Raw genomic sequence first — 54995 nt, 5'->3', positions numbered from 1 at the left:
GGATTCGGTTACAAGCTCCGGGCGTGACGAGGGGGTGTCTCCCGGCTCCCCGCCTACTGCGCGGCACTCGGCACGGCATCTCGCTGCACGGGAGCCAAGCTCACGATGCTTCGCATCGCAGCGCTCGTCTCCCGCACAGCGAGCTACCGCGCCGAGCACCTGCTCGCTACGGCGGGGAACCGGGAGACACCCCCTCCACCACACCTGACCTCGAGGACGGAGGAATCCCGTGGGGTTGCGGAGCAAGCTCGGCCTGATCTTCCTGCTGGTCTCCTCGCTGGCGATCCTGGTGCTCTGCGTGGCGGTCTACACGCAGGCCGAGTCGTCGCGGCTGGACCGGACCCGCGGGCTGGCCGACGAGCGGATCAAGGCGGCCGCGGACACCTACAACCTCAACGAGGTCGAGGTGCTCGGGTCGCAGCTGGACGACCCGGCGGTCCCGGCGCAGCTGCTGGAGGCGGTCCGCGAGGGCAAGCGGGCCACCTTCAAGACCGGGTCGCCGAACCCGAAGATGTGGGCCGCGGTCGGCGTCAAGGGCGGCAAGGTGCTGTCGATCGTCCAGGACTACGACAACGAGGACGCCTCGATGCGCGCGCTCCGGCGCGCCCTCATCATCGGTGGGATGGGCACCGTCGCGATGGTCGCGCTGGTCAGCGTGGTCGCGGCCGGCAGCCTGTCGAAACGGATCGTCGCCGTGGCCGGTACGGCGCGGCGGATCGCCGGTGGTGAGCTGGACGCGTCGGCGGTCGAGACGATCAGCAAACGCGACGGCAAGGTCAGCAGCCGGAACAAGGACGAGGTGCGCGCGCTCGCGACGGCGATCGACTCGATGGCCAGCTCGCTGCGCGGACAGCTGGAGGCCGAGCGCCGCTTCACCGCCGACGTCGCGCACGACCTCCGTACTCCGGTGACCGGGCTGCTGACGGCGGCCGAGCTGCTCCCGCCGAGCCGGCCGAGCGAGCTGGTCCGGGACCGGGCCAAGGTGCTGCGCGGACTGGTCGAGGACCTGCTGGAGATCGCGCGGTTCGACTCCGGGGTCGAGCAGGCCGATCTGGAGCACATCGGCCTCGGCGCGTTCGTCGCGTCCGCGGTCGGTCGGCTGCGGATGCAGCAGGCGATCGCGCCGGACAGTGTCGTCGTACGGCTGGACGGGCCGGAGGCGACGGTCTCGACCGATTCCCGCCGGGTGGAGCGGATCCTGGCCAACCTGATCGTGAACGGCCTGCGGCACGGCCGGCCGCCGATCGAGGTGACCGTGCACGGCCGGACCGTCGAGGTGGTCGACCACGGCACCGGGTACCCCGAGGAACTGATTGCCGAGGGCCCCCGTCGGTTCCGGTCCGGGATGGCCGAGCGCGGTGCCGGGCACGGCCTCGGGCTGACCATCGCCGCCGGGCACGCCAAGGTGCTCGGTGCGGAGCTGACCTTCGGGGCGGCGCCGACCGGCGGTGCGCTGGCCCGGCTGGTGCTGCCGCCGACACCTGAGACGGATTCTTAACACAACTTCTGCCGCGGGGCCGGCGTCTCCTGTGGTGTCGGGTTCACCGGAACCCGTTCCATACGAGGGGAAACCAGAAGATCATGCGCGTTCGTTCTCAGCTCGTCCGTCGTTCCGTCGCCGTGCTGGCCGGCCTCACCGTCGCCGGTGGAGCTGTTGCCCTGAGCACCGTTCAGGCCCAGGCCGCGGAGACCGGCACCCACGCCTCGGCGGCCGTCGCGGCCGCGCCGACGATCAGCATCAAGTCCGACAAGACCACCGCGAAGGCGTGGGCCAAGGTCTCCTTCACCGGCAAGACCACCGGCATCGCCGCCAACACCGCGGTCCAGGTCCAGCGGCTGGAGAACGGCAAGTGGGTCAACTTCCCGGCCACCACCAAGGTGACCTCGAAGGCCACCTACTCGGTGTGGGTGCAGAGCGGCCGCGTCGGCGTCAACAAGTTCCGCGTGGTCACCGCCAAGGCCGCCAGCGCCGCGGTGAGCGTGAACGTCACCAAGTGATTCACCAACAGCGGCACCACCTCTCGGGGGAGAGGTGGTGCCGCTGTCGTCGTACTAGTGAGTGCCGTAGACGTTCAGCTCGGCGGCGGAGCCGAAGACCGCGCCGTTGAGCGAGCTGGTGCCGACGAACTTCACGTACCGGCCTTCCTTGGCCGGGAACTCCAGCTTCTGAAGCGCTGTGCTGTTCGGGAACTCACCGGTCTTCACCGGCGTACCCCAGTTCTGGCCGTCGGTGCTGACGTACAGCTCGTAGCCCTTGAACATCCCGTTGGTCCCGCTCTGCCGCGGCAGGTAGCTGAAGCCGTCCACCGCGTACGCCGACCCGAGGTCGAGCGTGATGTGGTGCGGGAACGTCGCCGGGGTCGGGACCTCGGACCAGGCCGAGTGCCACAGCGTGGACGGGTTGCCGTCGAGCGCGTCGACGGCCGGGCCGCCGGTGGCGACGTCCTCGCTGGAGACGTCGGCGACCTTGATCCGCGACTGCGGGACGATGCCCGGCGGGAGCAGGGTCGCCTCCGCCGCGGTGGTCGCGCGGCCGCCGCTCGCGGTCAGCGGATACTTGCCCTCCGGCGTACCGGAGGGCGGGGTGACCGCGAACGTCGTGCTCACCTCGGTGCCTGCGGCAACCGATGCATGGGTCGCCGGGGTGGTGGCCTCCACGGTCCAGCCCTCGGGGGCCTGCAGGGCCAGGGTGATGTTCTGCGCGGCGACCGTGTCGTTGTTGGTGAAGGTCGCGGTGACGTTGTTGGCCTCGCCGGAGACCAGGCCGTTGACACCGGTGATCGCCAGCGACGTGCAGTCGGCGGCCTCCGACGACTTGCCGAGATCTTGGACGGCGAAGTTGTCCATCACGAAGTCCGCCTGGTCGCCGCCGCTGGACAGCTTGCGCAGGCCGACCCAGTAGTCGCCGCCGCAGCCGGCCACGAACTCCTGGTTGAACGTCGCCTTCGTCCGCTGCGCGCCGATCGGAGTGGACTTCACCTCGACCGAGGCCGGACGGTCGACGCCCTGGACCCAGGTGTACTGCCCGGCCTGGCCGCTCGCGTAGTCGAAGCTCACCTTGTACTTGTGGCCGGGCGTGAACGGGACCGTCGCGGGCGTCGTCCGGTAGACCACGCCCTCGTTCTCCTCGTGCGACTTCAGCGACCACTCGCCGTCGAGCACGTCGTCGACGAGCTTGCCGTTCCAGCCGGCCTGCGTGTACGGCGCGTGCTTGCGGGCGAGCACGGTCCGCGGGTCGGTCGTGCCGCCCGCGTCACCCTTAACGAACGGTCCCCAGCCCTGGTCGACGTTCTCGAAGTCGTCGACCAGCCCGGCGGCCGGTCGCTTGGTCTCCACGACGCGGACGTCGTCGACCCGGACCCTGGCCGAGCCCGCGGCCGCGGCGATGGTCAGGTCCGTGCTGTTGCCGGTGGCATCGAAGACGACGCGGACGCGCTGGTAGTAGGCGCCGCTCTTGTCGTCCGAGGCGACCCGGTTCTGAGTGGTCGAGCGGGTGATCGAGTTGCTGACCCCGCCCGCGCTGATCGTCGTACGGCGTGACTTGCCCGGCTCGACCTCGATCCAGGCCGAGGCGCTGTAGGTCTTGCCGCGGGTCAGGCCGGTGATCCGCTGCTTGAGCGCGGTCGGCTCCGGACCCAGTACGGCGACGTGCTGACCGTTGCCGAGGGCGTCGATCTTGGCGTACCCGGTCGGGCTCCAGGCCTTCAGGTCGCCGGCGTTGAAGCCGGGGTCCTTGAGGTGGCTGCCCTCGCCCCAGTTCGCGGCGGGCTGCTGCGGCGCCTTGTCGGGGTACAGGACGTACGGCTGGCCGGGCTCGGCGTCGAGGGTGACGACGCCCTTGCGGACCGGAGCCGTGGTGACCTTCACGCGACCGGTGTCGGTCAGCTTGTAGACGGTGAACTTGGTGGTGCTCGCCAGCGCGGCCGGGACCCGCCACGCGGTCAGGCCGCCGCCGGGGTTGTAGTGGTAGAGCTTCTTGCTGCCGTCCCAGGGGAGCAGGTACTTGTCGCCGTCGAGGACCTTGGCGTCGCCGACGTACAGGGCCTTCTTGCCGTTCTCGACCGCGCCGCGGACGCCGCCGGTGAAGCGGATGTCGCCGGCGTTCCAGTCGGTGATCTTCTGCTGCTGGAGGAACTTGGCGGGGAGGTTGTGCTGCCAGATGTTGGCGTAGAACTTGTTCCAGTCGGTCTCACCGGTCCAGCCCTCGAACTCGACCAGCGAGCTCTGGCCGAGGATCGGGTCGGAGTTCCAGACGTCCTTCTCGTGGTTGCGGACGAACCGGATGATCTGGCTGTTCAGGCCCTTGTTCGTCGCGCCGCCGTAGTCGAGGTCGTTGGCCCAGTGCGACCACAGCGAGGTGCGCTCGTGCCGGTCGGCCCACTCGGTGGCGATCTGCCAGCCCTGGCCGGCGAGCTGCCGGGTCAGGCCGTCGGCCAGCCAGCCGGACTGGTAGTAGACGTCGATGTACAGCTCCTGCAGGTTCTGGTCGGTCTCGTCGCGGAGCTGCTGGAACCGCTTCACGATGTTGCCGGAGGCAAGATCCGGGCGCTGTTTGATGTAGTAGCTCTGGTTCAGCCAGTTCCAGCCCTTGCTGGACTTGTCGACCAGGTCCTCGCTGAACGCGTTCGCCTCGGGGTACGACTCGGTCGCGTTGACGTGGACGCCGAACGCGGCGTTCCAGCCCTTGCCCTTCTTCAGCAACGTGTTCAGGTCGGCGAGGCCGCCGGCGCGGGTGTTGTAGTTGCCGCCGTAGTCCGGGTGTGCCGAGTCGTGGCCCTCCGAGCCGTAGCCCTTGAGCAGCGCCATCTGGCCGAGCCCGTCGGTGGCCAGCGAGATCCGCTTCACGTCATCGAGGGTGCGCAGGAACGGGTGCGTGGCCTGGCTGGCGAAGTTGAACGGGATGTGCGTGACCACCCGGTCCTTGACCAGGTCACCGCCCTTCGGCTCGGTCATGATCTGCCGGAAAGCGACGGCGCCGTCCTGCCAGTCGACGGTCTTGTCCTTGTTCGCGTCCGGGGTGACGACGACCTTGGCCCAGGGCAGCGGCTCGGTGTACGGCGAGGTGTCGGCGCGGTAGGTCCACTGGCCGCTCCAGACGCCGACGCGGGTGCTGCCGTCGGCGCTCTTGCGCGCGCGGTGCCAGAACCGGGCGCCGTCGTCGGAGGTCGCGCCGGACGGCTTGTCGTACGTCGAGTTGGACTCGATCCCAGCGGCCAGACCGGCGGTGTTCACGAACGCGTACGACGCTCCGGTGGGCGCGGTCTCGGCGGGAGTGGCGGCGGTGACCGGGGTGATCTTGTCGGCGGTGCGGGTGGAGTCGGGGTCGAGGGTGGTGAACGCGGTGGTCGCGCCGGCTTCGGTGCTGGCGACCGAGACGAGGTCGTGGTCGGGGATGTCGATGGTGCCGACGCGGGTGGTCGCGGTGTCGCGGACCGCGTCGATGGCGAAGGTGGTGACGCGGCCGGTGAGCGCGAGGCTGGTGTCGAGCTCGACGCCGGGGAGGTCGTCGAAAGTCAGCTGGTAGGTCGCTTTGTTGCTGCTGACGGTGGGCGGGCTGCTCAGGTGAGCCTTCCGCGGTGTGCCGTTGATGGTGATCGTCGAGATCGCGTCGGGCTGACCGCCGAGCGTGCGCCCGGTGGCGTTGTCGGCGTACTGGACGACTCTCGGGAAGTCGTCGGCGACGGTGACGGTCAGCTCGGGCGACGAGATAAGCAACCGACCGGTCGGTTGCTCAGGGGATCGACTGGCGGCGCCGGCGGGCGGCGCGGCGAGGACCGCGGCGGTGAGCGCCGCGGTCAGCGCGAGAGCGGCGGTAGCGGCCGCTGGACGAATGGGAATCACGAGCGCACTCCTCGGACGACGGGCGGGTCGTCGAGGATTCTGTGCTCAAGATCGAGCAGTAGTCAAGAGAAACGAACAGCTATGAACAGCTTTTGTTCAGTTTCGCGCAGGAGCGATCCTTCCGGAGACCTCGCCGAGGCCGATCCGGCGCCCGTCCGCGGCCGTCGCCCAGCCCGTGATCGTCACCTCGTCACCGTCCTCGAGGAACGTCCGCTCCTCGCCGTTCACCGTGACCGGCTCCCGCCCGCCCCAGCTGAGCTCGATGAACGATCCGCGCTGGTCCTTTTCCGGCCCGCTGACCGTCCCCGACGCGAACAGATCGCCGGTCCGCACCGAGGCGCCGTTGACCGAAAGATGCGCGAGCATTTGCGCCGGCGACCAGTACATCCCCCGGTACGGCGGGCTGCTGACCAGCTGCCCGTTCCAGCGCACCTCGAACGTGATGTCGGGATTCGTCAGGCGCTCGCTCGCCAGGTACGGCAGCACCGGCGGGTCCTGCTGCGCGAGCGGAACCGCCGCGTCCTTCAGCGCCTCCAGCGACACCACCCACGGCGAGATCGACGTCGCGAACGACTTGCCGAGGAACGGCCCGAGCGGCACGTACTCCCAGGCCTGCAGGTCGCGCGCCGACCAGTCGTTGACCAGCACCAGGCCGTACACGTGCTCCTCGAACGCGTCCACGCCGACCGCCTCACCGAGCGCGGACGGCGTACCGACGACGAAGCCGAGCTCGACCTCGATGTCGAGCCGCTGCGACGGCCCGTACGACGGCACCGTCTCGGTCGGTGGTTTGCGCTGTCCCGAAGGGCGGACGATGTCGGTGCCGCTGGCAACGACCGTGCCGGCCCGGCCGTGGTAGCCGACCGGGAGGTGCTTCCAGTTCGGCAGCAGGGGTTCGGAATCGGGGCGGAACAGACGGCCGAGGTTGGTCGCGTGCACCTCGGAGGCGTAGAAGTCGACGTAGTCGGCGACCTCGAACGGCAGCAGCATCGTGACCGTGTCACGCGGCACCAGGTGCGGCTCGACGGCGTCGCGGTTGTTCTCGTTGCCGACCAGGTCGAGCAGCCACCCGCGGGTCGCCGTCCAGGCCGGGCGGCCGAGCGCGAGGAAGGCGTTCAGCGTCGGCTGGTTGAACAGCTGCGACCCGTCCAGCATCTGCGCCGACGCGACCGGCGCCAGGTCGATCAGGTGGTCGCCGATCGCGGCGCCGATCCGCGGCTCCTCGTCGTCGAGCCGGAACACCCCGAGCGGCAGGTTGTCCGCGCCGAACGGCGTACCAGCGGGCAGGTCGATCCAGGTCACAGTGCCTCCGGGGCGATGAGTCCGAGCGTCTTCAGGTCTTCGTACGGCTCGGTGATGCTGCAGGACCCGTACGACGTGAACCAGCGGCGGGCACTCTCGGCCTGCTGGTCGGTCAGGGCCTGGGCCTGAGTGGCGAGTTTGCTGCCGTCGCGCTCGTCGAGCAGCGCCTGCAGGTCGTCGAAGCTGGCACCGTCGAGCGAGGCGCGGGTGGCGAGCAGCACGTTGAGGAAGCCGTGGTGCTCGAAACCGGTGTCCGGCGCGGTGTGCCGGACGGCGTTGTGCACGCCGGCGGTGCACTTGAACGCGACCTCGCGGTCGAGGCAGGCGGTGATGAACGCGGCGACCTGACCCGAGGTCGGGAACAGTGCCGCGTCGAGGCCGCCGGTGCGGAGCTTGGCGGCGTACCCGGCGTCGGCGACGACGTCGAGCGCGCGCTCCCACGCGCCGTCCAGGCCGATCTCGACGAACGCGTTCTCGTCGTCGAGGCAGTCGTCGCAGGCGCGGACGACGCGCAGCGCGTTGCGGGACAGGTCGTCCTCGTCGCGGAGGCGGACCTCGACCGCCTGGACGGTGAGATCGGGGGAGCGGTCGCCGTACCGGACCGCGGGCTCGATGCCGCCGGCGCCGCCGGTGATCACCACTGAGACTTTGAGCGGTGTTTCACCTGCTCTGGCTGCTTCGGCGACCTTCATCAGGTCCTCGTCGGAGGTGACGAAGGCGCCGACCAGATCGGCGTACTCGGCGCTCTTGTGCGCCCGGTGCGCGGGCACGGCGTCGAGCAGCGGCAGGTTCCCCGGCGGGAACATCGAAGCGTCGTCGACCAGGTGCCGGAACAGCGCGGGGACGGTTGACATGGCCCCGAGCCTAACGGATGCTTTCGGTGAGCGGACACATGCGTCCGATAAACGTACTCTGGATGGGATGATCATGGCGCACTACCGGCAGGTCGGGCAGGTCCCGCCGAAGCGGCACACCCAGTTCCGCAAGCCGGACGGCGGCCTGTACTACGAGGAGCTGATGGGCGAGGAGGGCTTCTCGTCCGACTCGTCGCTGCTGTACCACGCCGGCGTCCCGTCCGCGATCGTCGACAGCCAGGTCTGGGACCTCCCCGACCTCGCGACCGTCGCCAACCACCCGCTCACGCCTCGGCACCTGAAACTGCACGACCTCTTCGCCTCGGCGGCCGGCTTGAATGTCGTCGAGCACCGCCGCCTCGTCCTCGGCAACGGCGACGTCCGCATCTCGTACGCCGTGGCCGCCGAGCCCTCGCCGTACTACCGCAACGCGATCGGCGACGAGTGCGTGTACGTCGAGAAGGGCTCCGCGACGGTCGAGACCGTCTTCGGGGTGCTCGAGGCGCGCGAGGGCGACTACGTGCTGATCCCGCGCGCGACGACGCACAGGTGGCTGCCCGGTCCGTCTGGTGTGCACGCCTACTGCATCGAGGCCAACAGCCACATCGCGCCGCTGAAGCGCTACCTGTCGAGGTACGGCCAGTTCCTCGAGCACGCGCCGTACTGCGAACGCGACCTCGTCACGCCGTCCGCTGTTCATGTTGTCGAGGGCACTGATGTCGAGGTCCTGGTCAAGCACCGAGGCAACGGTCCTTCCGGCATCGTCGGCTCCCGGATGACCTACGCCACCCACCCCTTCGACGTCGTCGGCTGGGACGGCTGCCTCTACCCGTACACCTTCAACGTCAGCGACTTCGAACCCATCACCGGCCGCATCCACCAGCCGCCCCCGGTCCACCAGGTCTTCGAAGGCCACAACTTCGTCATCTGCAACTTCGTCCCCCGCAAGGTCGACTACCACCCGCTGTCGGTCCCCGTCCCCTACTACCACTCCAACGTCGACTCCGACGAAGTCATGTTCTACTGCGGCGGCGACTACGAAGCCCGCAAGGGCTCAGGCATCGGCCTAGGCTCCATCTCACTCCACCCCGGCGGCTACGCCCACGGCCCCCAGCCGTCGGCCATCGAGGCCTCTTTGGGCGCCGAATCCTTCGAAGAACTCGCGGTCATGGTCGACACCTTCCGACCTCTCGAGCTAGGCGAAGCCGGCCGCGCGGTCGACGACGGCGTCTACGCCTGGACCTGGTCCGGCCGCCGCCTCGGGGGGTGATGCTTCCATCCCACGCGGGCTCCTCCGCTCGCTACGGTGCCTGCTCCCGCCGCCCTTTGGGTGCGCGGCTGGCGCCGCGTGCGGCGGGCTTGCGCCCGCGGTGCGCGCTGACGCGCTGGGCCCAATTACCGCGCGGTGCACGCTGACGCGCGGAGCATGCGCTGCGGCGCGAGGTTTGCGCTACTGCGCCGAGTACGAGCTTCGCGTGAGGTACGCGCTGACAAGGCTGCGCATGCCGCTGGCGCCCGCGCGCGGTTGGCGTGCTTCGCGGCTCGCAACTGGATCGCGGCCGCCAACCTGTAGGACGAGGTGGAGCCGGCGACATGGGCGGTGTGCTTGGCGCGGCTCCCGTCGTACGCAGCGGCCTTTCACCAGAGGCCGCAGCTCCACCAGAGCCGGCACCGGCTACTGTGCCGTCGGCAGACAGCCGGTCTGCGGAGTGCTTTCAGGGGTGGACGATGCGTCGATTCGCGGCTGGCGTGGCAGCTGCTGCGGTAGTGCTGGCATCAGCTGCATGTGATCCAGCGCAGGAGTCTGTGCCGCAGCCGGACGCGGTACAGGCGACCGGCAGTGTGTGCGACCGCGTGCGGCCAACGCTGCCCGGCGATTGGAGAGCTGAGGATCAGGCGCCCACCGCGACTCCGCTGTCGGACGTCTGTTGGCTCACGGATGCCGCTGACGAAAGCAACCGGTACCGGATCTTGGTCTCCGTGCTGCCTGTTTCCGCGCAGGATGCCGCGGAGCTGCGCGCGGACGAAGCGAGCCGGGTGAAGGAGCAGTTCACGGCCCAGCCCGTTGACGGTGGAGTCGGTCTGGACTCTTGGTCGGTCAACCCGGTCTCGGCCGGCCCGTGGCTGGTGTTCCGCAGTGGTGACAGGCTCGTGAAGGTCGGCCAGAACCGTCGCGGTGACGAGCAGTTGGAGGCGGTGAAGGCGGTCGCCAGGACGGTCGACAGTCTGCCGGGAGGGATCCGGCCGGCGCCGGCCGCTCGCCGCGAGGCGAAGTGCGAGCGCGGTACGGCGGCCGCCGAGGCGCTGCTGGGCGCGAAGGCGGCGGCTCGGCGTGACGAGATCGTCGATGGACTCGTCACCTGTCGGTGGGGCACGCTCCGCAAGGCCGTCGTCGTCGAAGGCGGTGGGCCGGACTCGGACGCGGCCGCGGCCTTCAGGAACCTGAAGAGCGCCGCGCAAGACAGCCGCCTCGGGAACAAGCGGGTCGCCGTCGGCGCGGAGGGCTGGCAGCAGGACAACGGCTTCCTGGCGTACAAGGTCGACGAGAAGACCTTCGTCACCGTGGACCCGTACCCGTTGTCACCCGCCGAGTCCGCGAGCATCCTCGCGTTGGCCAGAGCGATCAGACCGGCGTACGCGGGCTGAATCAGGTGAGGGCGATCAAGAGTCGCGACACCCACCACTGACCAACCCCCGCGGCAAGCGGATTCAGCAGGCTTGCTGAGCGTGGAGAGACGCCCTCGGCGCTGCTTGGTCAGTGGTGGGTGTCGGCCTCAGGCCAGTGCGTCGGCGATCTCGAACGGGCTGCCGCACGACGGGCAGGTGGTTCGGCCGAAGAGGTGGCGGAGTTTGGGGGTGAGGGTTGGGTGGCCGTGGGTGGTGGTGAGGGTGAGGAGGCGCTCCTCCGGGCTAGGTGGGGCCGGGTCGGCGGGGGTGATCGGGGTGGTGGTGTTGGTGGTGAAGTCCGGGCCTTCGAGGGACAGGGTGAGGTTCTCGCCGCAGGCGGGGCAGGGGAGGACCAGTTCGCCGTCCGGGATGGTTTCCAGGTGGCGTTGCCAGACGCTGCCGTTCTCGAAGGACATCAGGGCCTGGAGGGCGTGGACGAACTCCGTTTCGTCGCCGGCCTCGGAGAGGTTGTATTCGGCGAGCTCTTGCAGTGCGGCGAGCTCGGCGGCGTACTGGCGACGGATCGCCTCGGTGGTGTCGGTTGAGGCGATGATCGTGGCGGCGAGATCGAGCGCAGGGATGTAGCCGGCCGGTGGGTGGGTGGTGGCGAGGGCTGTGAGGGCGGGGACGTCCTCGGCGGTGCCGTAGGCGTGGTGGAGTCGGGCCCAGTCGGTCATGAGGGGTGGTCCAAGCAGACGGGGCCCTCACTCGCTGATCTTGAGCTTCTCCGACGTTGCCAGTTCCGCCAGCTGCTCGGGCGTGAAGATCGGTGCGGTCAGTGCCGGGTACTTCGGGTTGTCGGACTTTCGCGACTGGGAGACGTGGACGACCGTGCCGTCGGGGTGGCGGTAGGCGGCCCACTGGTCGCCGGTCTTCGTGGTGAGGACGCCGACCTTCCGGCCGTTGACGTCGACGACCGTACAGGTGCCGGTGTCGGCGCGTTGGACGAGCTTGCACGGCGCGGTGGCGGGTTTGCCGTCGGGGGTGGTCGACCGGGCCAGGAGCGTGCCTACGCGGTTGGCCTGTTGAACGGGGATGAGGGCCCGGTACTCCCAGGAGTCCTGTTCGCCGTCGTTCGACGCGTACTGAGTCTGGGGCCAGCGCATCGCGCGGCCGTCGGGGTACTTCAGGTCGGGGGTGGTGAAGCCTCCGGGGACCATCGAGCTCAGGTCGTTCATCAGGGTGACCGAGCGGTCGGCGCGGGGGCCGGTGGTGGCGGTGCGGTCGGACTGGCCTTCGGGCCAGGGGTCGTTGGACTTTCGGGTCGTCGGCGCGGAACGTTCGTACGGCGTGGCGTCGACCGACTCGAGGCGGAACCAGCCCCGGCGCCGCTCGGACAGGAACGTCCGGATCAGCGTCTGGCGGGTGTAGTTGTCCATCGCCTCGTGCCGCTGGATCCGGCGCCAGACCAGGTAGAGCTTGGTGAAGGTCTGCTGCACCAGGTCCTCGGCGCGGTGCCAGTCGCCGCAGAGCAGGTACGCCGTACCGCGCAGGGCGTCGGAACGGGCCGCGAAGTACGCCTCGAAGGCGGCGTCCCGGTCACTCATCTGGGCTCCGATCGTTGTTCTCCTGGACAGTCGCGCCGGCGGGGGTGCATTTGGTTGCATCGGCGGCCGGTGCCGGTCGTGGAGGTGTCGGCGCGCGAGTGGGCCGGTGGCCTGGGAGGGTAGGGGGATGAGCGAGCAGGTTCCGGTGCAGGCGTTTGTGGTCGGCATCGATCGGGGGGCCGTGGAGGCGCGGCGGGTGCGGGTGCGGGACGGGCTGCGGCGGGGGGCCTGGGTGACCGGGGGGATCGGGGCCGTGGGCATCGGTGTGGCGGTGTACGCGCTGGTGGCGTTCCAGGGGTCGGGGATGTGGCCGTTCATGCTGTTGCTGATCGCGAGCATGGCGCCGCTGGTCGCGAGTGCGGTGCTGGCGTTGCGGCTGGTGCAGGAGCGGGAGCGGTGGTTCGCGACCAACGAGTTGCAGCCGGTCGCGATGCGGATGTCGCCGAAGGCGCTGGAGCTGGCCTGCGAGGGTGGTTCGTACGCCGTACTGCTGCCGTGGGAGTCGGTGCGCGGGTTCCAGCAGGTGAAGATCTTCGGGCAGTACGTGCTGGAGCTGCGCCTGCAGCGGGGTGTCGGCGCGACCACCGCGGGGGTCCGCGGGCTGGATCAGCCCGCGGTCCGGGTCGTGGTGAAGCCGCACCCGTTGCTGCGGCCGACCGGGATGTTCCCGGTGAACGCGCTCGACCAGCCGGTGCACCTGATCGACCAGGCGCTGCAGCACTTCTCCGGCGGCAAGACCGCCATCCTCAAGTAGCTAGAGCTAGCAGGGCAGCGAGCGGAACGCGTAGCCCTGCTCGGCGAGTTTGGTGAGCGCCTGGTCGAGCGCCGCGACGGTCTGCGACCGGTTGCCGCCGCCGTCGTGCATCAGGAAGATCGCGCCGGGCCGCGCGCCGCGGATCAAGGCCCGTTCGATGCGAGCCACGCCGGGTTTCTCCCAGTCCCGCGTGTCGACGTCCCAGAGCACCTGGTGCTGCCCGTACGACGACGCGACCGCCGCGACGTGCGCGTTGGTGTCGCGGAACGGCGGCCGGAAGCACTTCGACCTCACGCCGGTCGAGATCTCCTGCCGCAGCCGCGCGGGGGAGAGCTTGGTGAGCATCGGGTGGTCCCAGGTGTGGTTGCCGATCCGGTGGCCGGCCCGGCGGGTCGTCTCGACCAGCGCGGGGTGGGCGGCGGCTTCGCGGCCGAGGACGAAGAAGGTGGCCTGGGCGTGGTGCTTGGCCAGGACCGCGAGGACCTTCGGCGTGTACACGGGCTGCGGGCCGTCGTCGAAGGTCAGGTACAGCACCTTGCCGCCGGGCAGGCTCCACGGCCGCGGCGGCGTCACGCCGGTGCGCTGGTCGGTCCGGGGCATCGGCGGCTTCTTGACGCCGGCCTTCTTCCCACCGGGTTCCGCGGTCGGCAGCTGTACGGCGAGCGGCCCGTGCGCGGCGACGGTCCGCAGCGGCGGCGCGGCGACGGTGGCCGGGTGGTCGGAGGGCTGGGCGGCCTGGGCGAGGGCGGCCCCGAGGAGAACGGCAGCGGCGAGCAGCAACTTGCCGGGCGGCGGCACGGGCATGAGCGGCATCCTCTCGCAGTCCCCGGGCCATCCGGGGGTCATCACGGCGCGTGTCGCCCGTATCGTGGCGGGCGTTGTGACCAACGACGCGTGAGGCGGAGAGATGACGGACAACGGTGACCGGACGATGGGCAGGCGCACGATGATCTCGGGCGCGGCGGCGACCGCACTGGTGGCTGCGGGGTACCAGGCGGCACCGGCGTACGCCGGTGAGAAGAACGGGCACGGCCACAAGACCGTGCGGCTGAGCGTGCTCGGCACGACCGACCTGCACGGCAACGTCTTCAACTGGGACTACTTCAAGAACGCCGAGTACGACGACTCCGCGCACAACGACATCGGCCTGGCCAAGATCTCGACCCTGGTCAAGGCGGCCCGCGCCGAGATCGCGAAGGACCGGCGCCGCCCGGCCCCGCTGCTGCTCGACGCCGGCGACACCATCCAGGGCACGCCGCTGGCGTACTACTACGCGAAGATCGAGCCGATCACGGGTGGGCACGTGCACCCGATGGCCGCCGCGATGAACGCGATCGGGTACGACGCCGCCGCGCTCGGGAACCACGAGTTCAACTACGGCCTCGACATCCTGCGCAAGTTCCAGCGCCAGCTGCGGTTCCCGCTGCTCGGCGCGAACGCGCAGGACTGGACCACCGGGCTGCCGGTGTTCCCGCCGTACGTGCTCAAGCGGGTGCACGTCCCGGGCGCCGGCCGGCCGATCACGGTCGGCATCCTCGGCCTGACCAACCCCGGGATCGCGATCTGGGACAAGGCGACGGTCGAGAACAAGATCAAGTTCGGCGGCATCGTCGAGCTGGCCAAGTACTGGGTGCCGCGGGTGCGCCGCGCGGGCGCCGACGTCGTCATCGTGTCCGCGCACAGCGGCATCGACCTCAGTTCGTCGTACGGCGACGCGCTGCCGGTGCCGGAGAACGCGGCCGGACCGATGGCCGAGCAGGTCCCGGGCATCGACGCCGTCCTGGTCGGGCACGCGCACCAGGAGATCGCCGAGCGGTTCGTCACCAACAAGCAGACCGGCGAGCAGGTCGTGCTCGTCGAGCCGCTGAAGTGGGGGATGCGGCTGGCGCAGATCGACCTCGACCTGCAGCAGCAGCGCGGGCGGTGGAAGGTCGTCGCGCGGCACAGCCAGGTGCTGAACGCCAACACGGTCGCCGCCGACCCGAAGGTGGTCCGGCTGCTGCAGAAGGACCACGACCAGGTCGTCGAGTACGTGAACTCCAAGATCGGTACCTGTACGACGGCGATGTCGGCCGCGACGGCGCCCTGGGAGGACACCGCCGCGCTCGACTTCGTGAACTTCGTCCAGGCCGACGCGGTGTCGAAGGCGATCGCCGGTACGCCGGAGGCTTCGCTGCCGGTGCTCGCGATCGCGGCGCCGTTCAACCGCGCCGCGGCGATCCCGGCCGGGGACGTGTCGGTCCGCGACGTCGCCGGGCTGTACATCTTCGACAACACGCTGCTCGCGGTGAAGATGACCGGCGCGCAGGTGCAGGAGTACCTGGAGTTCAGCGCGCAGTACTTCAAGCAGGTCAGCGGCACCGGGCCGTTCACCCCCGACCAGGTGACGAACGCCCCGACCCCGACCGCGCCGAGCGGCACGCCCGACTACAACTACGACATCCTTGGCGGGCTCACCAAGCCGCTGGTCTACCGGATCGACATCGCCAAGCCGGTCGGCTCGCGGATCACCGGCCTGTCGTACGACGGTGCGCCGGTGGCCGCGGACCAGGAGTTCGTCGTTGCCGTCAACAACTACCGCCAGTCGGGCGGCGGCAATTTCCCGCACGTCTCGAAGGCACCGGTGCTGTACAACCAGCAGGTCGAGATCCGGCAGCTGATGATCGACTACGTGACCGCGACGGGCTCGGTCGACCCGGCCGTGTTCGCGACGACGGACTGGGCGCTGGTCTCGAACGGCGCGCCGATCGTCGTCACGGCGTGAGCTGATCCGCCGCCGGTTCACGGCGTCAGCAGGAGCCGGCCGCCCACCCCGCCTTTCTCCAGGCGGCGGTGGGCCTCGGCGGCGTCGGCCAATGGGAGGGTGTGGGTCCGGAGCGGTAGCAGGCCTTCCTGTACGGCGCGCAGCGCCTCAGCCGCTGCCGCGGGGATCTCGTCCTGCCTGGTCGAGAGGTAGAGGCCGGCGTTGAAGCCGCGCAGCGCGAGGTTCTTCAGCCACAGCTCGTTGGTCGGCACGGTGTGCGCCCAGTCGTCGCTGCCGTTGCCGACCAGGATCATCCGGCCCATCGGGGCCATCACCTGGAGGCTGTCGGTGCGTAGCTGGCCGCCGACCGGGTCGATCATGACGTCGAACAGCTGCCCGTCGAGTGCGGGGACGAAGTCGCTGGGGACCACTTGGTCGTAGGGCAGGCCATGGGCCTCGCCCGCGGAGGCGGGAGTGGCGTCGCTCGCCGCCGGCGCGCCGCGCGAGGTGCCGACGACCGCGGCGGCCCCCAGCAACCGGGCCATCCCTGGGAACGCCGACGCCAACCCGCCGTACGCGCCATGCACCAACAGGCTCTCACTCGGCTTGAAGTCCCCAGCCTGAGTCAGCGCAAGGTGCGCGATCACAGCATTCGGTACGGCGGCAACCGCGAGTGCCGGGTCGATCCCGGTCCCGTCGAGGCTGATCGCGTGCACCGCCGCGACGACGGCGATCGACGCATAACCGCCGGTCGGCCCGGAGCCGGCGAGCGTCACCACCGGCTCGCCGACGCGGAACCCGCTCACGCCTGGACCAACCGCCCGAACCGTCCCCGCGACCTCCAGCCCCGGCACGTACGGCGGCTGCGGCAGCCCCGGGCGGTCCTTCATCAACCCCTGCCGCAGGAACACGTCGATCAGCCCGACCGCGGCGTGGCTGACGTCGATGGCGATCTCGCCGGCCGCGGGAGCCGGGTCGGGCAGTTCGGTGAGCTCGAAGACCTCCGGGTCGCCGAAGCGGGTGACCAGTGCGGCGCGCATGAGTGCATCCTTCCGAGGGAGAGTTAACGCAATTAGCATGCGTTAACACCGTAACGCATGTCAATTGCGTTACCATCAGGGCATGCGTGCCCGATCACCCGAGGCCAAGCAGCAGCGCACCGAGGACCTGCTCGACGCCGCCGCCCGGCTCGCCGCCGACCTCGGTGGCGTCCGCCATCTCACCCTCGCCGCCGTGACCGAGGCGGCCGGGCTGCACCCGTCCGCCGTCCGCCGCTACTTCGCGAGCAAGGAAGAGCTGCTCCTGGAGCTGGCCGAACGCGGCTGGGAGGAGTGGCGCGACGTGGTCGCCGCTCGGCTGGAGCGCCCGCTAGCAGGCGAGGCGCCGACGCGAGGCGAGCTCACTCCGGCTGAGACCGCGGAGACGATCGCCTCGACGCTGGCCTCGATGCCGCTCTTCTGCGACTTGCTCACGCACGTCCCGCTCAGCCTCGAAGGCGACGTCGACCTCGAGCGCGCGCGCCGCTTCAAGACCCGCGCCTTCGCGGCGTACGACGAGATCGTGGAGCTGCTCACCGGCACGATGGCCGTCGAGCAGCTCCACGAGTTGATCGCCGCCGCGCTGGCGATGACCGCGAACTTCTGGCAGCTGTCCCACCCGACCGCGAGTCTCGCCGAGCTGTACCGGCAGGAGCCGCGGTGGGGTCATGTGGCGCTCGAGTTCGAGCCGAAGCTGACCAGGTTGCTGCAGGCAACAGCGCGCGGACTTCAGGCGTAGGCGCTGCGCTTCCCGGCCAGGAACCACAGCAGGCTTCCGATGAACGGCGCGACCACGATGAACACCAGCCAGACCAGCTTCATCCCGCCGGACTGCGGCGCGGTCAGCGAGCTCCACAGTGCGCCGAGGACGAGCAGCGCGTACGCCGCGATGATCGCGATGATCCCTGCGCCGCCGAGGACGCCGAGGGTGTCGTTGGACAGGGCGAAGCTGATCATTTCGGGGACTTCCAATCGGGATGGCCGGGCATCGCCGGCGTGGTCGGGGAGTAGAGCCAGGCATCGAAGTACGCCGTGAGGTCGCGTCCGGACACCTGGTTGGCGACCGCGACGTAGTCCGCCGTCGTGGCGACGCCGTCGCGGTAGCGGTCGTAGAAGGTCTGCTCGATGTGCCGGAACGTCGCGTCACCGACGAGCGTGTTGAGGCCGACGAGCATCAGCTGACCCGGTACGTCGGTGTCGAACAGCACCGACCCCGAGTTCTTCAGCCGCCCGGCCGGCCCGACCGAGGTGCGGGACTTCTGATCGGCTTCGTACAGACTCCGAAGCTCGGCGCCGAAGTCGATGAAGCCGCGGTCGGCGGCGTACTTGCGTTCGTAGTACCGCGCGTGGCCCTCGCTCAGCCACATGTCGTCCCAGTTGCCGATGGCAACGGAGTCGCCGAAGTACTGGTGGGCCATCTCGTGCACGAGGGTCGGTGCCTCGTCCTTGGGTGGCAGCGACAGGCCGGCGCCCAAGGTCGACAGGGTCGCGGTCTCCAGGGCGACGCCGTTGTAGCCGCTCATCAGGCCGAGGACGCCGTACTTCTCGTACGGGAACGGCCGGCCGATCTGCTCCCCGAGCCACGCCAGCTGCGCGGGGGTCTCGCGGGCGGTCAGTTCCATCGCGGCGGAGTAGTCCTTGCCGTCGGGAGCCTTCGCCAGCGTCACGTAGCTGCGGACCGGCAGCCCGTGCGGCCCCGCCTGCTTGATCTCGCGGAAGCGACCGACGGCGAGCGGCAGCACGTCGGGCTTGATCGGGTGGTCGGTCCGGTAGACCCAGGTGGTCTCGCCGCCGTGCTTGTACGACGCCAGCAGCCGGCCGGCCGACAGCGCGGTCCGGTCGCTCGGCGCGGTCAGGCGGACGGTGTAGCGGGCCTTGTCGCTCGGGTGGTTGTTCGACGGGAAGAACTGGTGGGCGCGGTTCGGCTGGCCCATCGTCGCGAAGCCGTCGGGGGTGTTCACCCAGGCCTCGATCGGCCAGTCGACACCCGGCGGGAGGTCGGTGCCGGGCGGCGCGGGGTTCTTCGAGCGGTCGGCGACGTAGTCGATCTTCACCGCGAAGTACGCGCCGCGTGGGACGGCGGCGGTGATGATCAGCTTCTCGTTCACGGGGTCGAGGCGGAACGCGGCCGTGCGGCCGTCGACGCGGACGGCCTTGATCTGCTGGGCGACCGAGTCGAGGTTGAACGACGAGAGAGTCTGCGTCGCGCGAGCGCGGATGGTCACGGATGCGGCCATCGTGGTCCGGTCGGGCTGGTAGCGCAGGCTCAGGTCGTAGTCCTGGACGTCGTAGCCGCCGTTGCCGAGGGTGGGAAAGAGTCGGTCGCCGATGCTGTGGGCGCCCGGAGCGCCCTGCGCTTCGGGGGAGGCGGCGACCGCTGTCGTGGCCGTCAGACTCAGCCCGATGGTTGCCGCCAGCAACGCCGTGGTGCGGTGAGGGGTGAACATGAGTTCACTCTGTCAGCCGGAGCGTTGGCTCCGCATCATCCGCGCGGGTGGAGCGATCCCCTACGGAAGTCGTAGCCAGTCGAGGTCGTTGGTCGCAGTACCGGACTAAACCGAACCGGCGGCCGCGGGCGTCTATCCAGGTATGCCCCACAAGATGCGTGAGGACTTCGCCGAGTTCGTCGTGGCCCGGCAGAGTCAGTGGTTGCGCACCGCCCACCTGCTGAGCGGTGATCGGCAGTTCGCCGAGGACATCGTCCAGCAGAGCCTGGAGAAGCTGTACGTCGTGTGGCCGAAGGTGGTCGGCGTCGGGGCGCCGGACGCCTACGTCCGCAAGATGATTCTCAACGTCTACCTCAGCGAGACCCGGCGGGCCTGGCGGCGCCGGGAGCGGACCAGCGAGGACGTGGCGCCGGCGGTGGTGCAACCGGGCAGTGCGCCGCTCGACGACCGGATCGACCTGGTCCGGGCGCTGGGCGCGCTGCCGCGGCGTCAGCGGGCGGCGCTGATCCTGCGCTTCGCGGAGGACCTGAGCGTCGCCGAGACGGCGGCGGTGATGGGGTGCGCGGAAGGAACCGTCAAGGCGCACACCGCGGCCGGGATCAAGGCGCTGCGGCGATCGATGGATCTTCACTGTGTGGGAGTGACCGAATGACCGACGAGAAGGAGCTCGAGGAGCAGATGCGATCACTGTTTCGCCGTGAACAGGGCGACACGCCCAGACAACTGCCGCTGGACGCGGTGGTCGAAGGAGGGAGCCGCCGGCTCCGGCAGCGGACGGTACGCCGGGTCCTGGGCGGTGTGGTCTGCGCGGTGGCGGCGACCGGGGCGACCGTTTCGGTCGTCACCGCCGCCACCGGTGGGACGACCCCGCCCGTGTCGGACCAGGTGAAGGTGAAGCCGACGCCGACCAACACCCCGTCCTACCCACCCCCGGCGACCCCGACCAGGCTCCCGATGAACGAACCGCTCGCGACCCCGACCAGGCCACCGATGAGCGAGCCCCCTGCGACCCCGACCCGGCCGCCGATGAGCGACCCGGATGCGACCCCGACCAGGCCGCCGATGAACGAGCCTGATGCAACACCCACCAGGCCGCCGATGAACGATCCCAGTGCGACCCCGACCTGGCCGTCGATGAGCGAGCCCTACGGGACGCCCACCGATACCCCGCGCTGAAACAGCGCACGACCTCTTGACGGGCCGAAAGGCTAAGTGATTTAGTCACTTTGTGACTTACTCAGCCGCGGAGACCCCGAGCCTGTCCGATCGCCTGACCGAGGCGATCCTGGGCATCATCCGGGACCAGGACCTCGGGCCCGGGGACGCGATTCCGTCCGCCCGGGAGCTGGCGAAGCGGTTCGAGCTGACCACGCCGACCATCCGGGAGGCGTTGCGCAAGCTGGAGGCGACCGGTGCGGTCGAGTTCCGGCACGGTTCCGGGACGTACGTCGGCCCGACGATCAACAACGTCGTCCTGGCCAACCCGCACCGCCCGCCGATCACCAAGCAGTCGGTGCTGCAGCTGATCGGCGCCCGACTGGTGATCGAGCCGGCGGTCGCCCACCAGTCGGCGCTGTCCCGTGGTGAGGAGAACCTGGAGCGCCTGGAGGCGGCGGTGACCAACGCCCTGGTCCCGCCCGGTGGTCCGGCGTTCGCGCTGAACTTCCACGTCGAGCTGGCCGCCGCCTCCGGCAACCCGCTGCTGGAGGAGGTGGTCGGTTCGCTGCTCAAGGTCCGGGTCCGCGAGCAGCAGCAGATCCGTCAGCTGTACGACAACCGCAACCGCGACCACGAGGAGCACCGCGCGATCCTGGACGCCGTCCGCGCGCAGGACGCGCCGGAGGCCGAACGGCTGACCCGCGAACACCTCGACAACATTCGCCAAGCGGTCGCAGGCGCCGACTTCCCGGAGATGCAGTCATGACGTGGCCCACGGGGATCTTCCGCCTCGCCGAGATGACCACCGACGCCGCCAGGGACGCGGTCCGGACCGCGCCGCTGGTGATCATCCCGGTCGGTGCGCAGGAGCAGCACGGCGGCGGGATGGCGATGTCGACCGACACCGTTCGCGCGGTCGGCGTGGCCGACCTGGTCGCCGAGCGGCTGGCCGGGCGCGCTGTCGTCGCACCTGCGCTGACGTACGGCGTCTCGCCGCACCACATGGCCTTCGCCGGGACCATGACGTTGTCCCCGGCAACCTTCGCGGCCGTCGTCCGTGAGCTCGTGGACAGCCTGTACCAGCACGGCTGGCGGCGGTTCCTGGTGGTCACCGGGCACGGCGGCAACAACGCCGCGCTGTCGGTGCTGGCCCAGGAGTACGTGCGCAGCGACCTGACCTTCGCCTGGACGCCGCTGACCGAGATCGTGTCCGACCTGATCACCGACGTCAGCGAGGTGCACGGTCACGCCGGTGAGGCGGAGACCGCGCAGATGCTCTACCTGGCGCCCGACCTGGTCCACGCCGAGCAGTTGGAGCCCGGCGCGCTGACCTTCGACGAACTGAGCACCCCGGCCCGCCTGTCCCGCACCAAGCAGGGACCCCGGATGTCGGTCGGGTTCGACGTGTACCACAAGCGCGGCGTCCTGGGCGACCCCCGACGCGCCACCGCTGAGCAAGGCCGGCTCCTCGTCGAGACGGCCGCCGACCGGATCGCCGCCTTCGCCGACGAGCTCCTCTCGGCCTGACCCCCGCTCCGGTCCAGACCCTGCTGCGACCGGCCCAGCAAGTCCACACCTCACTGGTACGCCCGATGCGTTCCAGGCGTGAGCCTGCCCGCCCGCAGGCCACCTGCCCAAGGAGGGAACCCCTGATGAAACTCCATCGCCTTGCCCTCGCCGGCCTGGTCACGGCCGGCCTGGTGACCGCCGCGGCCAGTTCGCCGCTCCTGTCGGCCACTGCCGCCCCGGCGGCCGAAAGCAGCAGCCGCCAGCAGGACGCCACCGCCGACCGCAGTACTGGTTGCTTCAAGCAAACGACGCAGCAGCCTGGCACCGGCGCCGACTACACGCTGGTCAGCGGCGGCATCGAGCGCACCTACCGGCTGCACCTGCCCGCCAAGTACGACGCGAGGAAGGCCCAGCAGCTGATCGTGGTCTACCACGGCCGCGGCAAGACCGGTGAGTTCACCGAGGCCTTCTCCGACCTCTCGAAGCTCGACGCGATCGTTGCCTACCCCAACGGTGTGCTCGGCGACGAGGACAAGCAGGCCTGGCAGGGTGCGCCGTACTCGAAGGCCGGCGTCGACGACGTGAAGTTCACCGCCGACCTGCTGGACAGCCTGGAGGCGACGTACTGCGTGGACAAGAGCGCGGTCTACGCGACCGGCAAGTCCAACGGCGCCGGGTTCACCGGGATCCTGGCCTGCCAGATGGCCGACCGGTTCGCCGCGATCGCGCCGGTGGCCGGTGCCTTCTACATCGAGGGCAAGCGCTGCCACCCGAGCCGACCGATCCCGGTCCTGGACATCCACGGCACCGGCGACACCACGATCCCGTACGGCGGCGACGGCTCCCGCGACCTGCCGAGCGTGCAGACCTGGACCCGCGACTGGGCGGTCCGCAACGGCTGCGACCCGGAGCCGCAGCTGAGCACCAAGGGCGACGACGTCCTGACCGCGACGTACAAGCGCTGCGACGCCGACGTCGTGCACGTCGCCGTGACCGACGGCGGGCACAGCTGGCCGGGCTCGGACGCCGCGTCCGGGCCGGGCTACGTCAGCCAGACCTTCGAGGCGCACGAGCTGATCGGTCAGTTCTTCCGCGCGCACAAGCTGAGGAGCTGAGATGAGCACGGCGACCGACCAGACCAAGGAACTGCCCCGCCTGGTGCGGGCGATGGCGGTGATCGAGAAGGCAGGCAACGCGCTGCCGCACCCGTTCTGGCTGTTCTGGATCCTGTCCGCGATCCTCGCGGTGGTGAGCTGGATCCTGTCGATGCTGGACGTGTCGGTGGTCTCGCCGAAGGACGGCAAGACCGTCGCGGTGCAGAACCTGCTGTCCGGTGACGGCCTGCAGATGGCGGTCTCGACGGCGATCTCGAACTTCGCCGAGTTCCCGCCGATGGCGACCATCGTGGTGGTCATCATGGGCGTGGCGCTGGCCGAGCGGACCGGCTTCCTGCAGTCGCTGATGAAGGTCAGCGTGTCGCGGGTGCCGACCTCGATGGTGGTGTTCGCGGTGGCCTTCGCCGGCACCATGGCGCACGTCGCCTCGGCGGCGGCGTACATCATCCTGGTCCCGCTCGGCGGGCTGGCCTTCCGGGCCGTCGGCCGGTCGCCGATCCTCGGCATCGTGGTGGCCTACACCGCGATCGCCTCCGGGTACGACGCCAGTCCGATCCCGACCCCGAACGATGCGATCTTCGCCGGGATCACCGAGGCGGCGGCCAAGACGGTCGACCCGGACGCCTCGATCTCGCCGCTGTCGAACTGGTTCTTCAACATCGCCTCCTCGGTGCTGCTCTCGCTGGTGATCACGCTGGTGGTCCGGCTGGTGCTGAGCAAGCGCACCGACCTGGACGCCGACCCGGACGCACCGGGCGACGACCCCGACGCGCTGACCCTGTCCGACCGCGAGCGGACCGGCCTGCGCCGGGCCGGGATCGTGTTCCTGGTCGCCGTCGTCGCGATCGTCGCTGTCCTCGTGCCGCACAACTCCCCGCTGCGCGGCGAGAACGGCAGCATCGTGGAGTCGCCGTTCCTGGACGGCATCGCGATGGTGGTCGCGGTCCTGTTCGGCCTGGTCGGCATTGCGTACGGCGTGACGGTGGGCGCGATCAAGCAGGCCGGTGACGTGCCGAAGCTGATGGCCGAGGGGATCAAGCAGATGGCGCCGGTGCTGGTGCTGTTCTTCGCGATCGCCCAGTTCCTGGCCTACTTCAGCTGGAGCAAGATCGGTGACCTGCTGTCCGCGGAGTCGGCGCGCTGGCTGGGCGACATCGGCGCCCCGACGGTGGTGATCTTCCTCGGCATCCTGGTGCTGCTGACGCTGATCAACATCCTGGTCACCAGCGGGTCGGCGATGTGGTCGCTGACCGCGCCGATCCTGGTGCCGATGATGCTGCTGCTGAACGTGCCGGCCGAGACCACCCAGGCGCTGTTCCGGATCGCGGACTCCGGCTCCACCGCGATCACGCCGATGAGCCCGTACTTCGTGATGGCGCTCGGCTTCCTGCAGCGCTACCGCAAGGACGCCGGGGTCGGCACGCTGGCGTCGTACACGGTGCCGCTGGCGGTCGCGATGACGATCGCCTGGACACTGCTCTTCCTGGCCTGGTGGGCGCTCGGCATCCCGCTCGGCCCGGGGGCTCCCGTCAGGTAAGCGCGATCCCTGCCTCGCGCAGCTCGACGAGAGTGTGTTCGGTGCTGGCCGGTGCCACCCCTGCGGTGAGACCGGTCAGCACCGTCGTCGTGAAGCCCTCGCGGTGCGCGTCGAGCGCGGTCGCGCGGACGCAGTAGTCGGTGGCGATCCCGCAGACGTCGACGTCGGTGACACCTTTGTCCCGCAGCCAGGCGGCCAGGCCGTCGCCGTCGTGCGACTTGCCCTCGAAGCCCGAGTACGCCGCGGCGTACTCGCCCTTGTCGAAGATCGCGTCGAACGGCTGCGGGTCCAGGTTCGGGTGGAAGCCGACGCCGTCGGTGCCGGCCACGCAGTGCTTGGGCCAGGAGTGCACGAAGTCGGGCTGGTCGGAGAAGTGGTCCCCGGGCTCGATGTGATGGTCACGGGTGGCCACCACGTGGGAGTAGGTCCGGTCCCGGGGCTCGGCCTCGTGCCACGTGTGCAGCAGCTGCCCGATCCGGAACGCGACGTCCGCGCCGCCGGCGACAGCCAGGCTGCCGCCCTCACAGAAGTCGTTCTGCACGTCGACCACGATCAGCGCCCGTGTCATCGCGGGACTCCTCTCTCCTGCTCCCACCGTACAAGCCGCGGTCGCGGATCGCGGTGAGGAGGAGCACGAGCAGCCCGAGTACGGCGAACAGCGCGTTCCCGCTGGTCAGCAGGATCGCCTGGCCGACCGTGGCGTTCTCCATGTTGGTGACGTGGAAGAAGAAGTGCGGGATCGCGAAGGCGGTGTAGGCGAGCGCGGCCGGGATCAGGTGATGGGCCACCGGCCGGACCAGCGCGAACCCGAGCACGATCGCCAGCCCGAGCATCACCGCGCCCAGGTCGCGGGAGAAGTGCTCGCTGAACGGCGGGTTGATGTCGACGGTCGGGAAGTCGGTGTAGAAGCTCCGCGGCGCCAGCGTGTTCCAGACGCCGACCACCAGCGCCTCCAGGAACAGCAGGGCGACCAGCAGCCGGATCGCGAGGGTCATCGTCACTCCTTCGGGGGCAGTAGTACGGGTACGACCGGGCAGCGACGCGATTCGTGACAGCCGGCGGTGTCACGAATCGCCGGGCTGTCCGGTCCTTGTCGCCAGTACTGGTGCAGAGGAGAGGATCGCGATGACGAAGTTCCTGGTGACGGGATCGACCGGACAGGTCGGCGGACCGGCTGCGGCGGCGCTGCGCGCGGGCGGGGCGGACGTGGTCGGGCTGACCCGCAGCGGTGGTCCCGAAGCGGTGGCCGCGGACCTGGTCACCGGCGAGGGGCTGACCAAGGCGCTGACCGGGATCGACACCGTCGTGCACCTTGCCGCGGGCAACGACAAGCGCGACCTGCCGATGCTGCGCAACCTGACCGCGGCGGCGAAGGCGGCCGGGGTCGGGCACCTGGTGATGATCTCGATCGTCGGCTGCGACCTGGTGCCGCTGGCGTTCTACCGGCAGAAGGTGGAGCTGGAGGGGATCGCGCTCGCGTCCGGCGTACCGCTGACGATCCAGCGGGCGACCCAGTTCCACACCCTGATCGACCAGGTGTTCAGCGTGCAGAAGTTCTCCCCGGCGATCTTCGCGCCGGCCTGGCGCTTCCAGCCGATCGCGCCCGAGGAGGTCGGCGCGCGGATGGCCGAGCTGGCGATGGGCGCGCCGCAGGTGCGCGCCGAGGACATCGGCGGGCCACACGTCGAGTCCGTCCGGGAGCTGCACGCGGAGTGGAAGGAGGCGACCGGGAGCCGCCGTCCGGCGGTGATCTTCCGGATGCCGGGCAAGATGTCGGCGGGGTTCACCGCGGGCGTCCACCTCGCGCCGGCGTCGTCGTTCGGGAAGCAGACGTTCGCGGAGTACCTGGCGAAGAAGTACCGATGAGCCGGTGGCCGCTGGTGCTCGGGCTGGTCGCGGTGCTGCTGGGCTGGCCGGTGACCGCGTCGGCGCACGGCGCGGTCGCCGGGTCGACGCCAGGCGCAGGATCGCGGCTGGCCGAGTCGCCGACCGCGGTCCGGATCGAGTTCAGCACGGTGATCGAGCGCGGGTCGGTCGTCCTGGAAGATGCCGCAGGCAAGGACTGGTCGGGCGGCGCGGCCCGCGTCGAGGGCGTGCTGCTGGAACGCGAGGTCGGCGCGGAGCTGCCGGACGGTGAGTACGCCGCCCGCTGGACCGCGCTGACCGGCGACGGGACGCCGCTCGACGGAGTGCTGCGGTTCAGCGTCGGGGTGGTGCCGGACGACGGCAACCCGTTCGACGACGTGATCACGCCGCACGGCATCATCCAGCTCCGCAACGCCGCGATCGTCGGCGTCGGGCTGTTGACGCTGATCACAGCCGCCGCGCTGGCCGGAACCTACCGGCGCGTCGGCCGGTGAGGGATGCTGGGGCCATGAACGAGATCAAGCCGCACGGCCTGCACCACGTCACGGCGGTCGCGACCGATCCGCAGCGCAACATCGACTTCTACACCACGGTGCTGGGCCTGCGGCTGGTCAAGCAGACGGTCAACTTCGACCGTCCCGAGCTCTACCACCTGTACTACGGCGACGAGGCCGGGCTGCCGTCGACGCTGCTGACGTTCTTTCCCTGGCCGGAGGCGCCGGACGGTCGGCAGGGCACCGGGCTGGCGACGGCCACGGCGTTCAGCATCCCGCCGGAGAGCCTGGGCTGGTGGCAGCAGCACCTGGCCGGCCTGAAGGTCGACGCGGACGCACCGGTACGGCGTACCGACGAAGAGGTGATCGCGTTCCGTGACCCCGACGGGCTGGTGATCGAGCTGGTCGCGGCCGAGGGCGACACCCGCTCGGGCTGGGACGGTGCCGCCGGGATCCCGGCCGAGCACGCGGTCCGCGGGCTGCACGCGATCACGGTCAGCGAGGCCGAGCTGGAGCCGACGGCCGCGCTGCTCGGCGGGATGCTGGGGATGACGCTCGGTGACGAGAGCGGCGGCCGGGCCCGGTTCACGATGACCGGCGACAACCCCGGCACGGTGGTCGACGTCGCCGCGGGGTCCGGTGACAAGGGCGTGCAGGCGGGCGGCACGGTGCACCACGTCGCGTTCCGGGCGCCGGATCGCGAGACGCAGGCGCAGTGGCGCGAGCTGCTGGTCGACTCCGGCCACGAGGTGACCGAGATCCTGGACCGGCAGTACTTCACCTCGATCTACTTCCGCGAGCCGGGTGGGGTGCTGTTCGAGATCGCCACCGACCAGCCGGGGTTCACCGTCGACGAGCCGCTGCTCGAGCTCGGGCGCAAGCTCAAGCTGCCGCCGTGGCTGGAGCCGAACCGCGAGCAGATCGAGAACACCCTGCCCCGGATCGAACTGCCGACCGCCTGAGGACCGGATCCTGACAGGATCCGGAAAAGTCTTCGCCAGCCTTTGGTCGACCCTTCGTCGAGCAAAGGATCCGAAGCATGTCACGTCTGCGTCGCAGTCTCCTGCTGGCCGGTGCGGTGAGCACCGGCCTGGTCGGGAGCGTCCTCCCCGCGGCCGCCGCCGGTACGCCGACCGCCGGGCTCCACCAGACCGGCCGCTCCGGCCCGGTGCTCTTCCTCGCCAACCTGGACGACGACGCCGGCCGCTGCCAGGCGAAGGCGCGGACGGTCGCCAAGGCTGCCGTCGAGCAGGAGGCGGCGTACGACGACGCCTTCTCCAAGGCCAAGGCGGAGCTGGAGAAGGAACCGGACAAGGAGAAGGCCGAGCGCGAGTACCAGGAGCTCGTGAAGACCTACCAGCGGCAGAAGAACGCGGCGGACCGGACGATGGCGGCCTGCAACGACGCGGCCGACTCAGTCGTGAACGGCGCGCAGGACGCGAAAGATCTGGCGCGGGTACGGACCGTCGCCTGGGCGGGTGCGCCGGCTGGTGCCTCGGGCAAGGTCACGGTGTCGACCGACCGGGTGCGGGTGTTCGTGAAGCGCGCCAAGGGCTGGGAGATCGCCGACTCCCTGACCACCGACGAGGTCCGGCGCGGGGTGGAGCTCGGGATCGAGGGGCGCGACATCGTCCGCGACGCGGCCGTCTGGGACGGTACGGCGGTGCTGAAGCTCGTTGTCTCGGGCAACGGGTCGTCCTCGAGCGCGACCGTCGCGCTGAAGGAGGCGCCGGTGCTGACCCAGCTGAACACGCAGCGGCTCCAGCGCGTGTTCGCCGGTACGGCGGGCGACGGCGACAAGGTCGGAGCGGCCTGGCGGGATCAGGTCGACAAGGTGGTGAAGCAGAGCGGCGTACCGTCCGGGCTGCAGCGGCTGGACCAGAGCGGTGACAGCTGGACGCAGGACCTGTTCGAGCCGGCGTACATGTCGATTCCGGGGCCGGGCGGGAAGCCGCAGGGGATGAAGGTGCTGCTCGGGTCGGTCAACGATTCGCGCCGGGTCGGGTCGCGGGTGATCTTCACCGAGCTGGCCGGCGCCGACGTCGCGGCCGTGCACGTCGAGCACGTGCCGGTGCCGGAGGAGAACGAGAGCTACGACTCGATGGGGAACCTGGAGACGATCCCCGCGACGCCGCAGCACCCCGTCGGGCGGATCGTGATCGGGGGCGACGGGTTCGAGCACGGCAAGACCGGGCCGGCGAGCGAGATGACGACGCTGCTGAAGTCGCAGGGGATGCAGAACCCGCTCGGGCTCGACACGTCCTGGCTGACCGTCGGGCACGTGGACGAGTTCCTGCAGTTCGTACCGGTACCGGGAAGCCGGCTCGGGTGGAAGGCGCTGATCGCTGACCCGGCCGCCGGGCTGCAGTTGCTGCGCGGCGTACGGGCGGGTGGGCACGGCGGCGACATCATGCACGGCCGGCTGCCGGAGCTGGAGTGGCCGTACGACCTGCGGATCGACCAGCGGAGCACTGACGAGTTCCTGGCCGACAAGCAGTTCGTGGAGACGAACGAGCGGGCGGTGGCGAAGATCCAGGCCAACGTCGAGGTGCTGAAGCGCGAGGCCGGGCTGACCGACGCGGACCTGGTCCGGGTGCCGTCGTTGTTCACCGCCAAGTCGATGGATTACGGGATGCTCGAGACCGAGATCAGTCAGCTGCAGGACGGGCCGGAGAAGGACGCGGCGGTTGCCAAGCTGCACGCGATGCGGGACGCGGTCGCGGAGATCCCGGGGGCGGTGAACGGGCTGGTGCTGAACGCCGGCAAGTACATCGCGCCGAAGCCGTACGGGCCGGTCGTCGGCGGCAAGGACGTCTTCGCGACGGCGATCAGCAAGGCGCTGGCCGGGATCGGCTACCAGGTCACGTACGCCGACGACCTCAAGTCCGAGCACATCTCCGAGGGCGAGATCCACTGCGCGACGAACACGCTGCGGGACTCGCTCAGCACGCGGTGGTGGAACTAAGGACGCACGGAGACCGGGCGCGTTTGATCCTTCTTGCGCGCCCGGTAGGCCTTGGCCTTCATCTTGTTGCCACAGGTCTCCATCGCGCACCACTCGCGCCGGCCACCCCGGGAGCGGTCCAGGTACACCTGGGTGCACTCGGGGCGGCCGCACTCCTTGAGCAGCTCGGCGTCGGAGCCGCCGAGGATCGCGATCGCGTCCCGCGCGACGGCGGACAGGGCCTGCTCGGCGGTCGCCTCGATCCGGTGGCCGTCGGCGACCAGCTGGGGGACCGCGGCGGGGACCCGCGCGGCCGCGTTCACGATCGCGGCCGCGGGTTCGTCGTACGGGAGGTTGTTGAGGCGGGCGAAGACGAGGGTGTAGATCGCCTCGCGGACGGTGACCGCCTGCGGGATGTCGGCGGCCGCGCAGGCGACCTCGCTACCCGCGACGACACCTGCCTCGCGGTACCAGGAGGCCAGGCTGGAGGCGGCGGTCAGCGTCTCCAGCGGTACGGCGTTCCGGCGCGCCTTCAGCGTGCCGACGAAGTCGAGGGCGGTGTTCCCGCAGGGAAAGGCATGCTCCACGTCACCAGCTTGACAGGTGACGTGCAACGATGCAATGCGGCCGGTGGGTCAAACGCTTGTCCGCCGCGGTCGACACTCCACGGGCGGCGGATGCGCCGGGACGCGTGGCAGGATTCCGGTCGTTCAGGTCGGTTTCGCCACGGGGGTGGGGATGATGGTTCGTGCGCTCGCGCATTTCCCGGTCCGGCAGCAGGTGTGGGACGCGTCACTGCGGCTGCAGGTGGTCCGGGCGCGGTACTGCGACGAGTGGCTGGCCGGGCGGCGCCGGGACGCCGAGGTCCGGGTCTTCGGGCCGGACCACCTCGGGCTGCGGGACTGGCTGCACGACCTGTGCACGGAGTGCTCGGAGCTGACCGCGGTGACGTCGACGCAGTGCCAGACCGTCGAGAGCTTCGCGCCGAGCCACAAGCTGAACCAGACGCTGGTCGAGCGCGGCGTCCGGATGACGAGCTTCTTCGACACCACCGGCGGGTCGGACGCGATGACGGAGTTCCTGATCGCGGCCGAGGAGATGCCGTACCACCTGGCGTACGGGCCGATCCAGCTGAAGGTCTTCGACGGCGAGCGGGTGGTGGTCGAAGGGCCGATCGTCGACGGGCAGCGGAGTTTGATGCTGATCGGTGGGCTGGAGGCGGTCAACGCGGCTGGGCAGTATCTGCGGGCGGTGCGGGAGACGGCGGTGCGGGCGAGTGAGTTGTCCGAGCCCGAGGCGGAGCTGACGAGCCGGCAGCAGGTGATCGCGGAGTTGCTGTGCGAGGGGTGCACGGACGATCAGATCGCGGAACGGATCGGGTTGAGTGTGCGGTCGGTGCGGTACGAGGTGGCGCGGTTGCTGGAGGCGTTGCAGGTGAGGACGCGGTTCGCGGCGGGGGTGCGGTGGGCACGGACGAAGTCGGACGAGTAACTCCGCGGCTGCGGCTCAGCTGAGGTGGGCGGCGATCTCGGCAGCGAGTGCTGTGGTGAGCGCCTCGGGGGTGTCGCCGGGAAGTTCGGGGACGACGTGGTGGACGATGCCCTGTTCCTGCAAGTCGGTCGCGGCGATGCGTTGTGCGGTGGCGAGGGCGGGAGCATGCGACGTGTCGCCGTACATGATCGCGCTGGCACCCTCGGGCGGCAGCGGCGCCAGCCAGGCGTGGCCGGCGGCGATCACGGTCGTTGCCGGAAGCAACGCCAGCGCGCCGCCGCCGGTGCCCTGACCGAGCAGCACGGAGACGGTCGGGACGGTCAGCGTGCTCATCGTCGCGATGCACTGGGCGATCTCACCTGCTAGTCCGCCTTCCTCGGCGGACTGCGAGAGCTCGGCACCCGCGGTGTCGATCAGTGTGACGAGCGGCAGCCCGAGCTCCTCCGCCAACCGCATCCCGCGGCGAGCTGATCTGAGGGCTGCCGGGCCGAGCGGGCGACCGGACTCGCGGTCCTGGCCGACGAGCACGCAAGGGCGTCCGTCGACGCGGGTCAAGGCGACGAGCACGCTCGCATCCGCCGAGGTCAGCCGAACAGTCCCACTGCAGGCGAACTTCAGGAACTCGCGTACGCCGGGGCGATCGGCTCGGCGGGTGGCAAGCACCGCATCCCAGCCGGTCACACCCGGCTCCCACGTGCGTCCAGCTTCGCCGCCCGCCCTGGCTGAGGGCGCCGAGCCGGAGGTCCGACGGACGAGGGTGGCCGGGGTCGCGGGGTCGACAAGGATTCCGAGAGTCCGATCCAGCAGCATCGGCAGATCCGCCGACGCCACCACGCCGTCGATCACGCCGTGCTTGGTCAGGTTCTCCGCCGTCTGCACGTCCGCGGGGAATGGTTCGTCGTACAAGGCCTGGAACACCTTCGGCCCGAGGAAGCCGACCAGCGCGCCCGGCTCAGCGACGGTGACGTGCCCGAGCGAGCCCCAGGACGCGAACACCCCACCGGTCGTCGGGTGCCGCAGATGCACGAGGTACGGCAGCCCCGCCTTCTTGTGCTCCATCAGCGCGTGCGAGATCCGCACCATCTCGAAGAACGCCGGCGCGCCCTCCTGCATTCGCGTCCCACCTGAGGCCGTCGACGCAAGGATCGGCAACCCCTCCGCGGTCGCTCGCCGTACAGCTGCCGTGATCCGGGAAGCCGCGGCCCGCCCGATCGACCCGGCGAGAAAGGCGAACTCACTCACCAGTACGGCGACCGGCCGCCCGCGCATCAACCCGCGCCCGGTGAGCACCGACTCATCGGCACCCGACCGCTCAGCCGCCTTCGCAAGCTGTTGAAGATAGTCCTCGGAATGTCCGCTGAGATCAGCCGGTTCGTCCCAGGATTCGAAGGAGCCGGAGTCCAGCACGACGTCGATCAGCTCTCGAGCGCTCATGAAACCCAACCCCGGATCGCTTCGCCGTGCTGATCGAGCGTCGGCGGCGCCGCGTGGTCCTGCCGGGTCTTCTCCTCACTATCCGCCCCGAAGAACCGCAGCGGCGGCCCCGGCAACCGCACCGCCCCGAGCGTCGAATGCTCAACGTCGATCAGCAACCCCTGGCTGACCGTCTGCTCCCACGCGTACACCTCGTCGAGCCCGCGGACCCTCCCCGCCGGCACCCCGACCTCATCCAATCGCGCCAGCAACCGCTCCGCCGGCCACTCCGCGAACGCTGCCTCGACCACCTCGATCACCCGAGGACGATCAGCAACCCGCGCGGCATTCGTCTCCAGCCCACTCTCGTCCAGCCCGAACGCGGCAACGAATCGCTGCCACAACCCCTCGCTCCCGACCGCGATCTGCACCGACCCGTCCCGGCAGTGGAACAACCCGTACGGCGCGATCGACGGATGATGGTTGCCCTGAGCAACGCCAACCTCACCGGCCACCGTGTACCGCGTCCCCTGGAACGCATGCACCCCCACCACCGCTGCCAGCAGCGACGTCCGAACGATCTGACCGAGGCCCGTCCCGTCCCGCTCCCGCAACGCAGCCAGTACGCCGTACGCCCCGTACATCCCGGCCAGCAGGTCCCCGATCGGCACCCCGACCCGCTGCGGATCCTCCGGCCCCGAACCGGTCAGCGACATCAACCCGGCCTCGCCCTGCGCGATCTGGTCGTACCCCGCGCGGCCGCCCTCCGGCCCGTCGTGCCCGAAGCCGGTGATCGACAGCGCGACCAGCCGCGGATTCCTGGCCTGCAAGGACTCCAGCCCCAGCCCGAGCCGCTCCAGCACCCCGGTCCGGAAGTTCTCGACCAGTACGTCGGCCCGGTCGACCAGCTTCAGCAGCACCTCACGATCGGCCGGGTCCTTCAGGTCGAGCGCGATCGACTCCTTGTTCCGGTTGGCCGACAGGAAGTACGTCGACTCGTCGCCGGCGAACGGCGGGCCCCAGCCGCGGGTGTCGTCCCCGCGGCCGGGCGCCTCGACCTTGATCACCCGCGCACCGAGGTCGCCGAGCATCATCGTCGCGTGCGGGCCGGCCAGCGCCCGCGACAGGTCGACGACCAGTACGCCGTCCAGCGGTCCGGTCATCGGGTCACCATCCCGGCAGGACCAGTGCGGCCCAGACCAGCAGCGGCCCGACGAGCACGACGATCATGCTGTAGGTCAGGATCTGCTTGTAGTACACGGGTTCGCTGATCGTGTCCGGCTTGTTCGCCAGCATCAGCGCGCCGTTGGTGGAGAACGGGCTGACGTCGACGATCGTCGACGCGACCGCGAGCGCGGCCACGAACAGGCCCGCGTTGATCCCGCCGTCCGCGATCAACGGGACGGCGATCGGGATGATCACCGGCAGCAGCGCGGTCGACGAGGCGAACGCCGAGACGACACCGCCGACGTAGCAGAGCACCAGCGCGCCGATCGCGACCGCGCCCAGCCCGGCCGCCCAGTTCCCGACGAACTCCGGCGAGCCGGCCTCGGTCAGGATCGCGGCGTACGTGCTGACCCCGGCGACCAGCAGCACGGTCGGCCAGGCGATCTGCTTGACCGCGTCCTTGTGCTCCTTCGGCGCCAGCATCGCCAGGATCACCGCGGCGGTGATCGCGACGAAGCCGATGTTCTTGTCGAAGACCAGCGCGACCACGGCGACCCCGACGAACGCGACCAGCGTCAGCACCTGGTCCCGGCGTACGCCGAGAGCCTGCGTACCGGTCGGAGCCGACGTGCCCTGGCCGCGCGCGGGGACGGTCGCGCCACCGCGATGCAGATCCTCGGTGAGCGTGTCCTCGTCGTCGGGGTCGACACGCTGCGCCATCAGCTTGCGGCCGCCGAACAGCACGAACAGGATCGCGGCCATCACCAGGTTGACCGCGAGGCTGGCCAGGAAGACCGTCATCTCGCTGGAGGGCAGGTTGTTGTCCTCCATCACCGAGTTCGTGATGGTGCCGTAGATGCTGATCGGGGAGAAGCCGCCGCCCTGGGCGCCGTGCACGACGAACATGCCCATCATCAGCGGGTTGATCTTGTACTTGCCGGCGAAGCCGAGCGCGATCGGCCCGATGATCGCGCAGGCCGCCGGGCTGGCGGCACCGATCGCGGTCAGCAGCGCGGTCACCGCGAACATCACCCACGGGATCAGCGCCACGCGGCCACCGACCGCGCGCACCGCCGATCGCACGATCAGGTCCACGGTGCCGTTGTTCTTGGCGATCGCGAACAGGTAGGTGACGCCGATCAGGGTCAGGATCAGGTCACCGCTGACGCCGCCGAGGATCTCCTTCTCGCTCAGGTCGAGGGAGAACATGCCGACCAGCCAGGCCGCGACGTAGGCGAGCGCACCCATGTTGATCGGCAGCAGGGTGCCGATCACGAACAGGGCGACCAGCGCCAGGATTGCCACCCATTCAGGTCCCATGACCGGGCCTCCAGAAGGTTTGTGGGGGACACCACGTTGGATCAGTGGCCTAGCCAATAGCTCAATGACCCAGTTGTCAATACATTGGTACCCATGGACGACTCGCCGCGCTTCCCCCGTCCCGTGCTGCGGACCCGCCTCTACGAGCAGGTCGCCGAGCAGATCACCGGGTGGATCGCGGAGAACGGGCTGAAGGCCGGCGACCGGCTGCCACCCGAGCGGGAGCTCGCCGTCCGGCTCGGGGTTAGCCGCGCGACCTTGAGCCAGGCGCTGGTCGCGCTCGAGGTGATCGGGGTGGTCGTCGTCCGGCACGGCGACGGGACGGTGCTCACCGACCGGGCCCGGACGGCGCCGGTGATCGAGGCGATCCGCGCGCACGCCGACCGGCTGCCGGAGATCATCGAGGCGCGGGACGCGCTGGAGTCGAAGCTCGCGGCGCTGGCCGCCGTACGGCGTACTGATGCCGATGTGGACGCGATCCTGGCCGCGCTGACCGAGATGGAACGCGACATCGCGACCGGCGGACGCGGCGTCGACGGGGACGAGCAGTTCCACGGCGCGGTCACGGCGGCGGCGCGGTCGGAGCTGCTGGCGCAGATGATGGCGGCGATCCACGACCTGATCCGGGAGACCCGGATCGAGTCGCTGTCCCAACCGGGCCGGCCGAAGGACTCGCTGGCCGGGCACCGGAAGGTCGCCGACGCGATCATCGCGGGCGACCCGCTGGCCGCGGCGGCCGCGATGCACGAGCACGTGATGCTGGTCAGCGACGTGGCGCTCATCCGCGAGCAGTCGTGACGGGGGCCGAGCACCTCATTGTCATCGCCGCTGGACTCGGAGCAGGTCTGCTGACCTCGACCGTCGGTGTGGCGTCGCTGGTCAGCTTTCCTGTTCTGGTGGCTCTTGGCATCCCTCCGGTCGTCGCGAACGCTTCGAACACGGTCGGGCTGATTCCTGCTGGGCTCGGTGGTTCGCTGGGTTATCGGCGGGAGTTGAAGGAACAGCCCGCGGTCACCTGGCTGGTCGTCGCGACGTGCGCGATCGGGTCGATCGGCGGCGCGGTCCTGCTGCTGGCGCTGCCGCCGGGGGTGTTCGAGGCGATCGTGCCGTGGCTGATCCTCTTCACCTGCCTGATCGTCGGGGCGACGCCGACGATCTCCAAGTGGCTGCGCTCCCGCCAGCCCGACGAGGTGGCGCCACGGACGAAGATGTCCCCGCTGACCACGTTCTTCGCGGCGCTGACCGGCGTGTACGGCGGGTACTTCGGGGCCGGCTCGGGCGTGATGATGATGGCGGTGCTCGGCCTCGGGCTGGACCTGGAGCTGCAGATCGTCAACGCGCTGAAGACGTTGGCGGTGCTGGCCGCGAACATCGTCGCCGGGCTGATCTTCGTCTTCGTCGCGGATCTCGACTACACGGCCGTCGGGCTGCTGGCGATCGGCTCGATCGTCGGTGGCTACACGGGCGCGCACATCGGGCGGGTGCTGCCGCCGACTTTGCTGAGGATCTTGATCGTGCTGGCCGGCATCATTGCGGCCGTCACGATGCTCACCTGAGCCGGGGTCTCACTTGGCCGGTGGCGTCAGCTTCTTCTGCAGTTCCTCGGTCTCAGCGAGATCGACCGGCTCGTACTGACTGCTCGCCAGCTCCTCCAACGCAACCGCCGCCAGCCCGACCACCCCGGCCTTCGCGACCTCCACCAGCTTCGGATCCCCCTCGGACAACGCCCCGAGCGGCGCTGCCGCGCCCGCGACCGACACCAGCGCCACCACCCGCAGTACCGAAGCCAGCACCTCGTCGAGCTCGTCGTGCCCAACCAGCCGAACCCGCTCCCGCAGTCCTTCAGCCGCCGCGATCGCCGCTTCGGTCGGCCCCGCGAAGCCTCGCTCGGTCAGCCCGTCGAGAATTTCCGCGACATCCTCGTCGTCGAGATCGAGAAACTCCGCCGCAGCCTCCAACGGCTGATAGGCCTCCGCGGAAACCAGCAACGGTACCGCCTCGACCACCCGCTCCCGAGCCTTCGCATGCTCAACCCCACGCAACAACAACACCGCGGTCGTCAACGCAACATCCAGATCCGCCACGACGTTCGTCAGCTCCCGCGCCCCATCACCCCCAGCCGCCAGCGCCGCCACCCGCTCACCCTCGTGCACGAACAACCGCTTCGGCATCGGCACCGCCGCCACCACCGGCTGAAACGCCCCCACCGACAGCGCCGCCGTCCGATCCACCGGCGCCTTCTCCCCAGGCTTCACCGGCGCCCCGGCCCCCTTCCCCGGCACCTTGAAGAAGTCATCACGACGCGGACCACCAGCGGTAAGACTCACGCCCTCACCTTAGCCAACGCCTGGGGATCAGATCAGGCGGGCGAAGGCGCTCAGGAGGATCAGGCCGATGATGATGCCGTTGGCGATCTTGTGGTCGACCAGGACGGCGATGAACTCGCGGATCGTTGCGCTGGGCCAGAAGTAGAGGGCGGTGGGGGAGCCGAGGACCTGGCCGTTGACCTTGGCCTTGCGGGCGGTGAAGGCGGCGCGGAGGGCGTGGAAGTTGTTGGTGACGATCAGGCAGCGGTACTTCGGTTTCAGGTCCGTCATGATCACGGCGCTGAAGGTGAGGTTCTGGAACGTGGTGGTGGAGCGGTCCTCGCGGAGTACGGCGTCCGCTGGTACGCCGTGGTCGATCAGGTAGTCGGCCATCGCGACAGCCTCGGCGACCTCCTCGCCGGGGCCCTGACCGCCGGAGGTGATCAGGAGCGGCGTACGGCCGCGGTCGCGTTCCTTCTGCCAGACGGTCTGGGCCTTGTCCAGGCGGCTGGCCAGCAGCGGGGGGACGCGGCGGCCGCGGAGGCCGGAGCCGAGGACGACGATGAAGTCGGGGCGGCGGAAGAAGCGGATCCGCGCGTAGACGAACGCGTAGGCGAGGAAGCAGACGAACAGGAACGAGACGTAGCCGAGGATTCCGCCGACTCCGTCGCGGACGGCGGCCAGGAACGGGGAACCGGTCTTGGCGACGACGAGGCTGAAGCCGAGGAACGCGAAGAAGCCGACGCCGGCCGCGAGGGACAGCAGGTTCGCCGGGCGGCGGCCTTCGCGGCGCAGCATCACGACGCCGTTGCCGATCAGCGCGACGGCGAGCACGAAGATCGTCACCGGGATCATCACCAGCACCAGCAGGACCAGCCAGCGCGCGGCGGTCTCGTTCACCGACTCGAGCGCGAAGACGGTCCCGATGCCGGCGAAGAAGACAGTCATCACCAGGTAGATCCCGTTCCGCAGCACCCGCCGGTCGCGCAGGAAGCTGATCACGAACAGCACGAACCAGAACGCGGCGATTCCGAAGCCGAAGATCATCAGCGGACCTCGAGCCGGCGCCAGCTGGACCAGAAAATCAAAGCACTCAAGGCCGACGCGGCCGAGGCGAGAACGGTGGCGCCCAGGTACAGCGGCCACTCGCTCTCCCGGATCGCCTGCTGCAAGCCCTCGCCGACCAGCGGCACACCCCACAGGATCCCGCCGAGCGCGAGCCAGCCGGCGGTGTAGAGGCAGATGATCACCACGAACACCACCCGCCCGACGTACCGCTTGCCCTCGTACGGATGAACCGCGCCGCGCCGCGCGAGCCACCACGACGCCAAGCACGCGAGCCCGAGCGCGATCGCGTCGGCGGCGATCGTGTCCGACAGCCGGTGCCACTTCGCCGCCAGCGTGTACGCGCCGATCCCGGTCGCCCAGCTCAGCGTCAGGAACATCGCGACCCCGCGCCACCGGTACGGGATCACCAGCAGCGCCGCGAACAGCACGGTCATCGCGATCGTGGTGTGGCCGCTCGGCAGGCTGTTGCCCTTGAAGTCGCCCGTCACGTCGACCAGCTCGGGCCGGACCAGCAGGAACCGCTTCAGCCCCTGGGTGACCACCTGCCCGGCGACGATCACGCCGACCGCGGCGACCGCGAGGTCGATCCGGCGGCGCAGCAGCCCGACCAGCCCGATCACCAGACAGGCACCGAGCAGCGAGTAGACGGTGATCTCGTCCAGCGCGTTGTTCGCGGCAACGAACTCGGTCCGGTTCGCGCTGTCGTCGGCGCCGCGCAGTACCGCGTTCTCCAGCTCCTGCCCGGCTCTCGTGCGGACCGCGAGCAGGTACGTCGCGACCAGGGTCACCGCTGAGGCCCCCGCGATCAGCAGCCAGCGCCGAGACGGTGCCACGCTTCGTGTCTCCTTGATCACCGGGGGATGCGAGCGGTCGTATCAAACCATGGACGGTCCGGGTCTCCGGGTGCTGGCTCGCCGCAGGTGACCGAAACTTGCCAGGAAACGGTGTGGAAGGCTCGGGGTGGAGCGCGGCGAGAGGAACCGGATGAAGAACTGGGCAGGCAACGTCACCTTCGCGGCCGAGCGGTTGCGGCAGCCGGGATCGGTGCCCGAGCTGCAGGACCTGGTCGGCAGCAGCGAGCGGGTGCGGGTGCTCGGCACCGGCCACTCGTTCAACCGGATCGCGGACACCGCGGACACGCTGGTCTCGGTGCTGGAGCTGCCGAAGACGGTCGAGATCGCGGCCGACCGGCAGAGCGTCCGCGTCGCCGGCGGTCTGCGCTACGGCGAGGTGACGGCCGCGCTGCAGGCCGACGGGCTCGCCCTGCACAACCTTGGCTCGCTGCCGCACATCTCGGTCGCCGGCGCCTGCTCGACCGGCACGCACGGCTCGGGCGACACCAACGGGACGCTCGCGTCGGCCGTGACCCGGATCGAGTTCGTCACCGCCGACGGCTCGCTGGCCGCGCTCGACCGGGGCGACGCCGACTTCGAGGGCGCGGTGATCGCGCTCGGGGCGCTTGGCGTGACGACGCATCTCACGCTCGCGGTCGAGCCGTCGTACGAGTTGAGCCAGGTCGTGTACGACGGACTGCCGGTCGACCGGCTCGGGACGTCGTTCGACGACGTGTTCGGCAGTGCGTACAGCGTCAGCGCGTTCACCGACTGGGTCGACCCGGAGGTGATGGTTTGGCGCAAGGCGAAGCAGATCACCCTAGATCCCGAGTGGCTGGGCGCGCGGCTCGCGGACGGCGCGCGGCACCCGATCAAGACGATGCCGGCCGGGTTCGCGACCGAGCAGGGCGGCGTACCGGGGCCGTGGAACACGCGGCTGCCGCACTTCCGGCTCGAGTTCACGCCGTCGAACGGCGAGGAGCTGCAGTCTGAGTACTTCGTCGAGCGTTCCCAGGCACCCGCCGCGATCGAGCAGTTGCGGGCCCTGGGCAACGAGATGGCGGCGGTCATCCAGGTCTCCGAGGTCCGGACGATCGCGGCCGACACGCTCTGGCTGAGCCCGAGCCAGGGCCGGGACACGGTCGCCTTCCACTTCACCTGGATCCAGGACGAGGCCGCGGTCCGCCCGGTCGTCGAGGCGCTGGAGGCGGCGCTGCTGCCGCTCGGCGCCCGCCCGCACTGGGGCAAGGTGTTCGCGGCCGACGCCGCGACGCTGCGCACCTGCTACCCGAAGGTCCCGGACTTCGTCGAGCTCGCCGCTCGGTACGACGAGGGCGGCAAGTTCCGCAACGACTACCTGAACACCTACCTGCCGGGCGCCCGCGGATGAAGTTCACCGACGGGCACTGGCAGCTGCGCCCCGGATTCAGCCGGTTGCGCCCGGCCGAGGTCGAGAGCGTCGAGGCGGGCGACCGGTCGCTGACCGTGTTCGCCCCGGCGAAGCGGATCGAGCGGCGCGGGGACACGCTCAACCAGCCGGTCTTCACGATCACCTTCGACTCGCCCGCGCCGGGCGTGATCGGGGTGCACGTCAGCCATCACCGCGGCGGGGTCGCCGCGCGTCCGGCGTACCAGCTGAACCGCGGCGACGAGCACGCGGTGAAGGTCGAGGTCGACACCGAGGCCGCGCGGTTCAGCAGCGGCGGGCTGACCGCGGTGGTCGCGCGACAAGGGCCGTGGAGCGTGCGGTTCGAGCGCGACGGGAAGTTGGTCACCTCCTCGGAAACCGGTCTTGCGCTCATCACCGATGCCGACGGGCGCAGCTTCGTGCACGAGCAGCTGCTGCTCGGCGTCGGCGAGACCGTGTACGGGCTGGGCGAGCGGTTCGGGCCGCTGGTGAAGAACGGGCAGAGCGTCGACATCTGGAACGCCGACGGCGGCACGTCCAGCGAGCAGGCGTACAAGAACGTGCCGTTCTACCTGAGCAGCGCCGGGTACGGCGTACTGGTCGACACCCCGGCCGAGGTCTCCTTCGAGATCGGCTCCGAGGTCGTCTCGCGCAACCAGTTCAGCGTGGCCGGCCAGGAGCTGAGCTACTACGTCGTGGACGGGCCGGCCCCGAAGGACGTGCTCGACCGCTACACCGCGCTGACCGGTCGGCCCGCGCAGGTGCCGGCCTGGTCGATGGGACTGTGGCTGTCCACCTCCTTCACCACGTCGTACGACGAACCGACCGTGACGAGTTTCGTCGACGGGATGGCCGAGCGCGATCTCCCGCTGAGCGTGTTCCACTTCGACTGCTTCTGGATGCGGCAGTTCCACTGGTGCGACTTCGTCTGGGACCCGGCGGCGTTCCCCGACCCGGCCGGGATGTTGGCCCGGCTGAAGGCCCGCGGGCTGCGGATCAGCCTGTGGATCAACCCGTACATCGCGCAGCGCTCGGTGCTGTTCGACGAGGGCCGCGAGCTCGGCTACCTGCTGAAGCGCACCGACGGCTCGGTCTGGCAGACCGACCTGTGGCAGGCCGGGATGGGCATCGTCGACTTCACCAACCCGGACGCGACGGCCTGGTTCCGGAGCAAGCTGCAGGCGCTGCTCGACGTCGGTGTGGACTGCTTCAAGACCGACTTCGGCGAGCGGATCCCGGTCGACGACGTGGTCTGGTACGACGGATCCGACCCGGCGCGGATGCACAACTACTACCCGCAGCTCTACAACGCGGCGGTCTTCGAGCTGCTGCGGGACGTGCGCGGCGCGGGCGACGCCGTACTGTTCGCGCGGTCGGCGACCGCGGGCGGGCAGCAGTTCCCGGTGCACTGGGGTGGCGACTGCGAGTCGACCTTCGAGGCGATGGCGGAGTCGCTGCGCGGCGGACTCTCGCTGGCCGCGTCCGGGTTCGGCTACTGGAGCCACGACATCGGCGGCTTCGAGGGGACGCCGGACCCGGCGGTGTTCAAGCGGTGGCTGCCGTTTGGATTGCTGTCGTCGCACTCGCGGCTGCACGGCTCGGGGTCCTACCGGGTGCCGTGGGCTTTCGACTCCGAAGCGGTCGACGTACTGCGTCGCTTCACGAAGCTGAAGCTGTCGCTGATGCCGTACCTGATGAACGCGGCCGAGGAAGCGCACACCACCGGGACGCCGATGATGCGGCCGATGCTGCTGGAGTTCCCGGACGATCCGGCGGTCGCGTACCTCGAGCGGCAGTACATGCTCGGGCCCGATCTGCTGGTCGCGCCGGTGATGAGCGCTGCTGGTGAGGTCCGGTTCTACCTGCCTGAAGGGACCTGGACCAGCTTGCTCGACGGGGAGCGGCTGGAGGGGCCGCGGTGGGTGAGCCGGACGTACGGGTTCGATGGGTTGCCGCTGTTCGTGCGGGGTGGAGCGGTGGTGCCGTTCGGGGCGGTCGACGACCGGCCGGAGTACGACTGGGGTGAGGACGTGACGCTGCGCTGGTTCGCGCCTGGTGATGGGGAGGTGGCGACTGTCCGGTTGCCGGGTGGTGCGGTGATCGAGCTGAGCTTCGCCGATGGGGCCGCCTCTGGCCGGGTCGTCGAGGGCGTCTGCGAGCGCTTCGAGGTCGTCCGTGCCTGAGCTCTGGTACGGCGGCGACTACAACCCCGAGCAGTGGCCGCCTGAGGTGTGGGCCGAGGACGTCGCGCTGATGCGCGAGGCCGGTGTGAACCTGGTGACGGTCGGCGTGTTCGCCTGGTCGAGCCTGGAGCCTTCGCCAGGGCGGTACGAGTTCGGCTGGCTCGACGAGGTGCTGGATCTCCTGCACAGCAACGGGATCCGGGTCGACCTCGCGACGCCGACGGCCTCGCCGCCGCCGTGGTTCAGCCTGGCGCACCCGGACGCGCTGCCGGTCCGGGCGGACGGCGTACGGCTGACGCACGGGAGCCGCGACACGTACTGCGCCTGCGCACCGGCGTACCGGGAGGCTGCGGCGGGCATCGCGCGGGCGCTGGGGGAGCGGTACGCCGGGCACCCCGCGCTGGCGATGTGGCACGTGCACAACGAGTACGGGACGGTCTGCTACTGCTCTTATGCCGCTGCGGCGTTTCGCCGGTGGTTGCGCGAGCGCTACGGCGATCTCGACGCGCTGAACGCGGCGTGGACGACGGCGTTCTGGGGGCAGGGGTACGGGAGCTGGGAGGAGATCGAGCCGCCGCGGGCGACGCAGTACCTGGTGAACCCGACGCAGGCGCTGGACTTCCGGCGGTTCTGGTCGGACGAGCTGCTGGCGGCGTACTGCGAGCAGCGTGATCTGCTGCGCGAGTCCTCGACGTTGCCGGTGACAACGAACTTCGTCTTCGGGGCGTGGGTGCCGGTGAACCACGCGCGCTGGGCTCGGGAGGTCGATGTGGTGGCCATCGACCACTATCCGACGGTCGCGGGGATCGGCGCGGAGGAGCAGACGGCGCTCGGCGCCGATCTGGCGCGGTCGTGGGCCGCGGGGAAGCCGTGGCTGCTGATGGAGCAGGCGGGCGGCGGCCTGAACGAGGGCAAGCGCTGGCACACGAAGGAGCCGGGGCGGATGACTCGGCACAGCCTGGCGCATGTGGCGCGGGGGTCGCAGGGGGTGCTGTTCTTCCAGTGGCGGGCTTCGCGGGGTGGTTCGGAGATGTGGCACTCGGCGCTGGTGCCGCATGCGGGGTCTGAGACTCGGCGCTTCCGGGAGGTGACGTCGCTGGGAGCACTGTTGCCTCGGCTGGCGGAGGTCTCCGGGAGCGCGGTCACGGCCGAGGTCGCGATCCTGTGGGACGCCGAGTCGTGGTGGGCGATGCAGGCGACGCACCTGCCGTCGTCGGAGATGGACTACCTCGCCGCGGTGCAGGCCGCGCACCGGCAGCTGTGGACGGGCGCGGTGGACCTGCCGGGGCCGGAGGCGGACCTGTCGGCATACAAGCTGGTGGTGATCCCCAGCCTCTATCTGGTCGCGGACCCCGAGCCGATCATCGGGTATGTCGAGGGTGGTGGGCATGTTGTCGTGACCTGCTTGAGCGGCATCGTCGACGAGAACGCGCAGGTGCGGCTCGGCGGGTATCCGGGAGCCTTCCGCGAGCTGCTCGGGATCCGGGTCGAGGAGTTCCATCCGGTCGACGAGGTGCTGCTGGAGTCGGGACGCCGCGGCCGGGCGTGGAGCGAACACCTGGAGTTGGCCGGCGCTGAGGGTGTCGACCACTACGCAAGCGGTGTCCTCGCCGGTTCTCCTGCCGTCACCCGGAACCAGTACGGCGCCGGCATCGCCTGGTACGTATCGACGCAGCTCGACGACTACCTGGCCGAGCCGCTGCGCGAGGCCGGGGTCGAGCGACCGGACCTGCCCGAGGGCGTCGAGCTCGTGCGGCGTACGGGCGCGGATGCGAGCTGGACCTTCCTGATCAACCACACGGACGCAGCGGCCGTCGTACCGGCGGACGGCGTGGAGCTGGTCTCCGGTCAGGAAGTTGCCGAAAGCATGGAGTTGCCGGCCGGCGGCTGGGCGGTGGTGCGCTCACCGGTGGCGCCCTCAGGAGGCTGACGGATCAGCCGGAGAGGACAACGCGGCGCGTCGGACGTATTGTTGACACATAGGTTGGACCTGTAAACAATTCGTCCGGTTAGGAAAGGTCTGTGGCAAGCGACCAGCTACCCACTGTGGTGCGTCGGGCTGATCTCGGTCGGCTCGGCCTGTCGAGGTACCGGCTCTACGAGCTCGCCCAGACCGGTGAGTACGAGCAGATCGCGCCGGGGATCTACGCCCGCACGGGAGTGCTCGACGACACGACTGCCGGGCTCGCGTCGGTGGCGCTCCGCAGACCGGAGGCGACGCTGTGCCTGCTGAGTGCCCTGTCCCTGCACGACCTGACCGATGAGATCCCACGGGCGAGTGACATCGCGCTGCCCCGTCGGGCGCGGAGCTTGACCACGACGTACGCCAAGGTCACTTGGCACTACTTCGACCCGGCAACGTTCGCCATTGGTCGGCAGCAGCATCAGCTGGTGGACGACATCGCGATCGGTTTGTACTCGCCGGAGCGGACGATCGTCGACGCCTTCCGGCTCAGGCACGAAATCGGCGCCGACGTCGCGGGCGAGGCGCTTCGGCGGTGGCTGGCCCGGCGAACGAGTCAACCGGCTCAGCTGTTGCAGGTCGCCAAGAGCTTCTCGAAGGCCTATCCGTCGGTCCGCGCGGCTCTGGAGATCCTGCTGTGACCCCGGTCCCCGAGCACGGTACGCCGGCAGCCGATGCGTTCCTGGCGCTGCGACAGCTCGCCCGCCGTACCGACGCCGACGTCCAAGAGGTCCTCACGCTCTACGCCTTGGAAGGCCTGCTCGCCAGGGTCGCGGCGTCGAAGTGGGCCGATGAGTTCGTCCTCAAGGGCGGCGTCCTGCTGGCGGCGTTCGATCTTCGGCGACCGACGAAGGACATCGATCTGCAGGCCACCGGCCTGCCCAACGATGTGGAGGCGGTCCGTGAGCGCATGACGGCGATCGCTGCCGTCGGGGTCAGCGACGGTCTGGTCTTTCCCGCGGACGAGGTCACGGCACAGACCATCCGGGACGAGGACCAGTACGCCGGCGTCCGCGTTCGGCTGGTCGCCGGCCTGGCGAACGCACGCCTCACGATCGGTGTCGACATCAACTTCGGCGATCCGATCTGGCCAGGTGCCGAGACGGTGACGATCCCGAGGCTGCTCGGCTCCGGACCCGTTCGAATGCTCGGGTACCCGTTGCCGATGGTCGTCGCCGAGAAGACCCTGACCGCGATCGAGCGCGGTGAGGCCAACACCCGCTGGCGCGACTTCGCCGACCTCCTGATCATCAGCAGGTCACAGACCTTCGCCGCGGCGGAGGTGGTCGCGGCGGTCGCCGAGGTCGCAGCGCATCGAGGAGTGCCGAGCATTCCGCTTCGATCGCACCTGGCGGACCTGCCGGCGCAGGCCCAGCCCAAGTGGGCGGTCTGGCGACGGAAGCAGGCTACGGCTGACCAGTTGCCGGCCAGCTTTGCCGAGGCGCTTGACGAGATCGCAGACTTCGTCGATCCGATCCTCGGTACGACTGTGGACGAAGGCAGTGGCTGGGACCACCAACGGCGGTCCTGGAGCTAGTCAGATCGCGCTCCGCGGAGCGTACGGGTTCCGGCTGTTCAGGTCGCCGGTGTAGTCGGTCGGGATCGCCGGTTCGCCGCGGCTCAGCTGGCTGGCGCTGCGGGGGAGCTCGTCGCGGACCTTCAGGTGGTGGGCCTGCGACTCCTCGGGCGTCGTACGGCCGACGACCTTGCCGGCCTCGACCAGTGGCTTGAGCAGGACGCGGTCGTCGCCGTCGTCGACCGGGGGCTCGCCGACGCCGATCACCTCGGCCTCGGCGACGCCGAGGCGGTTGCGGCGGCGCAGGGCGTACTTGCGGCCGCCGATCGAGATCTTGTCCGGGCTCTTCTTCGCGACCGGGACCATGGTGCCGTCGGCGTCCTCGCGGGCGACCAGCTTGTAGACGAAACCGCAGGTCGGGTACCCGCTGCCGGTGACCAGCGACGTGCCGACGCCGTACCCGTCGACGGCGGCCGGGGCCAGCGCGGCGATCTGGTACTCGTCGAGGTCGCTGGTCACGATGATCCGGGTCTTCGTCGCGCCGAGCGCGTCCAGCTGCTCGCGGACCTGACCGGCCAGCGACGGGAGGTCACCCGAGTCCAGCCGTACGGCGCCCAGCTCGGTGCCGGTCACGTCGATCGCGGTCCTGACCGCCTCCGTCAGGTCGTAGGTGTCGATCAGCAGCGTCGTCCCCTTGCCGAGCGCCTCGACCTGGGAGACGAACGCGTCCCGCTCGGTGTCGTGCAGCAGCGTGAACGAGTGCGCCGCCGTACCGGCACTCGGGATGCCGAAGCGGCGCGCGGCCTCCAGGTTCGACGTCGTGGCGAAGCCCGCGATGTACGCCGCCAGCGCGGACGCGACCGCGGCCTCCTCGTGGGTGCGCCGCGAGCCCATCTCGATGCAGGGCCGGCCGCCGGCCCACCAGGTCATCCGCGAGGCCGCCGAGGCGACCGCGGAGTCGTGGTTCAGGATCGACAGGAACACGGTTTCCAGCAGCACCGCCTCGGCGAAGCTGGACTCCACGACCAGCACCGGCGAGCCCGGGAAGAAGATTTCGCCGTCGGCGTAGCCGGAGATGTCCCCGCTGAACCGGTAATCGGCCAGCCAGTCGCAGGTCGCCTGGTCGACCACACCGCGCTCGCGCAGGAACGCGACCGTGTCGGGGTCGAAACGGAACCGCTCCAGCGCGTCCAGGAGGCGGTTCACGCCCGCGACCACGCCGTACCGGCGGCCGTCGGGCAGGCGGCGGGCGAACAACTCGAAAACCGACCGGCGGTGCGCCGTACCGTCGGCCAGGGCGGCCTGCAGCATGGTCAGCTCGTAGTGGTCGGTGAGCAGAGCCGTGGAAGCGTTCACAGGGGCAGCCTATTGCGAAGCCGGATCGATGAGTGGAGAGAATGGGCGAGTGACCACTGCACCGAGTGAGCTGGAGAGCCCCGAAGTCGACGAGGCGATCGAGCTGAGCCCACCGTGGACGACGATCGTCTGGAACGACCCCGTCAACCTGATGGACTACGTCACGTTCGTCTTCCAGACCTACTTCGGCTACTCCAAGCAGAAGTCGGAGAAGCTGATGATGCAGGTGCACGAGGAGGGCAAGTCGGCCGTGTCGAACGGCAACCGCGAGGCGATGGAACGCGACGTCGAAGCCATGCACAGCTACGGCCTGTGGGCCACCTGCGAGAAGTCGTGACCCGGTTCCGCAAGCGCCGCAAGACCGTCGTCGTCAGCTTCGCCGAGCACGAGGCGGACATCCTGTCCAACCTCCTGCGCAACCTGGTCGAGCTCCTGTACGACGGCATGCCGCCGCGCGCCACCGCCGCCGGCGACGACCCGCTGGCCGCGCTGCTCGATTCCGACGGCCCGACCGCGCCGCCGGAGGACGTCGTACTGCAGCGGCTGCTGCCGAACGCGTACTCCGGGGACGACATGGCCGCGGCCGAGTTCCGCCGCTTCACCGAGCGCGGGCTGCGCGACGGCAAGGCCAACGACGCCAAGCGCGTGCTGACCGCGCTGGAGGAGTCGGACGAGGACGGCATCGCGCTCGAGCCCGACGACCAGCTGGCCTGGCTGCGCGCGCTCAACGACCTCCGCCTGGCGATCGGCACCCGCCTGGACATCAAGGAGGACGACGACTACGCGGTTTGGGAGAAGCTCCCGGACGACGACCCGCGGCGGCTGACGTACGACTTGTACGACTGGCTGGGGTATCTGCAGTCCGCCCTCCTGCACAACATGCGCTGACCGTAGGCTCTCCGGTATGGAGAAGCGGACCCTTGGGCGTACTGGGCGAGATGTCGGTGTGGTCGGGCTCGGAGCTTGGCAGCTCGGGGCGGACTGGGGTGAGGTCGGCGAGGACGAAGCGCTCGGCGTACTGCGGGCCGCCGTTGACGGCGGCGTCACGTTCATCGACACCGCCGACGTGTACGGCGACGGGCGCAGCGAGCGGCTCGTCGGGCAGGTGCTGAAGGAGTACGACGGCCTGACCGTGGCCAGCAAGATGGGTCGCCGGGTCGAGCAGAAGCCCGAGAACTACACCCTCGACAACTTCCGCGCCTGGAACGACCGCTCCCGGACGAACCTCGACGTCGAGACCATCGACCTGGTCCAGCTGCACTGCCCGCCGACCTCCGTCTACTCGACCGACGCGGTCTTCGACGCGCTCGACACGCTCGTCGAGGAGAAGCGGATCGCGGCGTACGGCCTCAGCGTGGAGACCTGCGCCGAGGCGCTCACCGCGATCGCCCGGCCGAACGTCGCGTCGGTGCAGATCATCCTGAACGCGTTCCGCCTGAAGCCCCTCGACGAGGTCCTGCCCGCGGCGGCCGAGGCCGGTGTCGGCATCATCGCCCGCGTCCCGCTGGCCAGCGGCCTGCTGTCCGGCAAGTACGACGCGAGCACCACCTTCGGCGCCGACGACCACCGCACCTACAACCGCCAGGGCGAGGCCTTCGACGTCGGCGAAACCTTCTCCGGCGTCGACTTCGCCACCGGTCTCGAGGCCGTCCAGCGCCTCCTCCCGGCGGTGCCTTCGGGCGCGACGATGGCCCAGTTCGCGCTGCGCTGGATCCTCGACCAGCCCGGCGTCTCGGTGGTCATCCCCGGCGCCCGCAACCCCGCCCAGGTCGCCGGCAACATCGGCGCCGCCGCCCTCGCGCCGCTCACCGGCGAGCAGCTCGCGGCCGTCCGTACGACGTACGACGAACTCGTCCGCCCCCAGGTCCACAGCCGCTGGTAGTCCACATTCTGGACGGGATCCCGGGTTGGCCGGGGTCCCTCGGCGCGCTCCGTATCGTGGAACCGTGCTGATCATCGAGCAGGCGACCTACGACGCGATCGTGGCGCACGCGCGGCGGGACCACCCGGACGAGGCGTGCGGGGTGGTCGCGGGGCCGGCCGGGTCCGACCGGGCCGAGCGGTTGATCCCGATGCTGAACGCGGCGATGTCGCCGACGTTCTACGAGTTCGACTCCGGCGACCTGTTCAAGCTCTACAAGGAGATGGACGAGCGCGACGAGGAGCCGGTGGTGATCTACCACTCGCACACCGCGACGCAGGCCTACCCGTCCCGGACCGACATCAACCTGGCCCAGGAGCCGGGGGCGCACTACGTGCTGGTCTCGACCCGCGACGGCGCGGACCAGCCGTCGTACGACGGTCCGGTCGAGTTCCGGTCCTACCGCATCATCGACGGCGCCGTCACGGAGGAAGACGTGAAGATCGTGGCGACCTACCAAACAGGAGACAACTGAGATGGCGATCGAGCTTCGCGTGCCGACCATTCTGCGCACCTACACCGGGGGCGAGAAGGCGGTGAACGGCGACGGCAGCACGCTGGCCGAGTTCATCGACAACGTGAACGGCAACCACCCCGGGCTCAAGGAGCGGATCGTCGAGGGTGAGCCGGAGGAGCTGCGCCGGTTCGTCAACGTGTACGTCAACGACGAGGACGTCCGGTTCACCGGCGGCCTCGGCACCGGCGTCAAGGACGGCGACGTCGTCGTCGTGCTGCCGGCCGTCGCCGGCGGCTGAGCGTGCGCTTCGACAGCCTGCTCGACTCGGTCGGCGGTACGCCGCTGGTCGGTCTCCCGAAGCTCTCGCCGTCGGCCGACGTCCGGCTGTGGGCCAAGCTCGAGGACCACAACCCGACCGGCTCGATCAAGGACCGGGCCGCGCTGCGGATGCTGCTCGACGCCGAGAAGGACGGCCGGCTGCGGCCCGGCAACACGATCCTCGAACCGACCTCGGGCAACACCGGCATCTCGCTGGCGATGGCGGCCAAGCTGCGTGGCTACCGGATGGTCTGCGTGATGCCGGAGAACACCTCCGAGGAGCGCCGGCAGATCCTGCGGATGTGGGGCGTCGAGATCATCTCCTCGCCGGCCGCGGGTGGTTCGAACGAGGCGGTCCGGGTCGCCAAGCAGGTCGCCGAGGAGCACCCGGACTGGGTGATGCTCTACCAGTACGGCAACCCCTCGAACGCCGCCGCGCACTACGACGGCACCGCGCGCGAGATCCTCGCCGACCTGCCGTCGGTGACGCACTTCGTCGCCGGGCTCGGCACGACCGGCACGCTGATGGGCGCCGGCCGGTTCTTCCGTGAGCACAAGCCCGAGGTGAGGATCGTCGCCGCCGAGCCCCGGTACGGCGAACTGGTCTACGGCCTGCGCAACCTCGACGAGGGCTTCGTCCCCGAGCTGTACGACGCGACGCTGATCGACGGGCGGTTCTCGGTCGGGCCGCGCGACGCCGTCCGGCGGGTGCGGGAGCTGCTCGACAACGAGGGCATCTTCGCCGGGATCTCCACGGGCGCGATCCTGCACGCCGCGCTCGGCCAAGCGGCCAAGTGCGTGCGGGAGGGCGAGCAGGCCGACATCGCCTTCGTGGTCGCGGACGGCGGCTGGAAGTACCTGTCCACCGGCGCGTACGAGGGCACCATCGACGAGGCCGAGGACCGCCTCGAAGGACAGCTCTGGGCCTGACCGGCAGTTCTGCCTGGGATTTTGTTGCCGTGGTCAACCGGTGCGCTGGGCGGTGGCGCCGGCCGGTTGGCTACAGGTTGTTGTCAGGGGAGTTGGATCAGGGTTGTTTGAACAGCACTTTGCGTCCTAGCCGGGGATGGGTGCCACGGCCCTTGCAGCTGTTGCACGGGCGGGTGGCGTAGTTGAACACGGATCCCTTGTGGCGTCCCATGCCCTTGCACCGGTTGCACTTGGCGAGCGGGTGCAGGGACAGCGACACGACGTAGATCGTGAAGGCGGCGAGCAGCAGCACCATCAGCATGCCGGTGGGCCCGAGGGCTCCGGCGATGTCGGCGGCGGTGCTGTCGGCGTTGGCGTCGGCAACCTGTCCGGCCGCCTGTGCGGCGTTCGTCGGTTGCGGATCTGGTGCGGCGGTGGAGCCCAAGGCCACCGCGATGTGGACTGCCAGGTTCATGGCGTCGCGAGGGGCGGTCGGAAATACATCGCTCCAGAGTGGCGCGCGTCACGTGAGATTGCAATTCCGGAGAGTAAAGATGTGGATAACTCCGGCGTGTCGTTCTGCGGGCTTAGGTAAGGGTTACTTCAGAACTGCCCGTTGCCGGTCTTGTCGGTGCCGGGAGTTAGGGTTTCCGGTGTGGCAGACGCACCGATCGGCATCTTCGACTCAGGCTTCGGCGGGCTCACGGTGGCCCGCGCGGTGCTCGACCAGCTGCCGCACGAACCGATCCTGTACCTCGGCGACACGGCCCGCCAGCCGTACGGCCCGAAGTCGATCGCCGAGGTCCGCGAGTACGCGCTGGAGTGCCTGGACCACCTGGTCGAGGCCGGCGTCAAGGCCCTGGTGATCGCCTGCAACTCGGCCAGCGCCGCGATGCTGCGCGACGCCCGCGAACGGTACGACGTACCGGTCGTCGAGGTGATCCTCCCTGCGGCCCGGCGCGCGGTCGCCGCGACCCGCAACAACCGCGTCGGCGTCATCTGCACCCGCTCGACCGCGGCCTCCCTCGCCTACGACGACGCCTTCGCCGCGGCTCCCCAGGTCGAGCTCACCACCCAGGCCTGCCCCAAGTTCGTGGACTTCGTCGAGTCCGGCGTCACCTCCGGCCCCGAGCTCCTGGCCGCCGCCCACGAATACCTCGACCCCCTGGTCGAAGCCGGCGTCGACACCCTGATCCTCGGCTGCACCCACTACCCCCTCCTCACCGGCGTCATCTCCTACGTGATGGGCGACGAGGTCACCTTCGTCAGCAGCGCCGAGGAAGGCGCCAAGGACATCTACGGCGTCCTCACCAAGTCCGGCCTCCTCCGCGACGACACCCTCCCGCCACCCCAGCACCGCTTCGTCACCACCGGAAACCCGTCCGACTTCGTCACCATCGGCTCCCGCTTCCTCGGCCCGGTCATCACCGCCGTCGACCAATTCGCCTGGGTGCGCTGAGATCCCGTGTGTGACCCAGGTCGCAGCTGATGTTGTCGATGGCACCGGTTTCGTGCGTAATCCACGCCTGGCGGCTGTTCTGCGACGTCCCGGCGTTGTCTGCAGAGTCGGGAACTCGCCGGTAATGTTCAAGGTATGAAGCTCACCGTGCTCGGCTGCTCCGGGTCTGTGCCTGGGCCGGACTCGCCTGCGTCGAGCTACCTGGTCACGGCGGACGGGTTCCACCTGGTGCTCGATCTCGGCAGCGGGGCGCTCGGTGCGCTGCAGCGGGAGATCAGCGTGCCGGAGATCGGCGCGATCGCCTTGTCGCACCTGCATCCCGATCACTGCATGGATCTGTGCGGCCTGTACGTCGCGACGAAGTACTCGCCGTGCGCACCGATCCCGCGGATCCCCGTCTACGGGCCGGAGGGCGCGGCGGAGCGGATGGCGCTCGCGTACGACCTGCCGCTCGATCCGGGGATGGAGGAGCAGATGGACTTCCACGCCTGGCAGGAATCCCAGCAGATCGGGCCCTTCACGGTGCTGACCGCGCCGATGGTGCACCCGGTGCCGGCGTACGCGATCCGGGTTGAGTACGGCAACAAGTCGCTCACCTACACCGGCGACACCGGGCCGAACGAGGGCCTGGTCGAGCTGGCGCGGGGGACTGATCTGTTGTTGTCCGAGGCGGCGCTGCAGGACAACAATCCGGACAACCCGGGGGATCTGCATCTGACGCCGGCGGACGCGGGCGAGCAGGCGAAGCGGGCCGGTGCCAAGCGGTTGGTGATCACCCACGTGCCGCCGTGGTACGACCGGGTGACGCAGACGGAGAACGCGCGGCGGACGTTCCCCGGTGAGGTGCTGACGGCGACGCCGGGTGCGGTGTACGAGATCTGATGCTGGTCGAGCTCGCCGACGGCATTCGCTTGCAGACCTGGACATCCGGTACGCCGGGCAGCGCGGCGACGGGGAGCGCGGCGCCGCAGGTTGGGGCGTCGGACAGTCGGGCGCCGGTGTTGCTTTTGCACGGTGGGCCGGGGCTGTGGGACTACTTGGAGCCGGTCGCGGCGTTGATCGACGACCGCGTCGTGCACCGGTACGACCAGCGCGGCTGCGGCGGGTCGGACCCGTCGGACGAGCAGACGATCGCGCGCACGGTCGCCGATCTCGAGGAGCTCCGGGCGCACTGGGGGCACGAGCGGATCGTTGTCCTCGGCCACTCGTTCGGCGCGACACTGGCGCTCAGGTACGCCGCCGCCCATCCGGCCAGGGTCGCGCACCTGATCTATCTCAGCGGCGTCGGCGTAGGCGACTGGCGCACGCCGTCCCAGGCCGAGGCGCGGCGCCGGATGACCGACGTACAGGCCGATCGCCTTGAATCACTGGGGAATCGGCGCGACCGCAACCCCGATGAGGAGCGCGAGTTCCGGGCGCTCTCGTGGTTCACCGACCACGCCGACCGCGAGCGCGCCTGGGCCTGGGCGCTGGAGGATGCGGACGTCCCGCACCCGATCAACTTCGCCGCCAACCGCGCGCTGTCGGCCGACAACCGCGCGTGGGGCGACGACCGCCTGCTCCAGCAGGCCGCGGCGCTGACCATGCCGGTCGACTTCATCCACGGCGAGGGCGACCCGCGCCCGGCGAGCGCCGTACGGGAACTGGCGAACGCGACCGGCCGCGCCGACCTGCCGTCGCGCGCCGACCCGCCGTCGCGCGTCGACCCGCCGTCGCGCGCCGGCGCGCTCGCGCCGACCGTGCGTTTTCACCTGGTCGAAGGCGCCGGCCACTCGCCGTGGCGCGAGCGGCCGGAGGAGTTTCGCCTGCTGCTGAACGGAATCCTCAGCGAGCCTGACCACCGTCGAAGTACTTGACCAGATCCGCATCCAGCGCCGGGATGTCGATCGGCGTCCCGTTCGACCGCAGCGACGTCGTCGCCGCGAACCCGGCGGCAACAGCAGCCCGGGCAGCGATCGGCGAGGTCAGCGTCGCACCACCGTCACGGACGAACCGCACGAACTCGTCGACCAGCTTCGGGTCCGCGCCACCGTGGCCTTCGTCCTCGGAGGCGACCTCGACCACCTGATCGGCGTCCGACCGATACCCCGAC

General features: G+C 69.9%; 56 protein-coding genes (2 of these 56 running past the window's edge). 35 read left to right on the top strand and 21 right to left on the bottom strand.

Annotated features, from left to right (window positions below; translation table 11 throughout):
* The 3 genes from cseB to AB0M01_RS24120 all read left to right on the top strand — a co-directional run.
* On the top strand, positions 1 to 27 hold the 3' portion of the coding sequence (gene cseB, locus AB0M01_RS24130; RefSeq protein ID WP_363673085.1) for a two-component system response regulator CseB. The gene continues 672 nt to the left of window position 1, outside the view; only the last 27 of its 699 coding nucleotides appear in the window; the start codon falls outside the window, past its left edge; its stop codon occupies positions 25 to 27.
* A gap of 202 nt (positions 28 to 229) precedes the next feature.
* A complete protein-coding gene (locus AB0M01_RS24125) occupies positions 230 to 1498 on the top strand; it encodes a HAMP domain-containing sensor histidine kinase (protein WP_363673083.1) in 1269 nt (422 codons plus the stop codon).
* 83 nt (positions 1499 to 1581) lie between these two features.
* Entirely contained in the window at positions 1582 to 1998 is a 417-nt protein-coding gene (locus AB0M01_RS24120) for a hypothetical protein (protein ID WP_363673081.1), read from the top strand.
* 54 nt (positions 1999 to 2052) lie between these two features.
* Here AB0M01_RS24120 and AB0M01_RS24115 read toward each other — a convergent pair whose 3' ends face one another.
* The 3 genes from AB0M01_RS24115 to AB0M01_RS24105 all read right to left on the bottom strand — a co-directional run bounded on the left by AB0M01_RS24115 (position 2053) and on the right by AB0M01_RS24105 (position 7997).
* Positions 2053 to 5841 carry an endo-alpha-N-acetylgalactosaminidase family protein gene (locus AB0M01_RS24115; RefSeq protein WP_363673079.1) on the bottom strand — a complete coding sequence of 1263 codons (3789 nt, stop codon included), beginning with the start codon at positions 5839 to 5841 and terminating at the stop codon, positions 2053 to 2055.
* A 96-nt stretch (positions 5842 to 5937) separates the two neighbouring features.
* Positions 5938 to 7143, bottom strand: a complete 1206-nt coding sequence (gene fahA, locus AB0M01_RS24110) for a fumarylacetoacetase (RefSeq protein ID WP_363673077.1) — start codon at positions 7141 to 7143, stop codon at positions 5938 to 5940.
* Positions 7140 to 7997 (bottom strand): hypothetical protein, encoded by an 858-nt coding sequence (locus tag AB0M01_RS24105; RefSeq protein WP_363673075.1) that lies wholly within the window; start codon positions 7995 to 7997, stop codon positions 7140 to 7142. Before AB0M01_RS24105 ends, fahA begins: the two co-directional genes overlap by 4 nt.
* Before the next feature lie 73 nt (positions 7998 to 8070).
* Between AB0M01_RS24105 and AB0M01_RS24100 the strand changes: the two genes are divergently transcribed.
* The gene (locus AB0M01_RS24100; RefSeq protein ID WP_363673483.1) at positions 8071 to 9267 is read left to right on the top strand and encodes a homogentisate 1,2-dioxygenase domain-containing protein; all 1197 of its coding nucleotides are present in this window, start codon (positions 8071 to 8073) and stop codon (positions 9265 to 9267) included.
* A gap of 710 nt (positions 9268 to 9977) precedes the next feature.
* A complete protein-coding gene (locus tag AB0M01_RS24095) occupies positions 9978 to 10643 on the top strand; it encodes a hypothetical protein (protein WP_363673073.1) in 666 nt (221 codons plus the stop codon).
* Positions 10644 to 10771: 128 nt separating this feature from the next.
* On the opposite strand, the gene AB0M01_RS24090 is transcribed toward AB0M01_RS24095, so the two are convergent.
* The gene (locus AB0M01_RS24090; protein ID WP_363673071.1) at positions 10772 to 11341 is read right to left on the bottom strand and encodes a hypothetical protein; all 570 of its coding nucleotides are present in this window, start codon (positions 11339 to 11341) and stop codon (positions 10772 to 10774) included.
* Between the two features lie 27 nt (positions 11342 to 11368).
* Positions 11369 to 12211, bottom strand: a complete 843-nt coding sequence (locus AB0M01_RS24085) for a sigma factor (RefSeq protein WP_363673069.1) — start codon at positions 12209 to 12211, stop codon at positions 11369 to 11371.
* 127 nt (positions 12212 to 12338) lie between these two features.
* On the opposite strand from AB0M01_RS24085, the gene AB0M01_RS24080 reads away from it, so the two are divergent.
* Positions 12339 to 12965 (top strand): hypothetical protein, encoded by a 627-nt coding sequence (locus AB0M01_RS24080; protein WP_363673067.1) that lies wholly within the window; start codon positions 12339 to 12341, stop codon positions 12963 to 12965.
* A gap of 6 nt (positions 12966 to 12971) precedes the next feature.
* Here AB0M01_RS24080 and AB0M01_RS24075 read toward each other — a convergent pair whose 3' ends face one another.
* Positions 12972 to 13769, bottom strand: a complete 798-nt coding sequence (locus AB0M01_RS24075; protein WP_363673065.1) for a polysaccharide deacetylase family protein — start codon at positions 13767 to 13769, stop codon at positions 12972 to 12974.
* Positions 13770 to 13872: 103 nt separating this feature from the next.
* On the opposite strand from AB0M01_RS24075, the gene AB0M01_RS24070 reads away from it, so the two are divergent.
* Complete coding sequence (locus tag AB0M01_RS24070; RefSeq protein ID WP_363673063.1) at positions 13873 to 15729, top strand: 5'-nucleotidase C-terminal domain-containing protein; 1857 nt, start codon at positions 13873 to 13875, stop codon at positions 15727 to 15729.
* A 17-nt stretch (positions 15730 to 15746) separates the two neighbouring features.
* On the opposite strand, the gene AB0M01_RS24065 is transcribed toward AB0M01_RS24070, so the two are convergent.
* On the bottom strand, positions 15747 to 16748 hold the full coding sequence (locus AB0M01_RS24065; protein ID WP_363673061.1) for a zinc-binding dehydrogenase: 1002 nt from the start codon (positions 16746 to 16748) through the stop codon (positions 15747 to 15749).
* Between the two features lie 82 nt (positions 16749 to 16830).
* Between AB0M01_RS24065 and AB0M01_RS24060 the strand changes: the two genes are divergently transcribed.
* Complete coding sequence (locus tag AB0M01_RS24060; RefSeq protein WP_363673059.1) at positions 16831 to 17484, top strand: TetR family transcriptional regulator; 654 nt, start codon at positions 16831 to 16833, stop codon at positions 17482 to 17484.
* Here the strand turns inward: AB0M01_RS24060 and AB0M01_RS24055 are convergent.
* Together AB0M01_RS24055 and AB0M01_RS24050 are read right to left on the bottom strand one after the other, a co-directional pair.
* Positions 17475 to 17702 carry a PLD nuclease N-terminal domain-containing protein gene (locus tag AB0M01_RS24055; RefSeq protein WP_363673057.1) on the bottom strand — a complete coding sequence of 76 codons (228 nt, stop codon included), beginning with the start codon at positions 17700 to 17702 and terminating at the stop codon, positions 17475 to 17477. The genes AB0M01_RS24060 and AB0M01_RS24055 overlap by 10 nt on opposite strands.
* A complete protein-coding gene (locus tag AB0M01_RS24050) occupies positions 17699 to 19192 on the bottom strand; it encodes a M1 family metallopeptidase (RefSeq protein WP_363673055.1) in 1494 nt (497 codons plus the stop codon). Before AB0M01_RS24050 ends, AB0M01_RS24055 begins: the two co-directional genes overlap by 4 nt.
* A gap of 154 nt (positions 19193 to 19346) precedes the next feature.
* Between AB0M01_RS24050 and AB0M01_RS24045 the strand changes: the two genes are divergently transcribed.
* The 6 genes from AB0M01_RS24045 to AB0M01_RS24020 all read left to right on the top strand — a co-directional run bounded on the left by AB0M01_RS24045 (position 19347) and on the right by AB0M01_RS24020 (position 24511).
* Positions 19347 to 19844: a SigE family RNA polymerase sigma factor gene (locus tag AB0M01_RS24045; protein WP_363673053.1), complete on the top strand. Its 498-nt coding sequence runs from the start codon at positions 19347 to 19349 to the stop codon at positions 19842 to 19844.
* Positions 19841 to 20368, top strand: coding sequence for a hypothetical protein (locus tag AB0M01_RS24040; protein WP_363673051.1), 528 nt, complete (start codon positions 19841 to 19843; stop codon positions 20366 to 20368). The genes AB0M01_RS24045 and AB0M01_RS24040 overlap by 4 nt, the downstream gene beginning before the upstream one ends.
* Before the next feature lie 52 nt (positions 20369 to 20420).
* A complete protein-coding gene (locus AB0M01_RS24035) occupies positions 20421 to 21116 on the top strand; it encodes an FCD domain-containing protein (protein ID WP_363673049.1) in 696 nt (231 codons plus the stop codon).
* Positions 21113 to 21877, top strand: coding sequence for a creatininase family protein (locus AB0M01_RS24030; RefSeq protein ID WP_363673047.1), 765 nt, complete (start codon positions 21113 to 21115; stop codon positions 21875 to 21877). Before AB0M01_RS24035 ends, AB0M01_RS24030 begins: the two co-directional genes overlap by 4 nt.
* Positions 21878 to 22002: 125 nt before the next feature.
* Positions 22003 to 22974 (top strand): prolyl oligopeptidase family serine peptidase, encoded by a 972-nt coding sequence (locus tag AB0M01_RS24025; protein WP_363673045.1) that lies wholly within the window; start codon positions 22003 to 22005, stop codon positions 22972 to 22974.
* 1 nt (position 22975) lies between these two features.
* On the top strand, positions 22976 to 24511 hold the full coding sequence (locus tag AB0M01_RS24020; protein ID WP_363673043.1) for an AbgT family transporter: 1536 nt from the start codon (positions 22976 to 22978) through the stop codon (positions 24509 to 24511).
* On the opposite strand, the gene AB0M01_RS24015 is transcribed toward AB0M01_RS24020, so the two are convergent.
* Entirely contained in the window at positions 24504 to 25079 is a 576-nt protein-coding gene (locus AB0M01_RS24015; RefSeq protein WP_363673041.1) for a nicotinamidase, read from the bottom strand. The two genes, AB0M01_RS24020 and AB0M01_RS24015, sit on opposite strands and share 8 nt — an antisense overlap.
* Positions 25033 to 25506: a hypothetical protein gene (locus AB0M01_RS24010; protein WP_363673039.1), complete on the bottom strand. Its 474-nt coding sequence runs from the start codon at positions 25504 to 25506 to the stop codon at positions 25033 to 25035. Before AB0M01_RS24010 ends, AB0M01_RS24015 begins: the two co-directional genes overlap by 47 nt.
* A gap of 130 nt (positions 25507 to 25636) precedes the next feature.
* On the opposite strand from AB0M01_RS24010, the gene AB0M01_RS24005 reads away from it, so the two are divergent.
* The 4 genes from AB0M01_RS24005 (at position 25637) to AB0M01_RS23990 (ending at position 29836) form a co-directional block, all read left to right on the top strand.
* Positions 25637 to 26377, top strand: coding sequence for an NAD(P)H-binding protein (locus tag AB0M01_RS24005; protein WP_363673037.1), 741 nt, complete (start codon positions 25637 to 25639; stop codon positions 26375 to 26377).
* The gene (locus AB0M01_RS24000; RefSeq protein ID WP_363673035.1) at positions 26374 to 26871 is read left to right on the top strand and encodes a copper resistance CopC family protein; all 498 of its coding nucleotides are present in this window, start codon (positions 26374 to 26376) and stop codon (positions 26869 to 26871) included. The genes AB0M01_RS24005 and AB0M01_RS24000 overlap by 4 nt, the downstream gene beginning before the upstream one ends.
* Before the next feature lie 14 nt (positions 26872 to 26885).
* The gene (locus tag AB0M01_RS23995) at positions 26886 to 27833 is read left to right on the top strand and encodes a ring-cleaving dioxygenase (protein WP_363673033.1); all 948 of its coding nucleotides are present in this window, start codon (positions 26886 to 26888) and stop codon (positions 27831 to 27833) included.
* A 77-nt stretch (positions 27834 to 27910) separates the two neighbouring features.
* Positions 27911 to 29836 (top strand): protein-arginine deiminase family protein, encoded by a 1926-nt coding sequence (locus AB0M01_RS23990; RefSeq protein WP_363673031.1) that lies wholly within the window; start codon positions 27911 to 27913, stop codon positions 29834 to 29836.
* Here AB0M01_RS23990 and AB0M01_RS23985 read toward each other — a convergent pair.
* Entirely contained in the window at positions 29833 to 30402 is a 570-nt protein-coding gene (locus tag AB0M01_RS23985) for a CGNR zinc finger domain-containing protein (protein WP_363673029.1), read from the bottom strand. The two genes, AB0M01_RS23990 and AB0M01_RS23985, sit on opposite strands and share 4 nt — an antisense overlap.
* A gap of 151 nt (positions 30403 to 30553) precedes the next feature.
* Between AB0M01_RS23985 and AB0M01_RS23980 the strand changes: the two genes are divergently transcribed.
* Entirely contained in the window at positions 30554 to 31306 is a 753-nt protein-coding gene (locus AB0M01_RS23980; RefSeq protein WP_363673027.1) for a LuxR C-terminal-related transcriptional regulator, read from the top strand.
* A gap of 15 nt (positions 31307 to 31321) precedes the next feature.
* Here the strand turns inward: AB0M01_RS23980 and AB0M01_RS23975 are convergent, their stop codons facing one another.
* Genes AB0M01_RS23975 through AB0M01_RS23965 form a run of 3 tightly spaced genes read right to left on the bottom strand, consistent with a single transcriptional unit; the run spans position 31322 to position 35206 of the window.
* Entirely contained in the window at positions 31322 to 32740 is a 1419-nt protein-coding gene (locus AB0M01_RS23975) for a carboxyl transferase domain-containing protein (RefSeq protein WP_363673025.1), read from the bottom strand.
* The gene (locus tag AB0M01_RS23970; RefSeq protein ID WP_363673023.1) at positions 32737 to 33882 is read right to left on the bottom strand and encodes a CoA transferase; all 1146 of its coding nucleotides are present in this window, start codon (positions 33880 to 33882) and stop codon (positions 32737 to 32739) included. The genes AB0M01_RS23975 and AB0M01_RS23970 overlap by 4 nt, the downstream gene beginning before the upstream one ends.
* 4 nt (positions 33883 to 33886) lie before the next feature.
* Entirely contained in the window at positions 33887 to 35206 is a 1320-nt protein-coding gene (locus AB0M01_RS23965; RefSeq protein ID WP_363673021.1) for an SLC13 family permease, read from the bottom strand.
* Positions 35207 to 35299: 93 nt separating this feature from the next.
* Between AB0M01_RS23965 and AB0M01_RS23960 the strand changes: the two genes are divergently transcribed.
* Positions 35300 to 36004 carry a FadR/GntR family transcriptional regulator gene (locus AB0M01_RS23960; RefSeq protein WP_363673019.1) on the top strand — a complete coding sequence of 235 codons (705 nt, stop codon included), beginning with the start codon at positions 35300 to 35302 and terminating at the stop codon, positions 36002 to 36004.
* The gene (locus AB0M01_RS23955; RefSeq protein WP_363673017.1) at positions 36001 to 36762 is read left to right on the top strand and encodes a sulfite exporter TauE/SafE family protein; all 762 of its coding nucleotides are present in this window, start codon (positions 36001 to 36003) and stop codon (positions 36760 to 36762) included. Before AB0M01_RS23960 ends, AB0M01_RS23955 begins: the two co-directional genes overlap by 4 nt.
* A 9-nt stretch (positions 36763 to 36771) precedes the next feature.
* Here the strand turns inward: AB0M01_RS23955 and AB0M01_RS23950 are convergent, their stop codons facing one another.
* Genes AB0M01_RS23950 through AB0M01_RS23940 form a run of 3 tightly spaced genes read right to left on the bottom strand, consistent with a single transcriptional unit; the run spans position 36772 to position 39413 of the window.
* Positions 36772 to 37533: a hypothetical protein gene (locus AB0M01_RS23950; protein ID WP_363673015.1), complete on the bottom strand. Its 762-nt coding sequence runs from the start codon at positions 37531 to 37533 to the stop codon at positions 36772 to 36774.
* Between the two features lie 27 nt (positions 37534 to 37560).
* Positions 37561 to 38559 carry a YdcF family protein gene (locus AB0M01_RS23945; protein WP_363673013.1) on the bottom strand — a complete coding sequence of 333 codons (999 nt, stop codon included), beginning with the start codon at positions 38557 to 38559 and terminating at the stop codon, positions 37561 to 37563.
* Positions 38559 to 39413, bottom strand: a complete 855-nt coding sequence (locus AB0M01_RS23940; protein ID WP_363673011.1) for a phosphatase PAP2 family protein — start codon at positions 39411 to 39413, stop codon at positions 38559 to 38561. The genes AB0M01_RS23945 and AB0M01_RS23940 overlap by 1 nt, the downstream gene beginning before the upstream one ends.
* A 151-nt stretch (positions 39414 to 39564) precedes the next feature.
* Here AB0M01_RS23940 and AB0M01_RS23935 point away from each other — a divergent pair, with 151 nt between their 5' ends.
* The 5 genes from AB0M01_RS23935 (at position 39565) to AB0M01_RS23915 (ending at position 46504) form a co-directional block, all read left to right on the top strand.
* Positions 39565 to 40803, top strand: a complete 1239-nt coding sequence (locus AB0M01_RS23935) for a D-arabinono-1,4-lactone oxidase (protein ID WP_363673009.1) — start codon at positions 39565 to 39567, stop codon at positions 40801 to 40803.
* Positions 40800 to 43004 carry an alpha-xylosidase gene (gene yicI, locus AB0M01_RS23930; protein WP_363673007.1) on the top strand — a complete coding sequence of 735 codons (2205 nt, stop codon included), beginning with the start codon at positions 40800 to 40802 and terminating at the stop codon, positions 43002 to 43004. The genes AB0M01_RS23935 and yicI overlap by 4 nt, the downstream gene beginning before the upstream one ends.
* Positions 42997 to 44934 (top strand): beta-galactosidase, encoded by a 1938-nt coding sequence (locus AB0M01_RS23925; RefSeq protein WP_363673005.1) that lies wholly within the window; start codon positions 42997 to 42999, stop codon positions 44932 to 44934. The genes yicI and AB0M01_RS23925 overlap by 8 nt, the downstream gene beginning before the upstream one ends.
* A gap of 92 nt (positions 44935 to 45026) precedes the next feature.
* Positions 45027 to 45608: a type IV toxin-antitoxin system AbiEi family antitoxin domain-containing protein gene (locus AB0M01_RS23920; RefSeq protein ID WP_363673003.1), complete on the top strand. Its 582-nt coding sequence runs from the start codon at positions 45027 to 45029 to the stop codon at positions 45606 to 45608.
* Positions 45605 to 46504: a nucleotidyl transferase AbiEii/AbiGii toxin family protein gene (locus AB0M01_RS23915; protein ID WP_363673001.1), complete on the top strand. Its 900-nt coding sequence runs from the start codon at positions 45605 to 45607 to the stop codon at positions 46502 to 46504. The genes AB0M01_RS23920 and AB0M01_RS23915 overlap by 4 nt, the downstream gene beginning before the upstream one ends.
* On the opposite strand, the gene AB0M01_RS23910 is transcribed toward AB0M01_RS23915, so the two are convergent.
* Positions 46505 to 47839: a nicotinate phosphoribosyltransferase gene (locus tag AB0M01_RS23910; RefSeq protein ID WP_363672999.1), complete on the bottom strand. Its 1335-nt coding sequence runs from the start codon at positions 47837 to 47839 to the stop codon at positions 46505 to 46507. It abuts the gene before it with no gap.
* Positions 47840 to 47888: 49 nt separating this feature from the next.
* Between AB0M01_RS23910 and clpS the strand changes: the two genes are divergently transcribed.
* From clpS to AB0M01_RS23880, 6 genes are all read left to right on the top strand, one after another.
* Positions 47889 to 48176, top strand: a complete 288-nt coding sequence (clpS, locus tag AB0M01_RS23905) for an ATP-dependent Clp protease adapter ClpS (protein ID WP_363672997.1) — start codon at positions 47889 to 47891, stop codon at positions 48174 to 48176.
* The gene (locus tag AB0M01_RS23900) at positions 48173 to 48727 is read left to right on the top strand and encodes a DUF2017 domain-containing protein (protein WP_363672995.1); all 555 of its coding nucleotides are present in this window, start codon (positions 48173 to 48175) and stop codon (positions 48725 to 48727) included. Before clpS ends, AB0M01_RS23900 begins: the two co-directional genes overlap by 4 nt.
* Positions 48728 to 48743: 16 nt before the next feature.
* Positions 48744 to 49721 carry an aldo/keto reductase gene (locus AB0M01_RS23895; RefSeq protein ID WP_363672993.1) on the top strand — a complete coding sequence of 326 codons (978 nt, stop codon included), beginning with the start codon at positions 48744 to 48746 and terminating at the stop codon, positions 49719 to 49721.
* Positions 49722 to 49785: 64 nt separating this feature from the next.
* Complete coding sequence (locus tag AB0M01_RS23890; RefSeq protein ID WP_363672991.1) at positions 49786 to 50235, top strand: M67 family metallopeptidase; 450 nt, start codon at positions 49786 to 49788, stop codon at positions 50233 to 50235.
* A 1-nt stretch (position 50236) separates the two neighbouring features.
* Positions 50237 to 50515: a MoaD/ThiS family protein gene (locus AB0M01_RS23885; protein ID WP_363672989.1), complete on the top strand. Its 279-nt coding sequence runs from the start codon at positions 50237 to 50239 to the stop codon at positions 50513 to 50515.
* Between the two features lie 2 nt (positions 50516 to 50517).
* Entirely contained in the window at positions 50518 to 51465 is a 948-nt protein-coding gene (locus tag AB0M01_RS23880) for a cysteine synthase family protein (protein ID WP_363672987.1), read from the top strand.
* Between the two features lie 97 nt (positions 51466 to 51562).
* Here AB0M01_RS23880 and AB0M01_RS23875 read toward each other — a convergent pair whose 3' ends face one another.
* Entirely contained in the window at positions 51563 to 51919 is a 357-nt protein-coding gene (locus AB0M01_RS23875) for a hypothetical protein (protein WP_363672985.1), read from the bottom strand.
* A gap of 180 nt (positions 51920 to 52099) precedes the next feature.
* Between AB0M01_RS23875 and murI the strand changes: the two genes are divergently transcribed.
* The 3 genes from murI to AB0M01_RS23860 all read left to right on the top strand — a co-directional run bounded on the left by murI (position 52100) and on the right by AB0M01_RS23860 (position 54759).
* Positions 52100 to 52903 carry a glutamate racemase gene (murI, locus tag AB0M01_RS23870; protein WP_363672983.1) on the top strand — a complete coding sequence of 268 codons (804 nt, stop codon included), beginning with the start codon at positions 52100 to 52102 and terminating at the stop codon, positions 52901 to 52903.
* 135 nt (positions 52904 to 53038) lie between these two features.
* Positions 53039 to 53785 (top strand): MBL fold metallo-hydrolase, encoded by a 747-nt coding sequence (locus AB0M01_RS23865; protein ID WP_363672981.1) that lies wholly within the window; start codon positions 53039 to 53041, stop codon positions 53783 to 53785.
* On the top strand, positions 53785 to 54759 hold the full coding sequence (locus AB0M01_RS23860) for an alpha/beta hydrolase (RefSeq protein WP_363672979.1): 975 nt from the start codon (positions 53785 to 53787) through the stop codon (positions 54757 to 54759). The genes AB0M01_RS23865 and AB0M01_RS23860 overlap by 1 nt, the downstream gene beginning before the upstream one ends.
* On the opposite strand, the gene AB0M01_RS23855 is transcribed toward AB0M01_RS23860, so the two are convergent.
* Positions 54728 to 54995: the final stretch of a Gfo/Idh/MocA family oxidoreductase gene (locus AB0M01_RS23855; protein ID WP_363672977.1), read on the bottom strand. The gene runs 905 nt beyond the window's last position; the window shows 268 of its 1173 coding nt (coding positions 906–1173); its start codon lies beyond the right edge, outside the window; the stop codon is at positions 54728 to 54730. The two genes, AB0M01_RS23860 and AB0M01_RS23855, sit on opposite strands and share 32 nt — an antisense overlap.

This window comes from Kribbella sp. NPDC051770 (assembly GCF_040681455.1).
Classification (GTDB): Bacteria; Actinomycetota; Actinomycetes; order Propionibacteriales; family Kribbellaceae; genus Kribbella.
Note: the sequence above shows the minus strand (reverse complement) of the source record. Positions and strands in the feature narration are given on the sequence as shown.

What these genes read in the sequence shown, in the direction of transcription:
- AB0M01_RS24045 (WP_363673053.1), top strand. Translation starts at nt 19,347, where the DNA reads ATGCGTGAGGACTTCGCCGAGTTCGTCGTGGCCCGGCAGAGTCAGTGG.
- AB0M01_RS24030 (WP_363673047.1), top strand. Translation starts at nt 21,113, where the DNA reads ATGACGTGGCCCACGGGGATCTTCCGCCTCGCCGAGATGACCACCGAC.
- AB0M01_RS24120 (WP_363673081.1), top strand. Translation starts at nt 1,582, where the DNA reads ATGCGCGTTCGTTCTCAGCTCGTCCGTCGTTCCGTCGCCGTGCTGGCC.
- AB0M01_RS23970 (WP_363673023.1), bottom strand. Translation starts at nt 33,882, where the DNA reads ATGACCGGACCGCTGGACGGCGTACTGGTCGTCGACCTGTCGCGGGCG.
- AB0M01_RS24100 (WP_363673483.1), top strand. Translation starts at nt 8,071, where the DNA reads ATGGCGCACTACCGGCAGGTCGGGCAGGTCCCGCCGAAGCGGCACACC.
- AB0M01_RS23885 (WP_363672989.1), top strand. Translation starts at nt 50,237, where the DNA reads ATGGCGATCGAGCTTCGCGTGCCGACCATTCTGCGCACCTACACCGGG.
- AB0M01_RS24075 (WP_363673065.1), bottom strand. Translation starts at nt 13,769, where the DNA reads ATGCCCGTGCCGCCGCCCGGCAAGTTGCTGCTCGCCGCTGCCGTTCTC.
- AB0M01_RS24015 (WP_363673041.1), bottom strand. Translation starts at nt 25,079, where the DNA reads ATGACACGGGCGCTGATCGTGGTCGACGTGCAGAACGACTTCTGTGAG.
- AB0M01_RS24070 (WP_363673063.1), top strand. Translation starts at nt 13,873, where the DNA reads ATGACGGACAACGGTGACCGGACGATGGGCAGGCGCACGATGATCTCG.
- AB0M01_RS24050 (WP_363673055.1), bottom strand. Translation starts at nt 19,192, where the DNA reads ATGTTCACCCCTCACCGCACCACGGCGTTGCTGGCGGCAACCATCGGG.
- AB0M01_RS23990 (WP_363673031.1), top strand. Translation starts at nt 27,911, where the DNA reads ATGTCACGTCTGCGTCGCAGTCTCCTGCTGGCCGGTGCGGTGAGCACC.
- AB0M01_RS24020 (WP_363673043.1), top strand. Translation starts at nt 22,976, where the DNA reads ATGAGCACGGCGACCGACCAGACCAAGGAACTGCCCCGCCTGGTGCGG.
- AB0M01_RS23945 (WP_363673013.1), bottom strand. Translation starts at nt 38,559, where the DNA reads ATGATCTTCGGCTTCGGAATCGCCGCGTTCTGGTTCGTGCTGTTCGTG.
- AB0M01_RS24005 (WP_363673037.1), top strand. Translation starts at nt 25,637, where the DNA reads ATGACGAAGTTCCTGGTGACGGGATCGACCGGACAGGTCGGCGGACCG.
- AB0M01_RS23935 (WP_363673009.1), top strand. Translation starts at nt 39,565, where the DNA reads ATGAAGAACTGGGCAGGCAACGTCACCTTCGCGGCCGAGCGGTTGCGG.
- AB0M01_RS24000 (WP_363673035.1), top strand. Translation starts at nt 26,374, where the DNA reads ATGAGCCGGTGGCCGCTGGTGCTCGGGCTGGTCGCGGTGCTGCTGGGC.
- AB0M01_RS24065 (WP_363673061.1), bottom strand. Translation starts at nt 16,748, where the DNA reads ATGCGCGCCGCACTGGTCACCCGCTTCGGCGACCCGGAGGTCTTCGAG.
- AB0M01_RS23860 (WP_363672979.1), top strand. Translation starts at nt 53,785, where the DNA reads ATGCTGGTCGAGCTCGCCGACGGCATTCGCTTGCAGACCTGGACATCC.
- AB0M01_RS24105 (WP_363673075.1), bottom strand. Translation starts at nt 7,997, where the DNA reads ATGTCAACCGTCCCCGCGCTGTTCCGGCACCTGGTCGACGACGCTTCG.
- AB0M01_RS23960 (WP_363673019.1), top strand. Translation starts at nt 35,300, where the DNA reads ATGGACGACTCGCCGCGCTTCCCCCGTCCCGTGCTGCGGACCCGCCTC.
- AB0M01_RS24090 (WP_363673071.1), bottom strand. Translation starts at nt 11,341, where the DNA reads ATGACCGACTGGGCCCGACTCCACCACGCCTACGGCACCGCCGAGGAC.
- yicI (WP_363673007.1), top strand. Translation starts at nt 40,800, where the DNA reads ATGAAGTTCACCGACGGGCACTGGCAGCTGCGCCCCGGATTCAGCCGG.
- AB0M01_RS23980 (WP_363673027.1), top strand. Translation starts at nt 30,554, where the DNA reads ATGATGGTTCGTGCGCTCGCGCATTTCCCGGTCCGGCAGCAGGTGTGG.
- AB0M01_RS23895 (WP_363672993.1), top strand. Translation starts at nt 48,744, where the DNA reads ATGGAGAAGCGGACCCTTGGGCGTACTGGGCGAGATGTCGGTGTGGTC.
- AB0M01_RS23965 (WP_363673021.1), bottom strand. Translation starts at nt 35,206, where the DNA reads ATGGGACCTGAATGGGTGGCAATCCTGGCGCTGGTCGCCCTGTTCGTG.
- AB0M01_RS24085 (WP_363673069.1), bottom strand. Translation starts at nt 12,211, where the DNA reads ATGAGTGACCGGGACGCCGCCTTCGAGGCGTACTTCGCGGCCCGTTCC.
- AB0M01_RS24040 (WP_363673051.1), top strand. Translation starts at nt 19,841, where the DNA reads ATGACCGACGAGAAGGAGCTCGAGGAGCAGATGCGATCACTGTTTCGC.
- AB0M01_RS24060 (WP_363673059.1), top strand. Translation starts at nt 16,831, where the DNA reads ATGCGTGCCCGATCACCCGAGGCCAAGCAGCAGCGCACCGAGGACCTG.
- AB0M01_RS23875 (WP_363672985.1), bottom strand. Translation starts at nt 51,919, where the DNA reads ATGAACCTGGCAGTCCACATCGCGGTGGCCTTGGGCTCCACCGCCGCA.
- AB0M01_RS24010 (WP_363673039.1), bottom strand. Translation starts at nt 25,506, where the DNA reads ATGACCCTCGCGATCCGGCTGCTGGTCGCCCTGCTGTTCCTGGAGGCG.
- AB0M01_RS24025 (WP_363673045.1), top strand. Translation starts at nt 22,003, where the DNA reads ATGAAACTCCATCGCCTTGCCCTCGCCGGCCTGGTCACGGCCGGCCTG.
- AB0M01_RS23975 (WP_363673025.1), bottom strand. Translation starts at nt 32,740, where the DNA reads ATGAGCGCTCGAGAGCTGATCGACGTCGTGCTGGACTCCGGCTCCTTC.
- AB0M01_RS23865 (WP_363672981.1), top strand. Translation starts at nt 53,039, where the DNA reads ATGAAGCTCACCGTGCTCGGCTGCTCCGGGTCTGTGCCTGGGCCGGAC.
- AB0M01_RS24080 (WP_363673067.1), top strand. Translation starts at nt 12,339, where the DNA reads ATGAGCGAGCAGGTTCCGGTGCAGGCGTTTGTGGTCGGCATCGATCGG.
- AB0M01_RS23995 (WP_363673033.1), top strand. Translation starts at nt 26,886, where the DNA reads ATGAACGAGATCAAGCCGCACGGCCTGCACCACGTCACGGCGGTCGCG.
- AB0M01_RS24055 (WP_363673057.1), bottom strand. Translation starts at nt 17,702, where the DNA reads ATGATCAGCTTCGCCCTGTCCAACGACACCCTCGGCGTCCTCGGCGGC.